This window comes from Pantoea sp. X-Soil-MYKO-1785, from assembly GCF_059730675.1.
Genome location: NZ_AP036000.1, coordinates 2,856,950 through 2,914,620 on the forward strand (window position 1 = coordinate 2,856,950; position 57,671 = coordinate 2,914,620).

30 protein-coding genes, 1 tRNA gene and 2 pseudogenes (2 of these 33 running past the window's edge) are annotated in these 57,671 nt (G+C 57.8%); 16 read left to right on the forward strand and 17 right to left on the reverse strand.

Annotated features, from left to right (window positions below; genetic code table 11):
* The 3 genes from AC6I8D_RS13655 to rsuA all read right to left on the reverse strand — a co-directional run.
* A protein-coding gene (locus tag AC6I8D_RS13655) for a YejG family protein (RefSeq protein WP_312055429.1) crosses the window boundary here: on the reverse strand, window positions 1-228 show its 5' portion. The gene continues 93 nt to the left of window position 1, outside the view; only the first 228 of its 321 coding nucleotides appear in the window; it begins with the start codon at window positions 226-228; its stop codon lies off the left edge, out of view.
* A 308-nt stretch (window positions 229-536) separates the two neighbouring features.
* Window positions 537-1,739 carry a Bcr/CflA family multidrug efflux MFS transporter gene (locus AC6I8D_RS13660; RefSeq protein ID WP_497820345.1) on the reverse strand — a complete coding sequence of 401 codons (1,203 nt, stop codon included), beginning with the start codon at window positions 1,737-1,739 and terminating at the stop codon, window positions 537-539.
* 64 nt (window positions 1,740-1,803) lie between these two features.
* Window positions 1,804-2,523: a 16S rRNA pseudouridine(516) synthase RsuA gene (gene rsuA / locus AC6I8D_RS13665; protein WP_312759669.1), complete on the reverse strand. Its 720-nt coding sequence runs from the start codon at window positions 2,521-2,523 to the stop codon at window positions 1,804-1,806.
* Window positions 2,524-2,678: 155 nt separating this feature from the next.
* Here rsuA and radD point away from each other — a divergent pair, with 155 nt between their 5' ends.
* Window positions 2,679-4,433 carry a DNA repair helicase RadD gene (radD, locus tag AC6I8D_RS13670; protein ID WP_312055426.1) on the forward strand — a complete coding sequence of 585 codons (1,755 nt, stop codon included), beginning with the start codon at window positions 2,679-2,681 and terminating at the stop codon, window positions 4,431-4,433.
* A gap of 144 nt (window positions 4,434-4,577) precedes the next feature.
* Entirely contained in the window at window positions 4,578-4,862 is a 285-nt protein-coding gene (gene rplY, locus AC6I8D_RS13675; protein ID WP_013358540.1) for a 50S ribosomal protein L25, read from the forward strand.
* Between the two features lie 111 nt (window positions 4,863-4,973).
* On the opposite strand, the gene yejK is transcribed toward rplY, so the two are convergent.
* Window positions 4,974-5,978: a nucleoid-associated protein YejK gene (yejK, locus tag AC6I8D_RS13680; protein WP_312055425.1), complete on the reverse strand. Its 1,005-nt coding sequence runs from the start codon at window positions 5,976-5,978 to the stop codon at window positions 4,974-4,976.
* A gap of 158 nt (window positions 5,979-6,136) precedes the next feature.
* Between yejK and AC6I8D_RS13685 the strand changes: the two genes are divergently transcribed.
* The 5 genes and pseudogenes from AC6I8D_RS13685 to AC6I8D_RS13705 all read left to right on the forward strand — a co-directional run.
* Window positions 6,137-6,364: a YejL family protein gene (locus AC6I8D_RS13685; RefSeq protein WP_009089108.1), complete on the forward strand. Its 228-nt coding sequence runs from the start codon at window positions 6,137-6,139 to the stop codon at window positions 6,362-6,364.
* 22 nt (window positions 6,365-6,386) lie between these two features.
* The gene (gene yejM, locus AC6I8D_RS13690) at window positions 6,387-8,141 is read left to right on the forward strand and encodes an LPS biosynthesis-modulating metalloenzyme YejM (protein WP_312759662.1); all 1,755 of its coding nucleotides are present in this window, start codon (window positions 6,387-6,389) and stop codon (window positions 8,139-8,141) included.
* A gap of 73 nt (window positions 8,142-8,214) precedes the next feature.
* Window positions 8,215-8,291, forward strand: a tRNA-Pro gene (locus AC6I8D_RS13695).
* 348 nt (window positions 8,292-8,639) lie between these two features.
* Window positions 8,640-8,786: pseudogene (locus AC6I8D_RS13700) on the forward strand (transposase); the annotation flags it as partial.
* A 54-nt stretch (window positions 8,787-8,840) separates the two neighbouring features.
* Window positions 8,841-9,404: pseudogene (locus tag AC6I8D_RS13705) on the forward strand (IS3 family transposase); the annotation flags it as partial.
* Window positions 9,405-9,457: 53 nt separating this feature from the next.
* Here the strand turns inward: AC6I8D_RS13705 and AC6I8D_RS13710 are convergent.
* Both AC6I8D_RS13710 and AC6I8D_RS13715 read right to left on the reverse strand, forming a co-directional pair.
* A complete protein-coding gene (locus AC6I8D_RS13710) occupies window positions 9,458-10,438 on the reverse strand; it encodes a hypothetical protein (protein ID WP_497820346.1) in 981 nt (326 codons plus the stop codon).
* 282 nt (window positions 10,439-10,720) lie between these two features.
* Window positions 10,721-10,933 (reverse strand): hypothetical protein, encoded by a 213-nt coding sequence (locus AC6I8D_RS13715; RefSeq protein ID WP_497820347.1) that lies wholly within the window; start codon window positions 10,931-10,933, stop codon window positions 10,721-10,723.
* Between the two features lie 734 nt (window positions 10,934-11,667).
* On the opposite strand from AC6I8D_RS13715, the gene AC6I8D_RS13720 reads away from it, so the two are divergent.
* Together AC6I8D_RS13720 and AC6I8D_RS13725 are read left to right on the forward strand one after the other, a co-directional pair.
* On the forward strand, window positions 11,668-11,871 hold the full coding sequence (locus tag AC6I8D_RS13720; RefSeq protein WP_312055421.1) for a hypothetical protein: 204 nt from the start codon (window positions 11,668-11,670) through the stop codon (window positions 11,869-11,871).
* A gap of 71 nt (window positions 11,872-11,942) precedes the next feature.
* Complete coding sequence (locus AC6I8D_RS13725; RefSeq protein ID WP_497820348.1) at window positions 11,943-12,659, forward strand: 4'-phosphopantetheinyl transferase family protein; 717 nt, start codon at window positions 11,943-11,945, stop codon at window positions 12,657-12,659.
* A gap of 157 nt (window positions 12,660-12,816) precedes the next feature.
* Here the strand turns inward: AC6I8D_RS13725 and AC6I8D_RS13730 are convergent, their stop codons facing one another.
* The 3 genes from AC6I8D_RS13730 to apbE all read right to left on the reverse strand — a co-directional run bounded on the left by AC6I8D_RS13730 (window position 12,817) and on the right by apbE (window position 16,256).
* The gene (locus tag AC6I8D_RS13730; RefSeq protein WP_312055419.1) at window positions 12,817-14,469 is read right to left on the reverse strand and encodes a multidrug ABC transporter permease/ATP-binding protein; all 1,653 of its coding nucleotides are present in this window, start codon (window positions 14,467-14,469) and stop codon (window positions 12,817-12,819) included.
* A 96-nt stretch (window positions 14,470-14,565) separates the two neighbouring features.
* A complete protein-coding gene (alkB, locus tag AC6I8D_RS13735) occupies window positions 14,566-15,207 on the reverse strand; it encodes a DNA oxidative demethylase AlkB (protein WP_312055418.1) in 642 nt (213 codons plus the stop codon).
* Complete coding sequence (apbE, locus tag AC6I8D_RS13740) at window positions 15,207-16,256, reverse strand: FAD:protein FMN transferase ApbE (RefSeq protein ID WP_497820349.1); 1,050 nt, start codon at window positions 16,254-16,256, stop codon at window positions 15,207-15,209. Before apbE ends, alkB begins: the two co-directional genes overlap by 1 nt.
* 180 nt (window positions 16,257-16,436) lie before the next feature.
* On the opposite strand from apbE, the gene AC6I8D_RS13745 reads away from it, so the two are divergent.
* Entirely contained in the window at window positions 16,437-16,547 is a 111-nt protein-coding gene (locus tag AC6I8D_RS13745; protein WP_312055416.1) for a response regulator, read from the forward strand.
* 150 nt (window positions 16,548-16,697) lie between these two features.
* A complete protein-coding gene (locus AC6I8D_RS13750) occupies window positions 16,698-16,874 on the forward strand; it encodes a hypothetical protein (RefSeq protein WP_162836812.1) in 177 nt (58 codons plus the stop codon).
* 39 nt (window positions 16,875-16,913) lie between these two features.
* Here AC6I8D_RS13750 and ompC read toward each other — a convergent pair whose 3' ends face one another.
* The 6 genes from ompC to AC6I8D_RS13780 form a co-directional block, all read right to left on the reverse strand.
* Complete coding sequence (gene ompC / locus AC6I8D_RS13755) at window positions 16,914-18,026, reverse strand: porin OmpC (protein ID WP_312056722.1); 1,113 nt, start codon at window positions 18,024-18,026, stop codon at window positions 16,914-16,916.
* 599 nt (window positions 18,027-18,625) lie between these two features.
* Complete coding sequence (locus AC6I8D_RS13760) at window positions 18,626-19,795, reverse strand: beta-barrel domain-containing protein (protein ID WP_312759654.1); 1,170 nt, start codon at window positions 19,793-19,795, stop codon at window positions 18,626-18,628.
* Window positions 19,792-21,951 carry a type I secretion system permease/ATPase gene (locus AC6I8D_RS13765; RefSeq protein ID WP_312056724.1) on the reverse strand — a complete coding sequence of 720 codons (2,160 nt, stop codon included), beginning with the start codon at window positions 21,949-21,951 and terminating at the stop codon, window positions 19,792-19,794. Before AC6I8D_RS13765 ends, AC6I8D_RS13760 begins: the two co-directional genes overlap by 4 nt.
* A gap of 28 nt (window positions 21,952-21,979) precedes the next feature.
* Window positions 21,980-23,335: a TolC family outer membrane protein gene (locus AC6I8D_RS13770; protein WP_312056725.1), complete on the reverse strand. Its 1,356-nt coding sequence runs from the start codon at window positions 23,333-23,335 to the stop codon at window positions 21,980-21,982.
* 307 nt (window positions 23,336-23,642) lie between these two features.
* The gene (locus tag AC6I8D_RS13775; RefSeq protein ID WP_312759652.1) at window positions 23,643-25,562 is read right to left on the reverse strand and encodes an Ig-like domain-containing protein; all 1,920 of its coding nucleotides are present in this window, start codon (window positions 25,560-25,562) and stop codon (window positions 23,643-23,645) included.
* Between the two features lie 360 nt (window positions 25,563-25,922).
* Window positions 25,923-44,258, reverse strand: coding sequence for an Ig-like domain-containing protein (locus AC6I8D_RS13780; RefSeq protein WP_497820350.1), 18,336 nt, complete (start codon window positions 44,256-44,258; stop codon window positions 25,923-25,925).
* Window positions 44,259-44,999: 741 nt separating this feature from the next.
* Here AC6I8D_RS13780 and AC6I8D_RS13785 point away from each other — a divergent pair.
* From AC6I8D_RS13785 to rcsB, 3 genes are read left to right on the forward strand one after another with little or no spacing between them, the layout of a single operon-like run.
* Window positions 45,000-46,154 (forward strand): MFS transporter, encoded by a 1,155-nt coding sequence (locus AC6I8D_RS13785; RefSeq protein WP_312056728.1) that lies wholly within the window; start codon window positions 45,000-45,002, stop codon window positions 46,152-46,154.
* A gap of 22 nt (window positions 46,155-46,176) precedes the next feature.
* Complete coding sequence (gene rcsD, locus AC6I8D_RS13790; RefSeq protein WP_312056737.1) at window positions 46,177-48,834, forward strand: phosphotransferase RcsD; 2,658 nt, start codon at window positions 46,177-46,179, stop codon at window positions 48,832-48,834.
* A gap of 1 nt (window position 48,835) precedes the next feature.
* On the forward strand, window positions 48,836-49,486 hold the full coding sequence (gene rcsB / locus AC6I8D_RS13795; protein WP_031376602.1) for a response regulator transcription factor RcsB: 651 nt from the start codon (window positions 48,836-48,838) through the stop codon (window positions 49,484-49,486).
* Window positions 49,487-49,535: 49 nt separating this feature from the next.
* Here rcsB and rcsC read toward each other — a convergent pair whose 3' ends face one another.
* Together rcsC and gyrA are read right to left on the reverse strand one after the other, a co-directional pair.
* The gene (gene rcsC, locus AC6I8D_RS13800; protein WP_497820351.1) at window positions 49,536-52,388 is read right to left on the reverse strand and encodes a two-component system sensor histidine kinase RcsC; all 2,853 of its coding nucleotides are present in this window, start codon (window positions 52,386-52,388) and stop codon (window positions 49,536-49,538) included.
* A gap of 611 nt (window positions 52,389-52,999) precedes the next feature.
* Window positions 53,000-55,675, reverse strand: a complete 2,676-nt coding sequence (gyrA, locus tag AC6I8D_RS13805; protein WP_497820352.1) for a DNA topoisomerase (ATP-hydrolyzing) subunit A — start codon at window positions 55,673-55,675, stop codon at window positions 53,000-53,002.
* Window positions 55,676-55,852: 177 nt separating this feature from the next.
* On the opposite strand from gyrA, the gene ubiG reads away from it, so the two are divergent.
* On the forward strand, window positions 55,853-56,578 hold the full coding sequence (gene ubiG / locus AC6I8D_RS13810) for a bifunctional 2-polyprenyl-6-hydroxyphenol methylase/3-demethylubiquinol 3-O-methyltransferase UbiG (RefSeq protein ID WP_497820353.1): 726 nt from the start codon (window positions 55,853-55,855) through the stop codon (window positions 56,576-56,578).
* A gap of 669 nt (window positions 56,579-57,247) precedes the next feature.
* A protein-coding gene (gene nrdA / locus AC6I8D_RS13815; protein WP_312056732.1) for a class 1a ribonucleoside-diphosphate reductase subunit alpha crosses the window boundary here: on the forward strand, window positions 57,248-57,671 show its 5' portion. 1,862 nt of this gene lie beyond the right edge of the window; 424 of the gene's 2,286 nt are visible here — the first part of the coding sequence; it begins with the start codon at window positions 57,248-57,250; its stop codon lies beyond the right edge, outside the window.

Genomic DNA, 57,671 nt, shown 5'->3' on the forward strand with positions numbered 1-57,671 from the left:
AGGCTGCCCTTCACACTCGGCCACTTTACAGTCGACCTGAATGTCAGCCAGCACCTCTTTCAGCTGCTGCAGGATCTCCCAGGCCGGAATGCCGTCGTGGCTGATTAACCGCAGCGCGATAAAATCCTGATCGTCCAGCGTGGTGTCATCCGCTTCGATGGCACTGTGATGATCGCTGGTCCAGCGAAAATGCTGTGGTAAGCGATGCACAATCGAAAGTTGCAGCATAGTTATCAATGTCCCCAGGAGTATTTACTTCGCCATCCCTTTGTGGTGGTCGCCCGGTGTCACGGCGTCGGTGTCCGGACGTCAAGGCCCGGCTTCTCATTTCCCACTAAAGCGAATCGCTGAATTTATTTTTTTGCGAGTGGTATCGCAATTCAGGCTATATGTACCGCGTTCGGCAGCACTTAACAATCATTTTAGACGCAATGTGGTTACTTTTTTAGCTAAATATTTTCACAATATCGAAACAAAGTGGCATAGCCGATCGGGCCGTCCGGGATAACCGTGACGGCCTGACTCGCTGAATGCGCTTAATGCGAGGCGTGACGGGGACGGGGACGGGAAGCGTAGAAGAACAGCAGCAGAGAAAGCGTGGCGCACAGCGCGATGGTGCCAACCATCGGCCAGGCACTGTTAAAACTGACCAGCGACAGCAGCGCGCCGACCAACGCACCCACGCCGAAGCGAAGCGTGCCGGCCAGCGAGGAGGCGGTGCCCGCCATATGCGGGAACTCATCAAGGATTACCGCCATCGCGTTCGATGAGACCATCGATACACAACCGATAAACATCGCCACCCCGAACACCAGCGGCAAAAAGCCAAGATCAAAGGCGCTGACGATCAGCAGCCAGATGCCCATGCAGAACTGAATCAACAGGCCGAGACGGAACATCGCTACCGGGCCAAAACGGCGCACTGCGCGGCTGTTAATCAGGGTTAAGATGAACAAAAACACCACATTGAGGCCGAAGTAATAGCCAAAGTTTTGCGGTGAAACGTGGTTCAGTTCGATGTAGACAAAGGGACCGGCGTTGAGAAAGGTAAACAGTCCGGCAAACGAAAAACCGCTCGACAGCATGTAGCTGAAGGCGCGTTTGTGCCGAAACAGGATCACGAAATTTCCCAGCGTGGTGCGCAGATGAAAACGCTGTCGCTGCTCGGGTTTCAGGGTTTCGCGAATCTGGGTAGTCACCAGCACCGTGGTGATCACCGCCGCCGCCGACAGCGCCCAGAAAATGGCGTGCCAGTTCCAGATCAACAGCAGCCAGCCGCCGATAATCGGCGCCAGCAGCGGCGCAATGGTGGTGATCAGCATCACGAACGACATCATGCGTGAGAAGTCCTCTTTCGAGTAACTGTCACGCATCAGGGCATTGATCACCACGCTGGCAGCAGCGGCCGATAATCCATGCAGAAAACGCATGGCGATAAGCTGATCGATAGTCTGCGACAGCGCACAGGCCGCGGCGGCGACGGCAAAAATCAGCGTACCGAGGGCAATCACCGGCTTACGGCCGTAGCTGTCGGCCAGCGGGCCGTAGATCAGCTGACCGATGGCGAACCCGAGGATGTAGAGGTTGAGCGTCATCTGCACGCTACCGGCAGAAACACCAAACTCACGCGCAATTTGCGGCATCGCCGGCAGATACATGTCAATCGACAGCGGCATCAACATCGCTAACAGACCGAGGATTACCACCAATCCTATCGGCGAATTCTTTTCCTTGCGCACACCCTCTCCTGCCCTTGCTGATTAAACCGTTCGGCCGCTGCGCGCTTGCAGTCAGCCGGCGCTGTTATTTTACCTGCAGCTCTTTCGGCATGCCGATACTGGCGATCTCGTCGGCGGTTAATGGCCGGTATTCACCCGGTTCCAGATCCGCATCCAGCGAAATATCACCGATTCGCTCGCGATGCAGGCCCACCACCCGATTACCGACGGCAGCAAACATCCGTTTCACCTGATGGTAACGCCCTTCGCTCAGGGTCAGCAGCACCTCGGTTGGGGTAATCACCTCCAGCTGTGCCGGTTTGGTCAGGCTTTTTTCATTGTGCAGCTGCACGCCAGCCGTAAACTGCGCGGCGGTATCGTCGCTAACCGGCGACTCCAGCATCACCCGATAGGTTTTCTCGCAGTGATGGCGCGGCGAGGTGATGCGGTGTGACCACTGGCCGTCATCCGTCAGCAGCACCAGCCCGGTGGTATCAATGTCGAGACGCCCGGCGGCGTGCAGTTTGAATGCCATCGGCTCTTCGATAAAATAGATGATGGTCGGATGATCGGGATCGTCGGTTGAACAGACGTAACCCTGCGGCTTATTCAGCATGAAGTAGCGTGGCCCGGTCTGCATCTGCAGTACGTTGCCGTCATATTCGACCTCGTGGTCGGGCAGCAGTTTGAAGGCGGTGTCGCGCACCACTTCACCGTTAACGGTGACACGCTGGCCACGGATCTCACGATGAGCGATGGCACGGCTGATTTCCAGTTGCTGAGAGATGAATTTGTCGAGTCGCATGAATTCGTTTTGCCTGTTACTGCGGAGGGAACCTGAAACGGCCTGGTTAACCGTTGAAAATGTACGGGAAGTATAGCGTGATCCGCGCCCGCCTGACAGCGCGTTTACCGCGCTTTCGTGGCATAATTACCCTCAGTTTGCCAAAAGTGATAGCCATGTCTTTTACCTTACGCCCCTATCAACAGGACGCGGTCAATGCCACCGTTGCGCATTTCCGTCGTCATCACCATCCTGCGGTTATTGTGCTGCCGACCGGTGCCGGAAAAAGTCTGGTGATTGCCGAGCTGGCCCGGCTGGCGCGCGGCCGGGTACTGGTGCTGGCGCACGTGAAAGAACTGGTGGCGCAGAACCACAGTAAATATCAGGCCTACGGTCTGGAGGCGGATATCTTTGCCGCCGGTCTGCAGCGAAAAGAGAGTCAGCGCAAAGTGGTGTTTGGCAGCGTGCAGTCGGTCGCCCGCAACCTGGACCAGTTCGACAGCGCCTTTTCACTGGTGATTGTCGATGAGTGCCACCGCATTGGCGATGACAAAGAGAGCCAGTATCAGCAAATTTTTAACCATCTGCGGCAGCATAATCCGCAGTTGCGGCTGCTCGGCCTGACGGCCACCCCGTTCCGCCTCGGAAAGGGCTGGATTTACCAGTTTCACTACCATGGCATGGTTCGCGGTGATGAAAAGGCGCTGTTTCGTGACTGTATTTACGAGCTGCCGCTGCGCTACATGATTAAACATCAGTTTCTGGTGCCGCCGGAGCGGCTCGATATGCCGGTGGTGCAGTATGATTTTAGCCGCCTGACGGCACAGTCTAACGGCCTGTTCAGTGAAGCCGATCTCAACCGCGAACTGAAACAGCAGCAGCGCGTGACGCCACATATCATCCGCCAGATTGTCGAGTTCGCAGAAGATCGACACGGCGTGATGATTTTTGCTTCTACGGTCGAACACGCGGGTGAAATTCTGCGGCTGTTACCCGTCAACAGCGCCCTGATATCAGCGGAAACCCCGGCCAAAGAGCGCGATGCGCTGATTGTGGCGTTTAAGGCGCAGCAACTGAAGTTTCTGGTTAACGTCGCGGTGCTGACCACCGGTTTTGATGCGCCGCACGTAGATCTGATCGCCATTCTGCGTCCGACGGAATCGGTCAGCCTGTATCAGCAAATTGTGGGCCGCGGCCTGCGGCTGTCACCGGGTAAAACCGACTGCCTGATCCTTGATTACGCCGGTAACCCGCACGACCTGTTTACCCCGGAAGTAGGCGCGCCCAAAGGTGCCAGTGATAATCAGCCGGTCCAGGTGTTCTGCCCGGCCTGTGGCTTTGCCAATACTTTCTGGGGCAAAGCCACCGCCGATGGCATGGTGATTGAGCATTTTGGCCGCCGCTGTCAGGGCGTGCTGGAAGATGACGACGGTGAGCGCGAGCAGTGCGACTTCCGCTTCCGCTTCAAGAGCTGCCCCGACTGCGGTGCAGAAAATGATATTGCCGCCCGGCGCTGTCACCAGTGCGACAAAATTCTGGTCGATCCGGACGACATGCTGAAGGCGGCGCTGAAATTAAAAGATGCGCTGGTGCTGCGCTGCGGCGGAATGACGCTGGAACAGGGCCGCGATGCCAAAGGTGAATGGCTGAAAGCCACCTATTACGATGAGGAAGGCACCAGCGTCAGCGAACGTTTTCGCCTGCAGACGCCGGCGCAACGCAAGGCGTTTGAGCAGCTGTTTATGCGCCCGCATCAGCGTGCGCCGGGCGTGCCGCTTGGCTGGCAAACTGCGGCCGACGTGCTGGCGCTGCAGCCGTTACTGCGCCATCCCGATTTTGTGGTGGCGCGGGCCAAAGGCCAGTTCTGGCAGATCCGCGAGAAGATGTTTGACTATCAGGGCCGCTTCCGTCGCGCCAACGAACTGCGTTAAGCGCCGCGCGGGCCGGTATATCGTTTGCCACCACCTGGCATAACGGCTATACTGCCGCCCGCTTTTGCATGTGCATCAGCGGTATTGAATAACCAGCCTGTTACTGGGTCGCCTGTAGCAGGAATTAAATAAAGAGATATATTAATGCTCACTATCAATGCAGTAGAACGTAAAGAGCAGGGTAAGGGTGCGAGCCGCCGCCTGCGTACAGCAAACCGTTTCCCGGCCATCATTTACGGTGGTTCTGAAGCGGCTGTTGCCATCGACCTGGATCACGACTCCGTAATGAACCTGCAAGCTAAGCCAGGTTTCTACGACGAAGTCCTGACCCTGTCTGTTGACGGTAAAGAAACCAAAGTGAAAGTTCAGGCTGTTCAGCGTCACCCGTTCAAGCCAAAACTGTTTCACATCGACTTCGTTCGCGCTTAATCGCGAGCTTGGTTGAAAGCAGAAGGGCCGGTTGCGAAACCGGCCCTTTTCTTTTGGCGCTGCCGGGTGAAAACGGTGGCACGCAGGTAAAGCCGGGCTTAGCCCGGCTTTTTATTTGCTGCTGGTCCGGCGCTGAAGCTGATCGCGCAGGTTCGGCGGCGTGCCTTTGATGGTCAGGGTATCGGTGGCCGGATCCCAGAAAATGCGTTCTCCTAACAGCATCGCATCAAAATTCAGCGTCAGTCCCCCGCCGCTGCCGGCAAATTTGGTTAACTGCCGCAGGGTGCTGCGGTCAGCCGGGAAACTCTCTTCCAGCTCGTAACCCTGCTCCTGGGTAAACGCCTGGAAGGTTTTTTCGCCCAGCGGCGGCAGCTCGCCCGACAGTTCTTCCAGCGCAATCTCTTCACCCGCCTGCAGCTGCTCGTTGCAGTAGCTGTAGACCTGCTGCCGGTAGTTCTGACGCTCCTGCTTATCGAGATTCGACTCGCTGCAGTAATCATCCACCGCCTGTAACAGACCGCGGTTCTGCGCTTTGGTGTCTAAGCCCACCTCAGCACCGAGGAAATCCATAAAGAAGTCAGCCACTTTACGTCCAACGCGACCGCGCAGGAAGGTCAGGTAACGGGTTGATTCCGGGTTAGTTTCCCATTCGGTCAGGTCGATACGCGCCACAATATCGGCATGATTAATGTCGAGATAATGGGTACTGCTGATGTCCATCTGCTCGTTAACCCGCATGCTCGACTGGCTGTTGAGCACCGCAATCAGCAGATAGTCCACTGCCAGATAGCGATAGTGAACAAACAGCACCACGCCGCCTTCGGCAAACGGATATTTTGCCAGCTCATCACGCAGGCGACCGGTGGCCGCCCGGCTAAAAGCGAGAAAATCATCGTTGCCCTGGCGACAATTACGCAGCGCGTCCGCCAGTTCACTCTCCGGGGTAAACAGGCCATAGGCTTTGCTTTTCGCGCTGTAAACCCGGTGCAGCTCCTCCACCATGGCGTTAACCGTGTTGGTAGCGGGTAACAGCGAATCGCGTAGCACCAGTTCAAGCTGGTTTTCATCGCGTTTAATTAACTGATGCAGGGCAATCTGGTCGATATCCAGACTCATGGTAGACTCTCCTTTTAGCACAGGCGCGTATTCAAACACCGCCGGCATCGGCTTTCAACTCCATGCGTAAAGCGAACAGTGCGCTTTCGATAAAATTGCGGAAAAAAGGTCGCTGTTCCGGTAATATATCGCCTTTTGAAATGAGCTCAGATAACGATATGCCACAATCTTCCCGTTACAGTGACGAACGCGTGGAACAACTCCTCGCGGAAATGGCCCAAATCCTGCAGAAGGACAAGGCCCCGACCGATCTTTCCCTGATGGTGCTGGGAAACATGGTGACTAATTTGATTAACAGCGATGTCGCCCCTGCGCAACGTCGTTCACTGGCCCGATCTTTCGCTGATGCCTTGCAGGCGTCGGTACGTGACGATAACGCCCATTAATTTGCTGATTTGATCTCATAATATGGTAACCAACCGGCAGCGCTACCGCGAAAAAGTCTCCCAGATGATCAGTTGGGGGCACTGGTTTGCTCTGTTTAACATCCTTTTCGCGCTGATTTTAGGCAGTCGCTACCTGTTGGTCGCTGACTGGCCTTCTTCGCTGGCGGGGCGTATTTACGCCTATAGCAGCTGGATTGGCCACTTCAGTTTTATCGTTTTTGCCGCCTATCTGTTGATCATCTTCCCGCTGACTTTTGTGGTGATGTCGCAACGGCTGTTGCGGGTGATCTCGGCGGTGGTCGCCACCGCCGGGCTGACGCTGGTGATGGTCGACAGTGCGGTATTCAGCCGCTTCCACCTGCACCTCAATCCGGTGGTGTGGGAGCTGGTGATCAACCCCGACCAGAGCGAAATGGCGCGTGACTGGCAGCTGATGTTTATCAGCGTGCCGCTGATCTTCCTGGTACAGATGCTGTTTGCCACCTGGAGCTGGCAGAAGCTGCGCAGCCTCAATCGCCGTTCATTTGGTAAACCGGTTGCCGCACTGTTTATCAGCGCCTTCTTTGCCAGCCATCTGATGTATATCTGGGCTGATGCCAACTTCTATCGCCCGATTACCATGCAGCGCGCTAACCTGCCGCTCTCCTATCCGATGACCGCCCGTCGCTTCCTTGAGCGTCACGGCTTACTGGATGCGCAGGAGTATCAGCGTCGTCTGGTGCAGCAAGGCGATCCGGAAGCGGTGTCGGTTGAATATCCGCTGAGTGAGATTACCTTCCGCGACGCCGGCACCCGCAATAATCTGTTGGTACTGACCGTCGATGGCCTGAATAACGCTACGCTGGCAAAAGCGCTGCCGCAGCTGAATCAGTTTGCCAGTGAAAATGTGCGCTTTACCCAGCACTACAGCGCCGGCGATACGCCGGAAAAAGGGCTGTTTGGCCTGTTTTACGGTATCTCTTCCAGCTACATGAACGGGATACTGGCGTCGCGTACGCCGTCTGCCCTGCTCGGAGCACTCAGCACCCAGGGCTATCAGTTCGGCCTGTTTTCGTCTGAAGGGTTTAATCCCCCACTCTATCGTCAGGCGCTGCTGACCGATTACACCCTGCCCGCCAGCAACAGTCAGCCCAATGCCAGTACCGTCAGCCAGTGGCAGAACTGGCTGGAGAAACAGCACGATGCCAGCAATCCGTGGTTCTCGTGGGTGGCGCTGAATGGCCCGGACGTTTCTGGCGACAACGCGAAAGCACGCCAGCGCAGCTATCTGCGTCAGGCACCGGCGGTTGATGAGCAGATTAGCGCGGTGCTTAATACCCTGCAGGCGCGTGATTTACTGAAAAATACCGTGGTGGTGATTACCGCCCAGCGTGGACTGGCGCTGGAAGGGAATCCTGACAGTGCCGGAAATCGAGAGATCCTGCAGGTGCCGCTGGTGATTCACTGGCCAGATACCCCTGCGCAAACGGTGGATCGTCTTTCTGACCATCAGGACGTGATGGCGACGCTGATGCAGCGCCTGCTGCATGTCCGCACCAATCCGGTTAACTATTCGCAGGGCGAAGATCTGTTTGCCGCGCGCCGTCGCCACGACTGGGTTGCCAGTAGCGAAGAGAACAAGCTGGTGATTACCACGCCGCAGGTGACGCTGGTGTTGAACAATAACGGCAGTTACCGCGCCTATGATGCGCACGGCAAGGCGTTAAAAGATCATAAACCGGAGCTGGCATTGCTGTTACAGGTGCTGACGGAAGAGAAGCGATTTATCGCTAACTGATTAATAATGAGGCAAATAGTCGGCTGGCGTCTTGCATTCATGGCGAGAACCAGTAGACTGACTGTCCAGTGTTCGGCACGTAGCGCAGCCTGGTAGCGCACGGTCATGGGGTGTCCGGGGTCGGAGGTTCAAATCCTCTCGTGCCGACCAAATTACTCTAATAGGTCAAAGGGTTAATCGAAAGGTTAGCCCTTTTACTTTATGGCCTTTTCTGCACCTGTGCAATTCCCCCTTGTGTACACTCTCCCCTTCTTCTTGCCCCTTTTCCTTCCCATGACAGGACGGAATATCGCTGTGCTCTATTCCTACTCTCCAGCAACTGACGTTGCTTTCGCTACGCTGCTCCCAAGGCTGCGCTACGTGCCTCTCTTTAACGCATTTCATGCACGCTATGACGCAGCATTGTGAACTCACAGAGGTAACTGTGTAGTGGCACACTGAATTTGGCCACCTGAACAGAGGTGATATCATCACCTCATAGTCAAAACAGGTGACATTATGACCGGACGTAACAGACGCAATTTTAGCCCCGGGTTTCGCCTCGAAGCTGCTCAGCTTGTACTCGATCAGCACTACACCGCTGCCGCTGCCACAGCGATGAGTGTCGGCAAATCCACGATGGACAAATGGGTCCGCCAGTTGAAAGAAGAACGATCGGGAAAATCACCCATAGCTTCACCCATGACACCTGAGCAGAAGGAACACCTAGAGATCCCCCATTATCCGGAACGCCAGTTTGCTGTAACCGGGCCTAATCAAATCTGGTGCGGTGATGTGACTTATATCTGGACGGGTAAACGCTGGGCTTATCTGGCCGTAGTGCTTGATCTGTTTTCCCGTAAACCGGCTGGCTGGGCTATGTCATTTTTCCCGGCTTCTGCACTGACAGCTAAAGCGCTGTCCATGGCCTGGGAAGCGCAAGGAAAGCCGGCTGATTTACTGTATCACCCGGATCAAGGCAGCCACTATACCAGCAGGAATTTCAGACAATTACTGTAGAGATATCAGATAAAGCAAAGCCTGAGTCGCCGGGGGAATTGCTGGGATAACAGCCCGATGGAGCGGTTCTTCAGAAGTCTGAAAACAGAATGGGTGCCGGATAATGGCTACGCTAATTTTACCCAGGCCAGCACGGCAATAACGAATTACATCACAGGATATTACAGCCAGCTCAGCCCCCATCAATATAATGGTGGCTTGACGCCGGATAAATCAGAACGATTGTTCTGGAAAAACGCTAAAGCCGTGGCCAGTTTTTGTTGACCACTAAATGGCGCCCCCTTAGAGAACATCAACCAGAGCGGCATAGCTCACCGTTAGAAATTATCAGCAGCCGATTTACCTGATCGTTGTCCACCCTGACCACGAGCGCCCATAGCGTGAGCGTGTGCGTTGCTATTGCCGTTGTTATCACCCTGAACGTGTGAACCTCCATGAGAATGGTTATCACGTCCACCTTTAATGGTTGTACGCTGGAAAGCGGCAATGTATGTAACGGATACCTGTATAGCAGGATCAATAGCAGCCAGTGCGCCAGCCGTTGTAGCATGTGTAACGCCATTAATCGAGACGCTAACCGGAGTATCTGGATGCAGGGTAGCGGCTGAAACGTTGATAGATGCAGGAGCGACAGCAGTAGATACCGTTGCTGCAGGAGCAACAGCAGTAGATACCGTTGCTGTAGGAGCAACAGCAGTAGATACCGTTGCTGCAGGAGCGACAGCAGTAGATACCGTTGCTGCAGGAGCAACAGCAGTAGATACCGTTGCTGTAGGAGCGACAGCAGTAGATACCGTTGCTGTAGGAGCGACAGCAGTAGATACCGTTGCTGTAGGAGCGACACCGATAGCTTTTTGCTGTTGCTGTGTGATACCGGCACGGTAAGCCGTGGCATTCACTACCGGGCCTTGTGTAACGGGTGTACCGGTAGGATCATTTTTCACCGGCTGATTAACAGCAGCGTATTTAGCAGCAGTAAGAGCGGCGTTATAGGCTCTTGCCGCTGTAGCAGCGTAATTGTGTGCGTCAGCCGCTGTATTACGTTCAGGTTGTGCCGGTGCGGTAGTGCCAGCAGGAATAGAACCGGCATAGGTTCCACCTGTCATGGCCTCTATGCGGCTGATACCTGCGTTAATGTTATTGTGACCGTCTGTGATTTGGTTAGGCGCTTGTGCGTTGCTGATCTGGTTCAAGCCCTGATTGATTTGCTGGATAGCGGCGTCATGTTCACTAGGGTTGTATGCAGCGTTAGCAGCAGGAACAGCCAGAACAAGAAGCGCAATTACTTTAAATTTCATTTTTTTATAAACTCAGTAAAATTGAGTGGTTACAAGCTACTAAAAGAACAAGTGCCACACTGTGTAAGCCATACAAGCCCACCCCACCAAAACCATTATGTTGCTACGTGTGCAATTTATTCTCGTTGGTGCGGAGTCCTGTTTTTAGTATTAGTGGGTAAGATCAAATAACTTCCGTATGCGTTCAATGTTTGAATTCATCTGTTCGCGTTCATGCTTGAAACTTATTCCGTATCGAATGAACCATTCAGAATCAACACCAGGTAATGCCTTTTCTGGTGCTTATTTGCATTTATCATATGATGCTATTTTACGCTCAAATTCAGCTGGAAGTTTTCCGGCATCCTCTGACTCAGCATAGCTCATTCCATAAGCTTGACCTGTAAGATCTTGACCTGCTACCACGCCTTTACATTCTATCCTCTTCTCAGCAGCAGCCCAGCGAAGCAACCGGGAAAGAAGCTGTACTTCTAAACGCACTGTTGAACCGCTCACCTCTTTGATCCGCCTCTGTCTGTACGTCACTACAATCAGCTAAGCCAAAGCGTTAAGCGGACGCAAAGCGCGCCAGCCATAGAGGCTTATGTCGCCCGCCCGACGGCTATTGCGCAATGCCAGACGGTACCTGACTCGTCAGCGTGAGTCTCGTCTCTTGCCCAGCGTCTTATCCGCCGTTGAGCCGCAGCAATAGCGCTATCACAGAATTAAAGCGATGCGGCGTGGCGCAGAACAGTATTCTGCTCTGCTGCGTCCAGGCGCGGGGAAAACGTCATGCGAAGCGAAATAGCGGCTTTTTAGTCATCAAACGGTCACGTAGCTCGCGCTCTGGGTATTCCGATCTATACTGAAAAGCGTGTGGGTAACGATAGGAGAGTTCATGACAGCAATCGAAAAAGACGATCCAACCGAAGCACCAGAGTCCGGCGATAAGCAACCAACTCCGCCAGACAAGAAGTAACCCACTAAGGCCGCGCCAGACGCGGCCTTTTCTATGGTCTATGGCTGTAGCCGCGGTGCCCGGTCGGTTGTTGCCCGATTGCCGGATATCTTCCCGCACTCGCCTGCTCAGCCAGGCAACATCCTGCGCGCTTTCAGGCAGTTACCTTTTGCAGTGAAATCCAGTCTGCCTCACAAAATAAGCACAACGCGACGCCAATTCATCAAACTGAAACAAAAATGTCACAAAAATTGCCTACTCTGGTCTCCCCTGAAATTGATGGATAATTTTTATGGCGATCAAAGCGAAAAGCCTGAAGGATGCAGAAGCGTTATTGCATTCAGGCATTGGCAAAGTGGAACTGGCGTACGACATTGGCAGCGACGACTTCTTTCGTCTGGCGAGCCACTGGTGCGACCGCGGCGCTCGCATCAGTAAAGGTCACCACCATTTTGTCGTTTCACTGAAAAGTTTTGCCATTCCCCCGAACGACTGATCCCTGCGGTCGGCTTGCCCCGGCATCCCGCGCCTGATTTAATGCCCTTTTGGCTTTGATCACGGCACCGCATGCGCTATCCCGACGTTCCGCTGCCGCCTCCCGCAGGCGGCTTTATCCTTTCTCAGCACCTGAGCGACAGCGATCCCTGGCTGGCGGTGAGCCGCTTTGACCCGCAACACTACTGTGATGCCCTTGCCGTTGGGTGGGGACTGCCGCTGCCCGCTCGTCTGCAGCAGGCGGTGAAAAAACGCCGTGCCGAGTATCTCGCCAGCCGGCTGCTGGCCCGCAGTGTGATGGCGCATCTCGGTATTGAGGATTTTATTCTGACCAACGCCGCCGATCGCTCGCCGTGCTGGCCCGCCGGCGTGCAGGCTTCGCTGTCGCACAGCGCAGGCGTAGTGGTGCTGGCAGCAACCCGTCAGCCTGGTGGTGTCGGCGTGGATGTCGAACAGCTGATGTCGGACGCAACGGCCAATGAAACCGCCGACCTGCTGATGAATTCTCAGGAGCAGCAACTGCTGCGGGCGCTGCCGATCGGCTTCAATGCTGCTGCCACCCTGCTATTTTCACTGAAAGAATCTCTTTATAAGGCGCTGTGGCCTCAACTGCATCAGCCGATGGATTTTCAGCAGGCGGCGCTGGAAACGGTCGATCTCCGGCGTCAGTGCGCCACGTTACGGCTCACTCATCATTTCAGCGATCGCTTCACAACAGGGACCCGCATGCAGGCGCAGTTTTTATGGCAGGACGATCAGGTGATTACCCTGCTGATGCAGCAGGCCTAAAAAAACCGGCTAAGCAATGCGGCTTAGCCGGGGTAAACACATGGCGACAGAAGAAGTTTCAGGATGGCAGAGAGCCTGCTCTCTGCTGAATTCCAGCATAACCTGGTCGCCGCGCAGGCCGCCAATATGCCTTTTTGCTAAGCTTTGCCAGCCGGCATCAAAGCCCGGTATCGGTGCGTTCTACCGAGTCGAGCGTGGCCAGATCGCGTTCGCGGCCGGTCAGTTCACTTAGCTGCCCTTCCCGCATCTCCAGCAGCCGATCGGCGTGAATAAAGTAGTGATCATCGTGACTGATGGCGAATACCGTTTTGCCGGCCGCCTGCAGCCACGGCAGCAGCTCGCGATAAAAGATACGACGGAAATGCGGGTCCTGATCCGCCGCCCATTCATCCAGCAGCAGCACGTCCCGCTCTTCAGCCACCGCCAGCAGCAGTGCCAGACGTTTGCTTTGCCCTTTGGAGAGCTGCAGATTCAGCACCTTATTGCCTTCAATCTTCAGTTTGTCCTGCATCTTCAGCCGTTCCAGCCACTGCTGCACTAACGCCGGGTTCGCCGGAATGCCTTCGTGACTAATCAGCCGATCGAACAGATGTACATCGGTGAACACCGCTGAGAAGTGTTTACGCCAGTGATCGAGCCCGTCAGCGTCAATCGGTTGGCCATCCAGCAGCAGACTGCCGGACTGCGGCTGATAGAGGCCGGTCAGCAGCATCGCCAGGGTCGATTTACCACTGCCATTACCGCCAATCAGGAACACCAGTTCACCGCGGCGCAGGGTCAGGTTAATCGGGCCGACCTTAAAGCCATTTTCACCGTAGTGAAAACAGACATCCCGTAGCTCCAGCGTCTGCCAGTCCGCTTTGGACGGAGAAGCGTGGAATTCGGGCTGATAAGGCGCCAGATCAAAGGCGTTGAGTTTGCGGAATGCCACCTGCGCGCTGAGCAAAGTGGGCAATGCGCCGACTGCCGACAGCAGCGGCGTGCGCAGAAACAGCAGCGTCAGGGAAAAGGTCGCCGCCACCGCCGTGTTAGCCCAGCCGAGGCTGTTGGCCATAAAAAAGACCATGCCGATGGCGCCCAGCGTCATGATATTCGACCAGTTCACCGCACTGAGATGATAGGTATCGGCCCGCACGATATGGTGCCGCCAGGCAGTGGCATCTTCCTGATAGACGCTTTCATAGATCTGACGGGCGCGCTCGCGGTTAAGCTGCAGCTCTTTGCGTCCGTCAATTACCGTCTGGTAGTCACGATAGAGGTGATCTTCGATTTCACGCAGCTTCGCCATGTGCTGATACACGCGCGACACCAGCATCCAGCCGCCCACCAGCGTCACGGCCAGCCAGCCGCTGGTCACCAGCAGCATTTTGGGGGACAGCCAGGCCAGATAGATTGCTGAACCCAGGGTGATAATGATGCCCTGAATCAGCTCCGGCAGACGTACAAAAGCCAGGGTAATGGCCCGAACATCGCTGGTGAGACCGGCCAGCAGTTGCGCGCTGCCGAGTTGCTCAATCCGCTCCACCCGGGTATCCAGAATGCGTTTGATAAATTCACCGCGCATCCGCCAGACAAACTGATGGCCCAGCATCGTCAGCGCCAGCTGAGAGGCCAGCGTGACCGCCATCAGTACCACCAGCTGCAACAGAAACTGCGGCAGTACCGCATAGGAAGTATTGATCGCGACGATCATTTCGCGATTGATGAAGGCGATCATGCCAATCCCCAACACCGCACTCAGCAGCGTCAGGGCGATAACCCCGATAAAAGGCCAGCGAAACTGGCGAAAAACAACGCTTAACAACGTCATGCAGACAATCCAGCAGTCAAAAAACAGCCTGCAGTGTAATGTGATGCAAAATGATAGCAATAGTTATTCGCACTGCGCCGCGCGCGGCAGGACGAATCAAAAGGCGCGGCGGAAGGTCAGGTTATAGCGCCATGCGCCGACCAGCGGATGGACGCCCGGCTTGAGCGGCAGGATACCGTGATAACGCAGGCGAGACGGGCCGCCCCATACCACAATATCGCCATGCTCCAGCAGCACCCGCTGGGTGGCGTCACCACGTTCAAACCCGCCAAACTGGAAGACCGCCGGTAATCCCAGCGAGACTGAGACGATCGGCTGCCGCAGATCTTTCTCATCTTTGTCCTGATGCAGGGTCAGCTTCGCCCCCGGTTCGTAGCGATTGAGCAGACAGGCATCCGGATTAAAGCCGGGAAAGCCCGCTTCACGCGCAGCGGCCTGCGCCAGGCTGCGAAACAGCGGCGGCATTGGCGGCCACTTGCGGCCGTTGAGGTTGTCCTGCTGCTGATATTGATAGCCGCGTGAATCCACTGACCAGCCAAAGTCGCCGCAGTTGGTCATCGCCACCGACATGCGGTGCCCGCCCGGCGTAATGCGATGCGCAAACGGATTCTGGTCGGCGATAGCCAGAATCTGCTGATAGAGCGCTTCAGCCTCATCGCGCGCCCGCCGGCGCAGGATCACCGCCCCGTCAGCCAGCGGTTCCTGCCACGGTTGCTCTTCGCTAAACAGATCTAACATCAGGGTGCTCCTGTCGACTCGGGTTTAATCAAAAAGGCGGCAAACTGCGGTGACATCCAGCTGACGAAACCGTCCCCTTCTTTACTGATCAGATAGACCGCCAGCTGCTGCTGGATCGCCAGCGCTTTGGCTTTTTCACTGCCCAGCACCATCAGCCCAGTATCCCAGCCGTCGGCCTCCAGCGCGGTGGTGGCAATCACGGTTGCCGAAACCAGTTTATGCTCAATCGGCCGGCCGGTTACAGGATCGATGACGTGAGAAACGCGCTTGCCGTCCAGTTCATAATAGTTGCGATAGCTGCCGGAGGTGCTGATGCCGTGTCCCTGCAGATCGACCCGCGCCTGCACCGCATTCTCACGGTCAGTCGGCTTTTGAATGGCGACCCGCCACGGCTGGTGCCGGGCGTTAAGCCCGCGGCTCAGCACCGCCCCGCCAACCGAGACCAGATAATTATTAATCCCCAACTGCTCCATCAGGCGCGCCAGATGATCGGTGGCGAAGCCCTCACCTACCGTTGAGAGATCAACATATAAGCCAGGCAGATCCTTTTGCAGCCACTGGCCACCCGCGCCCTGCACCACCCGCAGATGCTGCAGACCGGTCTGTGCTTTGGCCGCCGCGATTTCCGCCTCATCCGGCGTCCAGGTCGGCTGTTTTGTCGGGCCAAAGCCCCACAGATTGACCAGCGGTCCGACGGTGATATCCATCGCTCCACCGGTTTTAGCACCAATGCGCAAGGCGAGCGTGACGATATCCGCCATATTCTCGCTGATCGGCTGGGGCGTCAGTTCACTGCTCTGATTAAAGCGCGACAGCACCGATGTGGGCTTCCAGGTAGAAAGCTCAGCGTCGTCACTGTCGAGCTGCTGCTGAATGCGCTGCTGCAGTGCGGCTTTGCGTTCACTGTCAACGCCCGCCAGGCTGACCCGCCAGACCGTGCCCATGGTTTTGCCTTCCAGCACCATCGATGAGGTCGCTGCTGGTTTATCACAACCGGCTAACAACAGAATGGCAAACGGTAAAGACAGCAGATTAATCTGATACCTCATCAATCCTCACTTGTAAAAATTTATCTATTCCTGCTACAAAGCATAAATCGCTGGTAAAGAGCGTAAAAGAGGGTTGAATCCGGCGGCTAATGACGACAGTATCAACCCGTCATCTACTATGCATCCGCCCGTAACCGGGCGATTTACGTTTAACGGTTTGGTTTAATTAAGGAGTAGCAGATGATCTACGTGATTCTTGCCATCGCCCTGAGTCTGTTCATTTTCAGCAGCTACAAAGTCTGGCATCAGCGTCGTCATCGTCATATGGCCCTGTCACGGGCGCGCCATTAGCCTGCAGCGCTGCACCTGAACGGGGCAACGGCCTCCTCATAATGTGCGGCAAGTTTACCAGAAGCGGTGGCAGAGCCGTGGCTATCAGAGCGGTAAAGCTGGCATGAATTCTGCACTGTTGAAACAGTGTTTATCTCTGAGAGGTGCAGAATGAAAACGTCACAGAACCTGCAGGCGGCCTGGCATCAGTGGCTGAGCTTTTCAGCCTTTTCTCTGGCGGGCGTGGCTTTTGAAGGTGCCCGATTTGGCAGTGTGGTCTCGCCGGTCACGGCAGTCGCGAAAGCGAAAAAGTGGCGAACGGCAGATGAGATAAAGGAAAAGGATTAGTGACTCAGGTGCGCAGCCCGCGCTGCGCACCTGCACAAATCAGAACTGGTAAACCAGACCCAGTGCCACCACGTCGTCGGTATTGATACCGGCTTGATCGGTGAACTGGTTGTCATCCAGCAGGTTGATTTGGTAATCCACGTAGGTGGACATGTTTTTGTTGAAGTAGTAAGTCGCGCCTACATCAATGTATTTCTTCAGGTTTTGTTTACCCCAGCCCTGCACATCGGTGCCGCGTGAGGTGACATACGCCAGCGATGGACGCAGGCCGAAGTCGAACTGATACTGCGCCACCAGTTCCCAGTTTTCCGCTTTATCCGCATAACCAAACACCGGCGAATTACTGCTGCCGAAGCGGGTTGCGTTGTAAGACTTGGTGTACATCGCTGCCAGATAGATGTTGTTGGCATCGTATTTCAGACCGCCGGTGTAGGCTTCTGCTTTGTCGCCACGACCGAGGATACCCGCCTGGTTGCCGTTCTGGTCGTTGGTACGGTCAGACTGGAAAGCTGACGCACCGATACCAAAACCGGAACCGAGATCGTAAGTGGTGCTCAGACCCCAGCCGTCACCGTTCTGGCCCAGCACATCACGACCGTTGGGTGATTCATCGCCATTGCCGTTTTTGCCCTGATACTGCACCGCAAAGTTCCAGCCATCGACCAGGCCGAAGAAGTTGCTGTTGCGGTAGGTCGCCATACCGTTGCCGCGCTGGAACATAAAGTTATCCGCGCCATAGGTATCACCACCGAATTCCGGCAGCACGTCGGTCCATGCGCCGATGTCGTAAGCTACGCCGTAGTTACGACCGTAATCGAACGAACCTGCATCGCCAAACTTAATACCGGCAAAACCGACGCGGGTATAGCTGTCAGCTGTACCTTCAGATTCTGCATTGTTCAGCGCCGCCTGATACTCCCACTGGCCGTAACCGGTCAGCTGATCGCTGACTTCGGTTTCGCCTTTGAAGCCAAAGCGGACATAAGACTGATCGCCGTCAGAACCATCGTTATCAGAGAAGTAGTGCAGACCATCGACTTTACCAAACAGGTCTAATTTGTTGCCGTCTTTATTGTAGATTTCAGCTGCGTTTGCCGATCCTGCTGCGACCAGCAACGCAGGGATCATCAGGGAGAGAACGCGACGTTTCATTTTATTACCCTCTGTAATGTGCCTTTATTATTTGCCACTGCGAACTGAATGATTAAAAATTCAGCCGGCAAGCCATTGTTGTTTTATAACGGGCAATAATCCATCACGAAAATGCTACTAAATTTCCAAAACTGTTTCATAGTTCGAAACAGTTATTTCTGAATGTAAGTTTTGGGGAACTAATAACCAGCACGTATCGATAAAAAATATGGCACAAAAAGCCAACCTGATTTCGCATCCTTGGTTATCAACAGGTTATCTCGGAATGCTCTGAAGCACTGAATGATAAAACTTATGCGTCATCAGGCAATACAATAGATCCCGCTATCATCATTTATTTCATTATTACCTTCATTCACCCCGAATGAGATGTTTACCCTAATTTCCCGCCGGACAAGTTTGTCCGGCATTTTTTTTGCCTGCGATCCGCCGTTGCGATTGGCGTAATGTAAACATGGTTTTCCGCCGTTAATTAACTTTATTACCTGGCCGCACAGAAGGTTAATTTCCGCCCCTCCTGACGCTTATCTGGCGATATATCCGCCCACTTAATTTATCACCGTAACTAAGCAGGCTGCGATAATATCCGGATCGTGATTTCAGCGTTCGCGCAGTGATTCTTTAACTTTATTCAGCGGCTTAAGCAGGTAATCCATCACTGATTTCTGGCCGGTTTTAATTTCAACATTGGCCACCATACCGGGCACAATCGGGAATTTGCGCCCGGCGCGGTTAGTCAGTTCCGCTTTTTGGGTGCGAACGTAGACCCGGTAGTAGTATTGATCCCGCTTAACCTCATCCTGCAGCGTATCCGGCGAGACGATTTCAACCTCACCCGGCAGATCGCCATAGATAGAGGAGTCGTAGGCGGTGATTTTGACGATGGCTGCCAGACCGGGACGAATGTAAGCGATATCGCGTGGATTGATACGGGTTTCAATCAGCAGTTGATCTTCCAGCGGCACGATCTCCATCAGCTTGCCGCCCGGCTCCAGTACCCCGCCCACCGTGGTGACCTGAATATCCTTAACGATGCCGCGCACCGGCGAGTAGAGCGTGGCGCGCGTCAGCTGGTCCTCTTTACCCGCCGCCACCTGCAGCTGCGCATCAAGTTCAGCGTTGTTTTTCACCTGCTCTTCGTGGGCGCGCACCAGATAGTCATTGCGCGCCTCGTCGATTTTGCCGCGCAGGTCGCTGACCTGACGGCGCAGCCGGATCACCTCGACCTGACCGGCTGCCCCTTTGGCGACCAGCGGCTCGGTCAGGCGCAGCTCATCCTGCACCAGCTTGAGTGACTGCTGCAGGTTGCTAATAGTTTCCGTCAGGTTGCGCCGCCGGGATTCATACAGCTGCCTTTCCCGCGTCACCAGCTGCGGCTCCTTCAGGGTTTCCGCGCTGAACTGCAGCGGCGTGCCTGACAGCTCCGCATCCAGACGCTCCGAGGAGGCGCGCAGAGTACGCACTTTAGCCTGCGCTTCACCGAAGTTAGACTGGAAGCGGGTCGGATCGAGCGTCGCCAGGATCTGCCCTTTCTCGACAATATCGCCTTCATGCACGTTGAGCTGTTTGACGATGCCGCCGTCCAGACTGTCAATCACCTGCGCGCGGCTGGATGGGGTCACTTTACCGGTGCCGACGGTCACCTCATCCAGAATGGCGAAGTGCGCCCAGATGAGGAATATCGCTAGCGCCGCTGTGCAGAGCCAGATAATGGCTGAGGTACGGCGTTCATGGCGCGCCAGATCTTTATCAATCATCACCAGGCTCATGCAGCATCTCCTTTATCCGGCCCTGCCGCCGGTTGGGCGGCCGGAGTCGTGGCGCGGCGCAGGATCGCGTCACGCGGCCCATCGGCCACGATCCGGCCGTTATCCATCACCACAATGCGGTCGACCATCTTCAGCAGCGCCGGACGGTGCGTCACCAGGATCAGAGTACGCCCGCTGATCCAGCCCTGGAGCTGACGGATCACATGCTCTTCCAGCTGCTCATCCATGGCGGCGGTCGGCTCATCCAGCAACACCACCTGCGGCTGGCGCAGGATCATACGGCTCAGCATCACCATCTGACGCTGCCCGCCGGACAGCCCGCGCCCGCCTTCATTAATAATACGATCGAGACTGGCGGCATCCTGCTGTACCAGCGACAGCGCGCCGCTAATGCGCAGCGCCTGAAGCATCTCCTGTTCGCTGGCGTGCGGATTGCCCAGCATCAGGTTTTGCCGCAGCGTGCCAAAAAACAGTCGTGAATCGTGTGATAACCAGCCGAGCTGGCGGCGGAGATCGATCGGATCGATGCGTTCAATGTCCACACCATCAACAATCACCTTGCCCTGGCTTGCCATCGCCTGACCGGCGAGAATTTTGAGCAGGGTTGATTTCCCGGCCCCGACTTTACCCAGAATGGCAATCTTCTCGCCCGGTTTGATCTGCAGCTGCTGCACGTTGAGAACGTTCTTTTCATTCTCTTCGTCGTAGCTGTAATGCACATTACGCAGATCGTACTGGCCGGTCAGCGTCGGACAGTGCGCCAGCGTTGCCGCCTCGGGCTGATCGAGCGGCTTCTTCAGCAGCTCATCCAGCCCCTTCATCGCCATTTTGGCGTGCTGCCAGCGGGAAAAGACCATAGTAAGCTGCATCAGCGGCGCAATGGTGCGTGACGAGAGCAGGCTACAGGCGACCAGGGTGCCGGTGGTGATCTGCGAGTCGAGTACCAGATAGACGCCAAACACCAGCATTCCGGCATAGGTAAGCTGCTGCACCGTAGCGGCCCAGCCGGTCAGCCGGGCGCCCCATAAGCGTTGCTGGTTACTGATAGCGGCGCTGACCTCATGGGTCTGCTCCCACTGACGCTGAAAATAGGGTTCCGCCTGCAGCGCTTTGATATCTTCAATGCCTTCAATGGTTTCCACCAGCACTGCATTACGCAGCGCCCCTTCGCGCAGCCCCTCTTTGGCCAGCCGCGCCATCGGGATCTGCACCAGCATGCCAGGGATCACGATCAGCGGTATCGCCGCCAGCGGAATCAGCACCAGCCAGCCGCCAATAAATGACATGATAAACAGGAACAGGATAACAAACGGCAGATCGGCCGCTGCGCCCACCGTGGTGGAGGTCAGCAGTTCACGTACCTGATCGATTTCACGCAGCTGCGAAATGAACGAACCGGTCGATTTTGGCCGCGCTTCATTGCGGATGCTCATCGCCCGGGCGAACAGCATGGCAGAGACTTTCAGGTCGATGCGTTTCCCCATTAAGTCGGAGACCTGGGTGCGCATCAGGCGGATCAGATACTCAATCGCCGCCGCAATCAGCACCCCGACAAACAGCACCCACAGCGTGGCCTGCGACTGCGCCGGGATCACCCGATCGTAAACCTGCATCGAGAACAGAATGCCGGCCAGCGCCAGCACGTTGCCGATCACCGACGCCAGCGAAATCTCGGTGATGCGCCGGCCCATGCCGCGAAAATTCTTCCAGAACCAGTGTGGCTCATACGGCTGGACGAATTCGTCGATGCGCGCATCGCGGCCGCGCGCCGCGACGCCAATCACCCCGACCTCGCCCTGAGCGCGGGCCAGCAGTTCGGACAGCGCGCCTTCGCGCACCACGTCGCCGCCTTCACTCAGCCAGTAGCGCGCGCTGCCGTCCGGGTCGATCCCTTCCAGCACCGCCACGCTGCTGTTTTCCAGCACCAGCACCACCGGGGTGATCTCCTGACGCCAGCGCAGCTTATTCTGCGGCACCATGGTCAGGTGCAGTCCGAGCAGCCCGGAGAGCCGTTCCAGCTGCTGCGCCACCGGCAGATGTTCAAACCAACGCATCTGCTGGCGCAGAGTCTTGCCGTCGGCAGGTTTACCGAACCGCGCAGCCACGCGCAGCATGGCGGCAATCCAGTTATCGGTATTCAGGTTTTGTGCGCTCATGGTTAATGCCTTTTAATGCGAAAGCTCGCTATTGCAGCGAAGGAAGGAGATCGCCGCTGCTGCGCTGACGATCGATACCCAGGATATCGAGCAAATTGTCGACCGCAGCGGCATAGCGCACGGTGGCATCCCAGCCATCGTAAAGCGCGGTGATGCGTGAGCTGTCCGCCTGAAACACATCCTGTTCCACGCTCAGCAGATCGTTCAGGCTGCGTTTACTGAGACGATACTCATCGGCATAGACGTTGCGGGTGTGGTCAGCACTTTCCAGCTGCACTTCACCGGCTGCCTGACGTTGCTGCGCGCCAATCATGTCGGCGTAGGCGGTGGAGGCATTTTGATTGATGGTGAGTTTGGCCTGCTGCACCGCCGCCTGTGCGGCTTCCCGATCGCCCTCGGCGGACTGAGTTCGGGCATTGACCATGCCGCCCTGATAAAGCGGCGCTTCAACCTGCAGCTGGACCTCATCATCCCAGTAAGACTGGCGATCGTTTTCATAGCGGGTACGGCCAGCCTGAACTTTGATGGTTGGCCAGTGGCCGGACTGCGCCTGACGCACCCGCTCGCGCGCGGCTTCCTGCTTCGCCTGGGCGCTGCGCACCGCGGCGCTGTTGGCGTAGGCGATTTTGTCGAGGGTGATCTGCTGATTGAGCAACGCCTGCGGCAGCTCAGGCAGGGTCGCCGGCACCACGCCGGTCAGCACCGTCAGCTGGGCTTTGGCTGAACGTAGCTGCGCCCGATACTGTTCCAGCGTGGCGTGCATCGCGGCGATACGGGTTTCCGCCTGTAACACGTCCGACTGCGAGTTGAGTCCGGCGTCGGCGCGCAGGCGGGCGATGTCACGCACCCGCTCCAGTGAGGCGATATTGGTGTGAGCGGTTTCCGCCAGCGCCTGGTAACGTTTGACTTCCAGATAGGCCTGCAGCGTATCTTCCGCCACGGTGGTCATCGAGTCGAACAGGCCAAACAGGTAGGCCTCTGACAAGGCGTGCTGCTCGTCGATAGCACCGCCGGTGCGGCCAAAATCGTACAGCAGCTGGCTGAGCATAATGCCGCCGGAGCCATTGTTATTCAGGCTGCCAGCGGAGTCGGTCTGATGCGATCGACCCGCCGCACCCTGCAGTGAAATCTGCGGATACCAGGCACTTTTTGCGGCGTCGAGATCGCCTTCGCCAACGTGGATTTGAGCCGCCGCTTGCGAAATTTTCGGGTTGCGGGCGAAAGCGCGGAGAATGGCGTCACGCAGCGTTAAGGTAGCAATCTGCTCTTCGCTGGGAGCAGCACGCCAGTTAAATTCAGCTTTGGGCAAGGGTGCGGCAAAAGCCGCAGGCAACACTACGCCATTCAGGGCGCATAATAAAAAGGTCAGTCGCGCTTTGTTCATTATGTTTACCAACAGGGGTTCTTATCATCATGGTGTTTTCCCGGTGAACAAAGAGTGCAAAACGGTGCGCCGTTGCGGGCTTTCGCCTCGTCAGACTGCATCAATTAATTTATGGTTCGCAAGCCAGACGCTAAACGACCTTTAACATTATTAGATCATATCCCGCGCTTCTTCCTGCTAAATATCGATGAAATAATTAATTATTTTCTCAATCGCACAAAATTTAATCGATGATGTTACGCCCACCAATCCAGACGGGCTTAACAAACCCGTCCGGAAGGCAGTACGTTAACTAATGTGTTTTAACTCAGACCAGCGGATGAACGGCGGGGTGTTGCCATAAGTGATCGGCGAGGGTGTAAGGGGAATCGGTTACCAGATTGCTGTCGTGCGGCGCAGCCACAGCGGCAGACGCCTTCGCCGCCGGCAGCGTTTCATCTGCCGCAGTGGGGCTGAGATTATCCAGTAGCTGATCGACCGTCAGCAGATTCAGCGTGGCAGCAGCGTCAGTATGCGAGGCAACCGTCACGGTCTGGCTGGCACTGGTCAGATTGCCAGCACTGTCTTTGGCGCTCACCGTCATCTGATACTCGCCGTCGTCCAGCGGTGCCAGCTGTCCGGCCAGGATGGTCAGCGCCCAGCCGCCGTCTGCTTTCACGCTGGCGCTGTAGTGCTGATCGCCGAGGGTTAACTGCACCAGGCTGCCTGGCTCAAGGTGAGTCGAACTGCCCTGAATCAGGTGCCAGCTGTTCACATCCGCAGCGTCAATCACATTGTCGTCGAACGGCGTATCCAGCGTCAGGGTCGGACGCTGATGAGTAGCCACGGTGAACAGGCTGCTGTTGGTCTGGGTGTCGCTGTTGCCATACTCATCCCAGCGATGATAGGTGACGGCGACCGGTCCCTCCGGCAGCGCCTGCAGATCGCTGGCGCTCAGGGTCACCATCCCCTTCGCGTCCGGCTGGTAGGTTTTGCCATTGATCTCCAGCTCATTAGCGCCCTCAACATACAGGCTGAGATCGTGCTGCGCCTCCTGATAGTTGAGGATCATATCGCCGCCGATATCCATTTCGACATAGATCGGGATAAAGCCGGTTTTGATATTCAGTTCATGGCTGGCGTCGGTATAGTTGTTGGCACCGTCAATCGACCAGGCGCGGATCTCGCCGACATTAATAAAGGCGTGCACATCCGCTGCCGGGATCACCACCTGCCAGTGTCCATCCTCACTCAGCGTGGCGGCATAATCTTTCTCATTGGCGCCGGTAATCACCAGCCGATGGCCTGGCATCACGGTCGATAGCGTGCCGCTCAGCAGTAAATCCTGCTGGGTTTCCGCCAGATTGATCACATCATCCGCCGTCACCTTATCAAAGCTAATCTGCGGCAGGCTGCTCAGGTGGGTGATCAGCGTCAGCTGATGGGATTCAGTGGTGGTGTTGCCATTGGGATCTTTCGCGCTGACCGTCAGACTGTAGACGCCATCCTGCTGCGCTTTGAGATCGCTTTCGTGAAAGGTGCCGGTCCATTTGCCATCGCTGCCGACAATCGCCGTGGTGGTGATGCTGCCCAGCGTCAGGGTCACGCGTGCGCCAGCGGGCAAATGGGTGCCGCTGCCGCTGATGTCGACGCCATACACGCTTTCCTCGATGTTAACCGCGTTATCGCCGCTGATGGTGTCCACCGTCAGAGTCGGCTTAAGGCTGCGGTCGGCATAGAGACCAAAATCGACCGTGGTGTCGGTGCTGTTACCGGCTTTATCGGTGATGGTCAGCGTCAGGGTGTGATTGCCGTCCGGCAGCCCTTTCAGCACTTCGGCGGGCATTGAGGCGTTCCAGTAGCCCCACTGATTGACAGTGCTCTGCCAGCTCTGATCGTTGAAGGTCAGGGTGACGGTTGATCCCGCCTCCCCCACCGCCTGACCGCGCAGATGGACCGGGTTTTGCACTTCCCGGTTGGCGATCACCCCATCGCTGGCGATCGGTTCATACGGCCGCAGCGCGGCGGGCGGCTGGGTATCTGCGGCCGCGGTAACCGCCAGCGTGGTCAGCCCAATCGCCGGACTGAGCGCGCTGTCGGCGGAAAGATCGCTGGTCGGCGTCGCGATGGTCGCTGTTACGGCCGGCGCAACGCTGCGTGTGGTGCTATCGGGAACGGAAAATTCACTCACTGCTGCCTGAAAAATGGATTCGAGCCGGACGGCACGAAACGTATCGCGCTGGGACATAGGTAACCTCAATTCAGAACAGAAACGCAGGCGCAAACCATCAGATAAACTGATCGTTAAGGTTGGCGCAGTTATGTCAGGCAAGCGTAAGCTGCCCGTTTCCGCTGGTCGGAACCGGTTACCCGCAGGTAACAAGGATGAATGAATAGGCGACTAAAAAAGCCGCTAAAGAATTTTAGATGTCAGATTTTCTGCATTAACCGGCGTGACGCCGTTTGCTGCCCCTACCCTAATCTTTCACTCTGCTGATGAATAGTGGCGAAAATCTGGAAAATGGAATTATCACGTCCGGAAAATAAAAAATCAGCGGGCGCTCACACACCCGCTGATTCCATCAGAATTACTGATATTTTAGCCGCACTACACGATATGCACCTGCAGGTTATGTTGCACCAGCACGTCGCCCAGGGTGTTATCGCTGGTCAGCGCCGAGTTGTGGTAAACCTCAAAGGTTTGCCCCTCCACGGTACGCTCGCCGGTTACCGCCCAGATGCCGCCATTGCTGTTGGCCAGCGTCACCTGACTGCCATCGGCACCCTTAATGATCAAATCATCACTCTGCTTATCGGTAATACTGAGTGCTTCATTCAGATCGAGTTTCACCGAGTTAGTGCCGGTGTTCCCGAGGTCGAGTACTTCAATATGCTCGACTTTCAGGCCCAGCGTGGTGAGATCCAGATTCAGATGCTCCCCGTTCAGCACCAGCGTATCGCTGCCTGCGCCGCCATCGATGTGCGTAAAGTTCAGGTCACTGACCGTCACGGTATCGGCCCCGCTGCTGCCGGTGACCGCCGCACCTTCCACCGTGCTGCCATCAGCCAGGGTGATCACCACGCCTCCAATGGTATAGCTGGCCTCCTCTGCTGGCGCAGCAGCAGCGGTTTCCGGCGCGGTAGCGCTTTCGCTGCTGCTGGCCGGGGTGGTGATATCCGCCTCGGTGGTCAGGGTTGAGGCAACGACAGCATGGCTGGCGCTATCCTCGCTGCTGCTGGCGCTGTGCTGCGTTTCACCGCCGGCACTGGCCACCGTGGCACCGTCATCGGCCACCGAGAACAGCGCAACCGACTCGGTGGCGGCAGTAGCAACCGGCAACAATGACCCCAATAGCAGGGTATTGGTGGTCGAATAGCTGTTGCCTGCCGCATCGGTGATGGTGATTTTTGCCAGCGTGCCCAGCGACAGCAGCAGACCACCAACCGACAGCAACGATGGCGCGAAGTTGGCCGAGTAACGTCCCAGCGCATCGGTGGTGGTATTGATCGTCGGTCCGTTGCTGCCGTTACCGAGCAGCAGCGTGACGCTGACTTTCGACCCCTGCGCCGCGTTCAGCGATCCCCCCTGCACCGTCAGGCCAGTCAGCAACGAGGTCAGCACGCTGAGCACCGGATCGGCACCCACCAGCGGTGAGTTATGCGATAGCGCGGTAAAGCTGCTGTTGCTGGTAACGGTGTTGCCGCCAATATCAGCCACCGTTACGGTCAGCGGATGACTGCCGTCGGCGATCCCTTTCAGAGTGGCTGACGGTACGCTGATGCTCCATGCCCCATTTGCGCCAATGGTGGTGGTGAGGATAGTCCCGGCGATATTCACCGTCACCCTGCCGCCAGCGGCATTCGTACTGCTGCCGCTGATGGTTTCGGCGGTATTGGCTTCGGCAATATTGAGGTAACCATCACCGCCAAAATAGCTGTTCAGGCTCACCGTTGGCGTCGTATGGCTGACCACGCCGAGTGCCGCCGAGCCGCTGCCGCTAATGCCGGCCCCATTGGTGACGCTGGCGGTCACCGTATAGGCACCGTCGGTAATCGCCGCCAGGTTAGCGGCCGGAATCGACAGGCTCCAGCTGCCATTGCTGTTCACCGTGGTGCTGTAGGTCTGGCCACCCAGCACCACGCGCACCACCGAACCTTCCGCATTGGTGGCGCTGCCGCTGATGGTTTGTGCCGTTTTGACATCCACCGCGCTCAGCGCATTGTCACCAAACAGTGAGGTGATGGCCACCGTCGGCGCGGTGTGCGCAATCACGCTCAGCGCACCGCTGCTGTTCGCCACGTTGCCATAGGCATCGGTACCGGTGACGCTGACGGTTTTGCTGCCGTCAGTAATCGCCGCCAGATCCGCTTTCGGTACGCTGATACTCCAACTTCCGCCACTCACCACTTTGGTGGTGTAGGTCAGACCGTTCAGCGTGGCGCTGACCGTAGACCCGGCTGCCAGGCTGGAGCTGCCGTTGATGGTCTGGCTGGAGGACAGATCCGCCGCGCTCAGCACGCCATCGCCAAACACCGTATTCACCGACAGCGTCGGCTGAATCAGCCCCAGTGAGACCCCGGCACTGCTGGTGGTGGTGTTGCCGACCGAATCGGTAACCGAGGCGCTGACGGTGAAATTACCGTTCAGCAGCGTCGAAAGAATGGCAGGCGATACGGTGGCAGAGAAGGTGCCATCAGGGTTAACCAGCGCGGTAGCGGTGGTATTGCCAATCGCCAGCCGGACGCTACTGCCCGCCGCCACGCCTGATACCGTACCGCTGATGGTTTGCGTCACCAGCGATTCCGCCAGGTTCAGCACGCCGTCACCAAACAGCGGGTTAAGCGTCACTTTCGGCAGATTGTGAATGCCGACCAGCGCGCCAGCAGTGGTACTGCTGGTGTTGCCCGCGCTGTCGGTGACGCTAACGCCGACGGTAAGGTTGCCATCGGTAATACCCTGCAACAGCGCAGGCGTCAGCGAAACGTTGAAGTTGCCACTGGCATCGGTGGTGGTAATGAACTGCTGCGATCCGAGCGAGACCACCACGCGCGAGCCGGGTTCTGCCCCGCCAACCACGCCACCGATCACCTGGGTTACCAGCGCATCCGCCACGTTAAGCAGGCCGTCGCCGAACAGTGGATTAACGGTAATGGTGGGCAACAGCGTATCGACCCGGATCCCGGCACTGGTGCTGGCAGTATTGCCCGCCGCATCAGTGACCGAGGCACCCACCGTCAGGTTGCCCTGCGCCAGCGTGCCCAGAATATCCGGCGTGACCGTCGCCGTGAAGGCCCCGCCCGCGCCGACCGTCGCGGTGAGCTGGCTGCTGCCAACGTTCAGCGTCACCACCGATCCCTGCGCCACATTATTGACTACCCCGCTGATCACCTGGCCGGTGGCAATATCCGCCAGGTTTAGCACGCCATCGCCAAACAGTGAGGTCAGGCTGATCGACGGGGTCTGGGTGAAGATACCGATGGTCGCGCTGTTGGAGGCGACGTTACCGGCCCGATCGGTGACGCTGACGCCCAGCGTCAGGTTGCCGTTCAGCAGTGAACTGAGATCGCCGCCCGGCAGGCTGACGCTCCATTCACCGCCCGCCTGCACCGTGGTGGTGTAGCTGCGGCTGCCTAAAGTGACGGTAACCTGCGAACCGGCGGCGGCGTTTTGAATCACACCGCCAACCAGCTGCCCCGCTGCCGCCTCGGCAATGTTGAGTAAATTATCGCCACCAAACAGCCCGGTCAAATCACCGACCACCGGCACGGCATCAACAATTGCCGTCACGGTTTCCGGTACGGTTCGGATATTACCGGCCGCATCGGTCAGCGTGACGTTGAGCGCCAGTTCGCCATCACTCAGCAGCCCCAGTACGGAAGGCGGTACGACGATCGCCCACTTACCATCCTGACCCACTGCGGCAGACAGGGTGGTTCCGCCCAGCACCACCGAAACCGTGGCACCCACCCCCGGCGAGGTGGCCACGCCGCTGATGGTCTGTGCCACCGTGGTATCGACTGCACTTAACGTTCCGTCGCCGAATACCGAATCGACCACCAGGGTTAGCGCGCTGTTGACCAGTTTATTCACGGTCAGAGTGGCATCAGTCTGGTTACCGCTGACGTCATTAACCCGCACGCCAAACACCAGCGCGCCATCATTCAGGCTCGACAGCACCTGTGGATCGACATCGAGACTCCAGCGGCCGTCAGCACCGACCACCGCGGTGGCAATCGGTGCGCCGTCACCGAGATAGAGACTGACGGTCTGCCCTTCAGCCCCCTGGGCACTGCCGGTCAGTACCTGGCTGAGCAGCAGATCCGCCGCGTTGATCAGGTTGTCGCCGAGGAAGGCGTCAATCTGGATCAGCGGTGCCGTGTTATCCACCGTCACCGTTTCGCTGACGGTAGTGACGTTGCCCGCTGCGTCGGACAGCTGCGCCGTAATCACCGGTGTCGCGCCATCCGGCAGCGCCTGCATATCGCTGGCCGGAACCGTAGCCGACCAGCTGCCGTTGCTCTGCACGATGGCGTTATAGGTTTTGTTGTTGAAGGTCACCACTACCGTTCGTCCGACTTCGGCGCTGTCGGCGGTGCCGCTGATCACCTGACTGGTGGCGCTTTCACTGCCGTTGACCCGATTGTCGCCAGCAAAGGTGTTGAGCGTCAGGGTCGGTGGCGTCAGATCGATCTGCACGCTGCCGCTGGTAGATACCGTTGCCGTGCCGTTGGTCGCGTTGACCGTTATGCCGACGCTGCCGTCTGCGTTGCCAAAATCACTGACCGGCAAGGCGGCGGTAGACCAGCTGCCATCAGCGTTCAGGGTTGTGCCATAGGTCTCACCATTGATCACCACCGTGACCACGCCGCCCGCGCCGAGGTTCGCCGAGGTGCCGCTCACCACCACCCCGCCCGCCTGATCGGCGGTGCTGATGATGTTATCGCCTGAGACGGTGCCCAGCGTCACCAGCGGTCCTGCTGGTGGCGTGAGATTGACGTCGAAGGTCAGCTCCTGGCGGGTGATATTGCCCGCCAGGTCGCTGACGCTTAACGCCAGAGTGGTGGCCGGCTGGCTGAAGGTCGCCATCTGCTCTGGCGTCAGGGTCAGGCTCCAGCTGCCGTTCGCGCCGACCACCGCCGTCCCGAGCGTCGTCGCGCCAAGCGAGACGCTGAGCACGGTGCCAGGCTCGGCACCGTCAGCCGTACCGCTCAGCAGCTGCGGCTGGATGCTCTCGCTATAGTTGAGCGTGCCATCGCCGGCAAAGGTGCCGACAGTCAGGGCTGGCGGCGTGGTATCGACCACCAGCGTACTGCTGATGGTGCTGCTGTTACCGGCGGCATCGGTTGCCGTCACGGTGACCGGATAGCTTCCGTCGTTGAACACTGACAGGTCGGCGTTGGTTAGCGGCAGCGTCCAGTTGCCGCTGGCATCGGCCTGGGTGCTGTAGACCTCCCCGCCCATAGTGATCTGCACCAGCTGGTTAGCACCGGTCGCGCCGGTGGTGCCGCTCAGGGTAAAGCCTGCCGCCACATCGGCGGCGTTGATGTAGCCGTCGAGGAACTGAGCATCAACCGTCGGCTGCGGTGCAGTGAGATCGGCGGTGAAGTCCAGCTGGGTGGTGCCGGTGTTACCAGCGGCGTCGACCACGTTGACCGTCAGAGTATGCGCGCCGTCAGACAGGGAGTTCAGTGCGTTGGCTGGGATGTTAACCACCCAGTTACCCGCACCATCCACCGTGCCGTTGTAGCGCGAACCGTTCAGATCGACCGTAATACTCACTGCCTGATTATCACCAGTGCTGCCGGTGGATCCGGTCAGCGTAACGCCCGCCGCCGCTTCACTGATGTTCAGCACGTTATCAGCACCAAACGCGCCGTCGGCAAAGGTTGGCGTGGGGAGCGTAACTTCGGTCACCACGTTCAGCGCCGTGCTGTCGGTGTTACCGGCCAGATCGCTGGCGGTGACCGTGATGGTGTGGCTGCCGCTGGTGAAGGTCGCTAACTGCGCAGGCGTCAGCGTCAGCGACCAGCTGCCATCGGCCTGTACCGTCGCGCTCAGCGGTTGATCGCCATTAAAGCCCGAGATCAGTACGCTAACCGTCTGGCCGGCACCGGTAAGGCCGGTAGAGCCGCTCAGCACCTGCTCGTTTGCCGCCTCAGCCGCACTGAGCGCTCCGTCGCCAAACGGCAGATTGAGGGTGACGTCCGGCAGGTTATTCACCGCGATCAGCACGTTGCCGCCCACGCTGGCGCTGTTGCCGTTAACGTCGGTGACCGTCACGGTGACCGGCCAGTTACCATCCGGTAGCGACTGCAATATCGCCGGTGGCAGATCCAGCGTCCAGCGGCTATCGCCGTCGGTCAGGGTGGCGGAATAGACAGTGCCATTGACGGTTACCGTAACCGACGCCGGATTGGTGGCGTTGATCGCGCCGCTCAGTGAGCCGCCTGCGGCTGCCTCATCAGCATTGATGCGGCCATCAGTGAATGGCGTATCCAGTACAGGGGCCGCAATCGGTGCCGTGGCGGTGGTAAAGCTCTGGGTCGCTTCCGTGCTGTTACCCGCCCGGTCGGTGGTGGTCACGGTAAGGGTGTGCTGCCCGTTGCCGAGAATAGCGATGTATTCCGGCGTCAGACTGGCGGTCCAGTTGCCATCTGCATCGACCGTGACCGACAACGGAATGTTGTCGTTGCCGACCGTCACGCTGACGGTCTGGCCATCTCCCACCGCGGTGGTGCCGGTAATAACCTGCACCGTTGCCGCTTCGCTGCTGTTGATCACGTTGTCACCAAACAGCGTGGTCGCGAACGTCGGGGCCACCGGTGCGGTCTGCAGAATTTCAATTCCGGCGCTGGCCTGCGCCGGGTTACCGGCCGCATCAACGGTCGAGACCAGTACCTGAGTCTGACCGTCCGGCAGTGCCGTCAGGGCGCCTGGTGCCAGGTTCAGCGTCCAGTTACCGTCCTGGCCCACCGTGGTGCTGAAGGTCTGGTCACCAACCCGGATGGTGACCAGAGTACCCGGGGCTACGCTACTGCTGCCGTTCAGCTGCAGCTCGCCAGCCGCATCGGCGGCGCTCACCAACCCGTCGGTAAACGGCGGTGCCAGACTGATGGTCGGCAGGCTGTTAAAGGCGACATCCAGCGAGGTACTGCTATCGGTGGTGACGTTGCCTGCTGCGTCAGTGACCGTCACGCTGATGGCTTGTGGGCCATCGGCTAACTGCTGGAGATCGGCGGCCGGAATGGTGACCGACCAGTTACCGTCAGTTCCGGCGGTGGTAGTGTAGGTGACGTTGTTTAAGGTCACCGCCACCGGCAGACCTTCTGCGGTGTTACCGGTGATGGTCAGATCCTGCAACGACTCCGCCAGGTTAAGGCTGCTGCCAGCACTGAGCGCAATGTCCGTCACCACCGGCAGGCTGGTACTGATCGTGACATCATGGCTGGCCGTCGCCGGGTTACCGGCCACATCGCTGGCGCGCACGCTGAAGGTCTGAGTGGAATCCGCCGGCAGGCCGTTGAAGGCCGTCGCCGGCACGCTCACCGTCCAGTTGCCGTTGGCATCCAGCGTGGTGCTGTAGTCCACATTATTGAAGGTGACCGTAACCGCGGTGCCACCAGCCAGCTGGGTGCTGGTGCCGCTGACCACCACGTCGCCGGTCGCTTCAGTGGCGTTGATCACATCATCACTGGCCACCACGTTGACGCTGAGCGTCGGCTGGGCCTGAGCGCTGGCCACCACCACCAGGCTGGTGCTGCTGCTGGCCGGGTTACCGGCTTCATCGGTGGAGACCACCACCAATGCCTGCTCACCATCCAGCAGATTAGCGATATCGGCCGCCGGTACGGTCACCGTCCAGCCGCCACCAGCGGCGACCGTGCCGCTGTAGTCGATATTATTCAGCGTGACCGTCACCACCTGCCCCTCGGCGAGGTTGGTGCTGGTGCCGCTGAGGGTCAGATCCTGCCCCGCTTCAGCCTGATTGAGGTAGTTATCACCGCTGACAGGCCCGATGGTCAGGGTTGGCAGCGTTGCACTGTCGGCATCGCGGGTCAGCGTCTGGCTGGTCGTGGTCTGGTTGCCTGCCGCATCGGTCAGCGAGACCCCGAGCGGGTAACTGCCATCCGTCAGGCCCTGCAGCACGTTGGCGGGCAGGCTCACCTGCCAGCTGCCGTCTGACAGCACCTGGGTCTGGTAATCCACATTCTGGAAGCTGACAGTAACAATCTGGCCGGCATCAGCAACCGAGGCGGTGCCGCTGACGGCCACATCCTGCAGCACCTCCAGTGAATTAATGATGTTGTCGCCGCCAATCGCATTCACAGTGAGCGCGGGTGGAGTGAAATCGACCGTGACGCTGCTGGCGAGTGAGCCACTGTTGCCTGCGGCATCGCTGACGTTGACCTCCAGGGTATTAATCCCGTCGGTCAGGGTCTGTAGCTGCGCCGGCGTCAGGGTCAGCGTCCAGTTACCCTGCGCATCGACCGCCGCCGGATAGCTCTCGCCGCCCAGCGTCACATTCACCGTCTGGCCTACGCCCAGTAATCCGGTGGTACCGCTCAGCGTCTGGCTGGAGTCAGCTTCATTGCGGCTCAGATAGCCATCGCCGAACGGCGTATCAATGCTGACCGACAACGAGGCGGTCGCCAGATTGATCTCGCGCGTTTCGGTGACCGGGTTGCCCGCGGTATCACGCACCGTGACGGTGACGGTATAGAGTCCGGCCGGAATATCCGCCAGTGCGCCCGCCGGCAGCGTCAGGCTCCAGTCGCCCTCTCCGTTGACGGTGGTGGTCCAGACCTGATTATTCAGCGTCACGGTGACCAGCTGCCCTTCACCGGCGTCACTGCTGCCGCTCAGGATAACCGGTGCGGTACTTTCAGCGATATTGATAATGTCGTCATCTGCCACCGCATCAAGGGTTAACGCAGGAGGCGTGCGATCCACCACCACACTGCCGTCAGTGCTGGCGGTGTTGCCTGCCGCATCCTGTACCGTCACGGTGTAGCCGATGGTCTGTTCCGGCAGATCCGCCAGTGCAGACGCCGGCACAGAAACCGTCCAGTTACCATTGCCATCGGCGGTCGCGGTATAGGTGTTGCCGTTCAGCACCACGCTGACGCTCTGGCCGTCCCCGGTGGCACCGGTGGTCCCGCTCAGGGTTTGTGCAGTGGTAATGTCGTTGCTGTTGAGCGTGCCGTCACCAAACGGGCTGGTGATGGTCGGATCGGGCAGATTGGTGGCCAGCACGTTGAGCGTCGCTGCGCTACTGAGGGTCGCGCCTCCGCTGTCGGTGGCGGTCACCGTCAGGGTGTAAGCGCCATCCGCCAGCCCGGCCAGCGCGTTGGCTGGCACGATCAGGCTCCAGTTGCCATTGCCCGAGACCTGCGCGGTGTAGCTGACATCGTTAAGTAATACCGTCACCGTGCCGCCCTCCGGCACATTGACCGAGCTGCCGGTTACGATCAGCGGTTCACCCAACTCCTGAGCATTCAGATAGTTATCGTCACTCAGCGCATTAAGCGCCAGGCCGGAGGCGTTGCTGTTAACCTCGAAGGCCAGCGTGTTCGTGGCGGTATTGCCCGCCACGTCGCTGACGGCCACCGTAAAGCTGGCGCTGCCGTCGTTAAGCGCACTCAGTGCGCCTGCCGGTACGGTCAGGCTCCAGCCTCCGCTGGCCTGCACTGCGGCACTGTAGACGTTGCCGTCCAGCGTCACGGTCACCAGTTGCCCTGGCTCGACGTTGCTGACGGTGCCGGAGAGGCGCTGATCGGTCTGCCGCTCCGCGCCATCCACCACGTTATTGCCGGCAAAAGCATCCAGCGTCAGGGTCGGCAGGCTGGCCGGATCGACTTTCAGCGCCAGACTGGTGTTGCTGCTGGTGCTGTTGCCTGCGGCATCGCTGGCGGTCACGGTCAGTGGATAGCTGCCGTTGCCCAGCCCGCTGTAAACAGTCGCGGGCAGATCGAGGCTCCAGTTGCCGTTCGCGTCCGCCGTGGTGCTAACGCTGGTGCCGTTAAAGCTGGCGACAATTAGCGCATTGGCTTCACTGCTGCCGGTCAGCGCCAGCGGCTGCTGGCTCTCTGCGGCGTTAATAGTGCCGCCTGACGGCGTATTCAGGCTAAGCGACGGAGGCAGCGTATCAACCGCAACGCTGCCGTTCGCCTGGCTGCTGTTACCGGCCACATCGCTGACTACTACGGTATACGAGGTATCACCCTGCGGTAGCGCTGACAGGATGTCGGCCGGAATGGTTACCTGCCAGTTGCCGGCCTGATCGACCGTGCCGCTGTAGCTGACGCCATCCAGCGTGACGCTGACCGCCTGGCCGTCGCCGCTGACGCCGGTATTGCCGGTGATGGTGCCGCTGGTCGCCGCTTCCGTAGCGTTCAGAATGCCGTCACCAAACGCGTCGCCTGGGGTAGCAACCGGCAGCGCGCTGGCAATTACCGTGACCACCGTGTCGGTGGTCGCCAGTGGCGTACCGCCTGCATCAGTCACGGTAGTGGTCACGGTCAGCGGGCCGTCGGCGGCATCCGTAAAGGTCCCTGCCGGTAACGTCAGGTTCCAGCTTCCGTCTGCCGCCACGGTGGTGGTGACGGTGGTGCCGTTGGCGGTCACCTCAACGATGCTGCCTTGCGGCAGACCACTGGTGCTGCCGCTGACCTGCACATCGCCATTCAGTTCGCCGGCGTTAAGGTAGTTATCACCGGTGATCGGGGCCAGCGCGACCGCGGGCTGGGTATTATCCACGCTGAAGTCAAACGCGCTGCTGCTGGTGTTACCCACCGCATTGATCACGCTGACGGTCAGGGTCTGGCTGCCTTCCGCCAGACCGGCCAGCGCCCCGGCCGGTAGCACGATGCTCCAGTTACCGCTGGCTTCGACTACGCCACTGTAGGTGGTCCCATTGAGAGAGACGGTGACCTGCTGCCCTGCTTCCACATTGGTGGAGGTGCCACGCAGTGTCAGCGGCTGTAGCTGTTCGGCGGCGCTGACAACGCCATCGCCGGCAAAGGTGTCACTGTCGATGGTCAGCGTAGGTTGTAATTCTGGCGCATTCACCACGTTCAGATCGATGGTCTGACGGGTCTGGTTGCCATTCGCATCGCTGGCGGTGACGGTCACCGGATTGCTGCCTGACGGCAGCCCGGTGAGATTGTCCGGCGCAATCTGCAACGTCCACTGGCCGTTGAGGCCGACGGTGGTGCTGTAAAGCGTATCGTTGAATTCGACCGTCACCCGATCGCCATTCTGACCGGTGCCGCTGATCACCAGCGGCTGCGTCAGCTCATTGACGCTCAGGGCGTTATCACCGCTGATCGGATCGACCACCAGCAGCGGTGCGGCGGTCGCGATGTTCAGCGTGCTGCTCTGGCTGCTGCTGTTGCCTGCCGCGTCGCTGACGATCACATTCACCGGATAACTGTTGCCGTTAGTCAGGCCAGCCAGCGCGGCTGGCGGCACCGTCAGCGACCAGTTACCGTCAGCATTGACCGTGCCGGTATAGGTCACGCCGTTCAGCGTCAGGCTGACCCGATCGCCTTCGCTGCCGGTTCCGCTGAAGCTGAAGCCCGCCGCCTGCTCCGCGCCGTTCAGCACGCCATCACCTGCTGGTGTATTGAAGCTGAAGTCCGGTGCGGCAGTATCAACGGTCAGCGGCAAGGCGCTGGTATTGCTGTTGCCACTGGCGCTGGTGACCGTGACGTTAAGATCGTAGCGGCCATCGGTCAGCGCCTGTAAATTGTCGCGCGGTATGGTGGCGGTCCAGCGGCCATCGTCAGCAACAACCGCATCGTAGGTAACGCCGTTCAATAGCAGGCTCACGCTGCTGCCCGGTGCGACGACCCCGCTGATCGGCAGATCGGCGTCAGCTTCAGCAGCATTTATAATGCCGTCGGTGGCAATCGGATTGACCCCCACCGTTGGCGTACCGGTATCGACCGTCAGCGGCACCGTGGTGCTGGCACTGTTGCCGGCCGGATCGGTGGTGGTGACGGTGATTGGATTGCTGCCCTGGGCAAGATTTTGCAGTGCCGACGGTGGCAGAACCAGGCTCCAGTCGCCATTGTCGGCCACCGTTGCCGGATAGCTGACGCCGCCCACGGTAACGCTAACCGCCTGGCCTGGTGCCGTGGTGCCGGTCAGGGTTTGTGCCGCGCTGGCTTCTTCACTGTTGAGCACGCTGTCGGTAAACGGCGTGTTGATAACCGGTGCGGTCAGCGGCGTGGTGGCGACCAGCAGCGTCTGGCTGCTGGTGACCTCGCCTGAGGTCACGGTCACCGTGGTGTTGCCCTGCGCCAGATTAGCCAGATCGCCGGCAGGCACGGTGACTGTCCAGGCCCCGGTTTCGTCGGTGGTACCGCTGTAAACGGTGCCGCCTGGCACCAGCGTAACGCTGACCACGCTGCCGACGGCCAGATTGGTTGAACTGCCGCTGAGGGTCAGATCGCTCTGCGCTTCAACCACGTTGAGCTGATTATCCTCGGCGATTGGCGCAATCGACAGCAGCGGTGCGTTGGTGGTGATGACGGTGAACTGTCCGCTGGCGGGCTGCGCCGGATTACCGGCGACATCAAGGATCGCCACGGTAAAGGTTTTCTCACCGGCCGCGCCCAGCGATCCGGCCGGTAGCGTGACGCTCCAGACGCCATTTGCCTGAACCACGCCATCGTAAGACTGACCGTTAATCGCCAGTACCACCGGCTGCCCGGCCGGGACGCCAGTGACGGTGCCGGTGATCTGAATGTCACTCAGCTGTTCGGCACTGTCGACCTGATTATCTGCCGTGACCGGATCAATGGTCAGCGCCGGCGGGTTGGCGGCCAGCACGGTAACATCCGACAGCACGCTGCTGCTGTTGCCGTACGTATCGCTGATCGACACGTTAACCGGATAGATCGCATCAGCCAGCTGGCTGACCACCGCCGCCGGCACCGTGACGCTCCAGTTGCCGCTGGTATCGACCGTCGCGGTATAAACCGTGCCGTTAAAATCAACCGACACCGTATCGCCCGCGCTGCCGCCACGGCCATCAATGGTCAGATCCTGACTGTGCTCGGCAATGTTGATATAGCCGTCGCTGCCTGGGGTTGAGACTTCCAGCAGCGGTGGCGTGGTGGCAAAGGTCACTAAATCCGTCGTCTGGCTGACGTTGCCATCGCTGTCGGTCGCCACCACCGTCACCGGCAGGGTACCATTCGGTACCAGGGCCAGATCGGCGGCGGGAATGGTGACGCTCCAGGTTCCCGCCGGTGCCACTACGGCGCTGTAAGTCTGGCCGTTGAGCGAGACGCGAATAATATCGCCTTCATCACCGCTGCCGCTGACGCTCAGCGGCTGCTGCGCATCGGCAACGTTAACCACGCCATCATCGGTGAGTGGGTCGACGGTTAACACTGGCGCAGCGGTAGCCACCCGCAGTTCGGTCGAGAGATCACTGCTGTTACCGGCCGGATCGGTGACGGTAACGGTCACCGGATAGGTCTGATCAGTGAGCGCGCTGAGATCGGATACCGGCACCGAGGCGGTCCAGTTACCATTGTCATCCACCGTGGCGGTGTAGGTTTTGTCGTTCAGCACCACCGAGACCGTATCGCCCGCCGTGCCGGTACCGCTGAACAGTAGCGGCTGCGCCAGGTCGCCATTACTGAGTACGCCATCACCGCCCGGAGCCGCCACCGTTGCCTCAGGCAACTGGGTACTGACCACCAGCGGCTGGGTTTGGGTGATGCTATTACCGCTGGCATCGGTCAGGGTGACGTCGAGCCGGTAACTGCTGCCATCCGCCAGCGCCTGCAGCGCGTCAGACGGTACGGTCACCGTCCAGTTGCCGGAGCCATCCACGGTGGCGGTGTAAATCTGGTCATTCAGCGTGACCGAAACCAATTCCCCTGGCGCGCCGCCGGAGCCGCTGACCGGCAGTCCGGCCGCGACTTCACTGCTGTTGAGGATGCCATCGCCGCCGGCCACCGGTGCCACAATCAGGTTCGGCAACTGGGTATCGACATTGAAGTTCAGGCTCTCCTCAACGCGGTTGCCTGCCTCATCAATCACCGTGATATTGAGGCTGTTAGCCCCCTGCGACAGCAGGGCAAGATCGCTGGCAGGCACGGCCAGGTTCCAGCTGCCGTCGGGATTGACCGTGGCACTGTAGGTTTTACCGTTCAGTTCCAGTTCGACCTGCTGACCCGCCGCCGCTTTGCCGGTGCTGCCGCCGATCGCCAGATCGCTGCTGGCGTCGGCGCGGTTGAGAATGCCATCCGTGAGCGCGCTGTCGTTAAGCGTGATCTGTGGCTGATTGCTCACCACCACGTTGAGCTGGGCTGAATCGGTCAGTAGCGTGTTATTGGTATCGATGGCGGTCACCGACACCGCCTGAACCCCATCGCTAATGCCGCTCAGCGCGCTGGCCGGCACGGTGATGCTCCAGAATCCGTTGCTGCCGATCACGCCGCTGTAGGTGCTGCCGTTGAAGGCCACCAGTACCGTCTGGCCTGCGGCAACGCCAACCGCTGAACCGGCGATCACCAGATCGTTGCCGCTCTCCTGCTGGTTAAGGAAGCCATCGCCACTCAACGGTTCGCTGATGGTCAGGACACCCGGCTCACCTGGGGCGGGTGCAATATTAATTTCGCGGCTGTCAGTGGCTGTGGTCCCGGCCGCAGTGCTGACGCTGACCGTCAGCGTGGTGGTTCCCGCCGCCAGCGCACTCAGCGCCGCAGACGGAATCTGGGCGCTCCAGTTGCCCTCAGGCCCGACCTGCGTAGTGTAGGTTACGCCAGCCAGCGTGATGGTGACCGTCTGGCCCGCTTCGACGTTACTGGTACTGCCGGTCAGGGTTTGATCGACCGCTTTCTCGCTGTTATCCAGCAGATCGTCACTGGCAAAAACATTGACCGTAATCGCTGGCACACCCGGTTCGGGCGAGGCTTCTACCGCGATACCACGGCTTTCGCTGGCCTCAACACCTGCCACACTGGAGACCGTGGCGCTGAGGGTGATGCTGCCGGCAGGCAGTGCGGCCAGTGCGCTGGCCGGAACGGTCAGGCTCCAGTTACCGTCCGCATCAACCGCAGCGCTGAAGGTCTGATCGCCGACCGTAACGGTGACAATCTGACCGGCTTCAACGTTAGTGGTGCTGCCGCTCAGCAACTGGTCGCTGGCTTTATCGTCATTATTCAGCACATCATCGACCGCGAACGGATTGATGGTCAGAACCGGTGCGTTCGGCACGGTGACCGGCGCTTCAACCGTGATCGGCAGACTGTCACTGGCGGTGATACCTGCTGCGTTGCTGACCGTGACGGTCAGGGTGGTGGAACCGGACGCCAGCGCACCAAGCGCATCGGCCGGAATGCTGATATTCCAGTTGCCGTCGTCACCGACGGTGCCGCTGTAAGACTGACCTCCCAGCGTCACGGTAACGATTTGGCCCGCCTCGACATTGGTGGTGGTGCCGGACACCGCCTGCGCATCCAGCTTCTCTTCATTGCTTAACAGGTTATCGTCGGTAAATGCCGCCACGGTCAGGGTCGGTGTGCCCGGCGCGGTCACCAGCGGTTCTACCGCGATATCACGGGTTTCGCTCACCGTGGTTCCCGCCAGATTCGTGACGGCCACGATGATGGCTGTCGAACCGGCGGGGAGATTGTCCAGTGCCGCCGCCGGGATAATCACCTGCCAGTTGCCATCGGCACCGACGGTGCCGATATAGTTCTCTCCACCGAGGTTCACAATCACCTCTGAACCCGGTTCAACGTTAGTGGTGCTACCGCTGAGCGTCTGGGCGGTGCCTTTTTCAGCATTGCTCAGGATGTCATCACCGGCAAACGGGTTGATGGTGACGGTCGGCTCGCCCGGTAAGGTGACCGGAGCCGTAACGCTGATCGGTAGCTGGTCAGTGAGCGTGGTGCCAGCAGCGTTGCTGACCGAAACCGTAATGGTGGTGTCGCCCGCAGCCAGCGCGGTTAGCGCCGCAGAAGGTACCGTCAGGCTCCAGCCCCCATCGGCATCGACGCTGGCGCTGTAAACCTGGCCGCCAAGCGTTACGGTGACCACCTGCCCCGCTTCAATGTTGCTGGTGGTGCCGCTCAGGATCTGATCAACGCTTTTTTCATCGTTGCTGAGCAGGTTATCACCGGCGAAATCGTTGATGACAAGCGTCGGGATGCCCGGACCGGTATCCGCTGCTTCAACCGCGATATCACGGGTTTCGCTGACGGTGGTTCCCGCCAGATTCGTGACGGCCACGATGATGGCAGTCGAACCGGCGGGGAGATTGCCCAGCGCCGCCGCCGGGATAATCACCTGCCAGTTGCCATCGGCACCGACGGTGCCGATATAGTTCTCTCCACCGAGGTTCACAATCACCTCTGACCCCGGTTCAACGTTAGTGGTGCTACCGCTGAGCGTCTGGGCGGTGCCTTTTTCAGCATTGCTCAGGATGTCATCCCCGGCAAACTGACCAATCGATATCGATGGTTCGCCCGGCTGGGTAACCGGTGCATCAACGCCGATCGGCAGCGTGGCGGTGGCGGTAGCACCGGCTGCATTACTGACCGATACGCTGATGGTAGTTTCACCGGCTGCCAGCGCCGACAGCGCCGCAGCAGGTACGGTCAGGCTCCAGCTGCCATCGGCACCAACGCTGGTGCTGTAGGTCTGACCGCCCAGCGTCACCGTGACGGTCTGCCCGGCCTCGATGTTGCTGGTGCTGCCGCCCAGCGTCTGGTCAGTGTTTTTTTCGACATTGCTTAGCTGGTTATCGCCGGCGAAATCAGCCAGCGTGACCCCGGGCACGCCCGGCGTCACCGGGGTTTCCACGCTGATGTCGCGGTTTTCACTGGCTTCAACGCCAGCCTGATTGGTGACCACTACCGAAATGGCGAGGGTACCGGTCGCCAACCCATTCAGCGCCGGCGCCGGCAGGCTGATGCTCCAGCTGCCATCGGCACCTACGGTAGCGCTATAGGTCTGATCGCCGAGCGTGATGGTCACGATCTGGCCCGCTTCCACGTTGCTGGTGCTGCCGCTCAGCGTCTGGTCACTGTTCTTTTCGTCATTGCTCAGGATATCGTCGCCGGCAAACGGGTTGATGGCGATGGCCGGTACGCCCGGCTGGGTAACCGGCGCGTCAACGCTGATTGCCAGGCTGTCGGTGGCCGCTGTACCTGCCGCATTGGTGACGCTGACGGTGAGGGTGCTGCTGCCCGACGCCAGCGCCGCTAACGCATCGGCAGGCACGGTGATACTCCAGCTGCCATCGGCGGCCACGCTGCCGCTGTAGCTCTGGCCGCCAAGCGTCACGCTGACAACCTGGCCGGCTTCAACATTGGTGGTGCTGCCGCTCAGGGTCTGATCGACGGTTTTTTCGGTGTTACTCAGCACGTTATCACCGGTAAACGGGTCGATTTCTATTCCCGGCGTACCCGGCTCGGTCACCGGGGCCTGAACCTGAATCGGACGGCTTTCGCTGGTCTGGATGCCCGCCTGATTGCTGACGGTGGCGGTAATCGTCTGCGCGCCCTGCGCCAGGGCGGCAAGCGTAGCGGGCGGCAAGGTGATACTCCAGCTTCCGTCGGCACCGACTGTGGTATTGAAACTCTGGCTGCCGAGCGTGATGGTGACGATTTGGCCCGGCTGAACGTTGCTGGTGCTGCCGCTCAGCGTCTGGTCAGTGGTTTTCTCACTGCCGCTCAGCACGTCGTCACCGGCAAACGGATTGATGGTAATGGTCGGCGCATCCGGCGTGGTATCGGGCTGCTGAACGGTGATCCCCTGGCTGGCAGAGGCGGAGGTGCCGGCGGTGTTACTCACGCTGACTGAAATGGTGGTGCCGCCTGCCGCCAGCGCCGCCAGCGCACTGGCAGGAATGCTGACGCTCCAGCTGCCATCGGCACCGACGCTGGCATTGTAGGTCTGGCCGCCAAGGGTGATGGAAACAACCTGACCTGCTTCTACGTTGCTGGTGGTGCCGCTTAGCAGCTGGTCGGTTGATTTCTCAGCGTTATCCAGTACGTTGTCGCTGGCAAACGGGTTAAGGGTAATAGTCGGCGCATCCGGCGTGGTATCGGGCTGCTGAACGGTGATCCCCTGGCTGGCAGAGGCGGAGGTGCCGGCGGTGTTACTCACGCTGACTGAAATGGTGGTGCTGCCTGCCGCCAGCGCCGCCAGCGCACTGGCAGGAATGCTGACGCTCCAGCTGCCATCGGCACCGACGCTGGCATTGTAGGTCTGGCCGCCAAGGGTGATGGAAACAACCTGACCTGCTTCTACGTTGCTGGTGGTGCCGCTTAGCAGCTGGTCGGTTGATTTCTCAGCGTTGTCCAGTACGTCGTCACCGGCAAACGGGTTGAGGGTAATGGTCGGTGCTCCGGCCGCTGGAGGGTTACCCGGGTTGCCGGGATCGACACCCCCGTTGTTGTTATCATCGCCACCGCCACCGCCACCGCCACCGCCACCGCCGCCACCTGCGCCAATCGCCAGTCCGGCTAAGCCCAGCACGCCGAGACCGCCGGCGGTGATGACACCCATTGACGAGTTGGCGTTATCGGCCAGTAACAGCGGCTCTACGCTGTCGAGTGATTCATAGGTCGGCGTGACCGAGCTGGAGGCCAGTTCGGCGCCTTCCGCCGTTTGTGGAAACAGGGCGTGTTCCGGAGGATTAACCCCATCATCAAAAACCAGTTCGCTGTGTTCGCCTTCGGCGTCATCAAAGAAAAATTTCTGATAGCGGACAGTACTGCCATCACGCATATGCAGAACAAGATCGTCCCCCTGGCGTTCGTACTGCACCACCATTGCGCGCGTGCCGCTAATGCGGACTACGCTGGGTTCGGTGAGGTTAATGGTTTGTGATGAACCGCCTGTACTCTGCGAGATAAGCGTGCCGTTTTCGCGCGAAATGATATCGACCCGGCCCTGCGTGAGTTCTGCCATTTGTAACCTCTACTCCACCAGATTGGCTAATATACTGAATCTAAAAACATAAAATATTTTTATGCTTATAGTATTCACACATTCTTTCACCTTCTGTCAGACAGAAAGTGTCTTAGCCTGGTGTATGTAAAGGCAGTAAAGCCAGGTGACGCTACACACTGGGGAAAATTCCCGGCGCGGCGCTATTTTTATTGGATTATTTGTGTGTAGTTATACGCAAAACGCAACGGTTTCGCCTGCTTAATCTTTAACGTAAGGGAGATAAAAATCAATTTTAATGTGCAGATTTTATTATGTTTTAACATTCTTTCCATAAGCAACACTTGCAATAAGGCTTTCAGCAAATTTGCTTTATCGTTGTTTTTACATGTCAATTTGTTGCGGGAAGTTTCTATGATTGGGTTTAAAAGGTTAAAAAATAACCTCCAACTGAACTTTAGAGCGGAAAAAAGAATTTCTTAATTAAGCGATTCAGCCATCATTTATCGCTGGCCCTGATCGCCATTTTCGCTGACAAGTGGTTGAAAAATGGCGATCAAATTTGGCTTAAGTCACGTTGCGTACTGCGAGATTAGCCAGGAAAGTTCTGGAAAAAATCCGCGCACCGCTAAAAGTCGGTAAACTCGCGGTTTTGTGACGCATCTGCCGCTGCACCACACCGGTAATAAATGGCGCGGCGGGTGCCAGTTTTCATCGCCGCAATGCTACACTTTTTCGCTTTGCCACTGATGAATCTGACCTATGACTGCACTGGACGCTGCACAGCAAAATAAACCCGATAGCCGCCTGAACTGGGGCACCCGCACGGTGTTTTTAATCAATGGCTTAGGCATGTCAGCCTGGGCACCGCTGGTGCCGTTTGCGCGCGACCGCCTGCAGCTTAACGGTGCCTCACTGGGCGCGTTACTGCTCTGTCTGGGCATTGGTTCGCTGGCGGCGATGCCGATTACCGGTACGTTAGTTGCGCGATTTGGCTGTCGGCGGGTGATGTGTCTGTCGACGCTGCTGGTGCTGGCGATGATGCCGCTACTGGCCACCGCTGATTCTCATCTGGTGATGGCAGCAGCATTGATGTGTTTTGGTGCCGGTCTGGGTATGCTGGATGTCGCCATGAACTACCAGGCGGTGCAGGTTGAAAAAGCCGCCAGCAAACCGATGATGTCTGGCTTTCACGGTTTCTTTAGCCTCGGCGGCATTCTGGGCGCTGGCGCGGTGAGCCTGCTGTTAAGCCTGAGTCTTACCCCGCTGAACGCCGTGATGGTGATCATGGCGGTAATGCTGCTGCTGTTACTGTGGCGCCTGCCTGGCTTAATGAATCAGCGTTTGCATCAGCCCGATCAGCCGTGGCTGGTGATCCCGCGTGGCTGGGTTGCCTTTCTGGGTGCGCTCTGCTTTATCCTGTTTCTGGCGGAAGGGGCGGTGCTGGACTGGGGCGCGCTGCTGCTGTTGCAGAACCCGGCCATGTCGCCGACCCATGCCGGTCTGGGCTATGCGCTGTTCTCAACGGCGATGACGCTGGGCCGGTTTAGCGGCGATAAGATCATTCACCGCTTTGGTCGTTATCCGGTGATGCTGACCGGCGCGCTGACGGCCGCTGCTGGCATGAGCCTGGCGGTGTGGCTGCCGTGGCCGGAAATGGCGCTACTGGCTTTTCTGCTGGTCGGATTCGGTTTATCGAATACCGTGCCGATGTTATTCAATGCGGCGGGGAATCAACAGGATATGCCGGCAAACCTGGCGATTTCTGCCATGACAACGCTGGGATATGCGGGTATTCTCTCAGGTCCGGCCTTAATCGGATTCATATCACAATGGATCAGCCTCAGCGGCGCATTTATATTAATCGCGCTGTTACTGTTAGCTGTGGCCGCCAGTGCGCGAAAAGTTGCGCGATAATTCAGGTATCAGACACGCTATGTTGCCTTATAAGTTTCCCCTGACATCCGGCAATGTCACCCGCTTTTTTGTGGTTTTCAATCTGGTGCTGCTGCTGGCGCTGGGCTTTATGGTGCACAACTCGGTCAATGCCTGGCTGACCAGCAAACGTTACGCAATGACCGATCTGGCGCGCGACGTGCAGAAACGCATCGACGCCTATCGTTTTGCCACCTGGCAGATTTATGAAAACCTCTCAACCAGCGCCGCGGGTGCCGCCCCCAGCGCCAATCTGCAGGAGACGCGACTGCGTCCTGACGTCTATTATCTGGAAAAAACCCGCCGCAAAACCGAGGCGTTGATTTTTGGCTCGCATGACAGCAGCACGCTGGACATGACCATGCGGATGTCGAACTATCTCGACACGCTGTGGGGCGCCGAAAATCCGACCTGGTCGATGTATTTTCTGAACGGTCAGGATAACAGCCTGATCATGATCTCTACCCTGCCGCTGAAAGATATGGCGACCCGCTATAAAGAGAGCGCCATCAGTTCAATGGTGGATGCGCGTCGTGCGGAGATGCTGCAGCAGGCCAATGCGCTGGATGAGCGCGAAAGTTTCTCGGCGCTGCGCCACCTCGCCTTTCAAAACGATCACTATTTTACCCTGCGTACCACCTTTAATCAGCCCGGCCATCTGGCGACGGTGGTAGCCTTTGATCTGCCGGTCAACGATCTGATCCCACAAAATATGCCACTGGAAAACTTCCAGCTGCGGCAGGACAGCTCGGTGCCTGCCACCAGCACGGATCAGCAGGAGACGGAAGATACCCAGATTTCACTGGTGAATCCGAATGTGGAAATTGCCGCTACGCTGCCCAGCACCTCGTTGCAGCTGGTCTACCGGGTACCGATTAGCCGGCTGATCATCGATACCCTGCATAATCTGCTGTGGCCGCTGCTGATTAACCTGCTGCTTTTCCTGCTGTCGCTGGGCGGCATGGTGCTGCTGCGCCAGCAGTCACTGCGTCCCAGCGAGAACCAGAGCGCTGAACTCGACTCGCTGCGGGTTCTGAATGAAGAGATTGTGGCCAGCCTGCCGGTCGGCCTGCTGGTCTACGACTTTGCCAGTAACCGCACCCTGCTGAGTAATAAGATTGCAGAACACCTTCTGCCACACCTTAATTTGCAGAAGATCATTAATATGTCCGACCAGCATCAGGGCGTGCTGCAGGCGACCATCAATAACGAAGTGTATGAGATCCGCCACGCCCGCAGCGTGTTGTCGCCCCATACTCAGCTATTTATGATGCGCGACCAGGATCGCGAGCTGCTGGTCAACAAGAAGCTGCAAAAAGCGCAGCAGGTGCTGGATCGCAATCATCAGATGCGCCAGCAGCTGCTGCATAACCTTGGCCATGCCCTGAATCAGCCGCTGGAAAAAATCGTGGCCCAGCTGGTCCAGCTCAGCCAGCGTGACAGCGATGAAACGGTGCTGGACGTGCTGGATGAGAGCCAGGGTCTGGCGCGGCTGGTCGACGATATTGTGCTGCTTAACCGGCTGGAAGCGCACGACTGGTCACCGGATGCGACAGTATTCAGCCTGCAGGAACTGCTGGATGAGATTGCGCTGGAAAGCCTGCCGCTGATGCGCCGTAAGGGGCTGTCGCTAGTGGTGAATAATCATCTGCCGAACGACGAAATGCGCTTTGGCGATCGCCGCGCGCTGCGTAAGGTGCTGATTACCCTGATGCACTACGCGCTGACCACCACCCGCTGGGGAAAAATCACGCTGGAAGTTAAAGCGGCAGACAAGCAGGCCGATCGCTTGTTGATTGAACTGGTTGATACCGGGGCCGGCCTGACGGTCGATGAGCTGGCCAATGTTGATTTCCCATTCCTCGGTGACACCAGCCAGGATCGCTATGGTCAGGCGTCAGGTATGGCGTTCTTCCTGTGTAAACAGCTGTGCAAGCAGATGGGCGGCAGTCTGGATATCGTGGCGAAAGCCGATATCGGCACCCGCTATAACATGCAGCTGCCGCTGGTGCTGGAGCAAAAAACCGAAGAGGAAGAGGAAAAAATTCTCGATGGCGTCACCGCGCTGGTGGAAATCGCCGTGGAAGACGTGCACAAGATCGTCTGCCGCCATCTGGAAAACTGGGGTGCGCGGTGTCTGACGCCAGACGAGCGTATTTCCGGTCAGGATCATGATGTGCTGATAACCGATGATCCCAACAAACTGAGCGGCTGGTCACTGCTGCTGGCCGGCGATGAACCCGGTCATCATGCACTGAATGACCAGCAGTATCGGGTTAATTTCAATCTCAGTAATGCGCTGCTCGATGCATTGCTGGCGCTGATTGAGAAGCAACTGTCACACGATGTGATGGAAGATGACGCTGAAGAAGAAGCGGCCACGCCATTGATGAGCGGCGGCTATTTCCAGCTGTTTACTGAGACAGTACCGGTTGATGTAAAGAGACTGTATACTGAGTCGGCGGAAAAGGACTACGCCTCGCTTGCTCAGACAGCGCATCGCCTTAAGGGCGTGTTTGCCATGCTTAATCTGACTCCCGGCAAACAGCTTTGTGAAGAGTTAGAACACCACATTAAAGCGTGTGACGATTCAAACATTACAAATACCACCAGTGATATTGACGCTTACGTCAATCAACTGCTGCAGCAAGGTAACCAATAAGATGAATAACTTAAACGTAATTATTGCCGATGACCATCCAATTGTTCTTTTCGGTATCCGAAAATCTCTGGAACAAATTGAATGGGTTAACGTTGTAGGTGAGTTCGAAGACTCAACAGCACTGATCAACAATCTGTCTAAGCTCGATGCGAATGTCCTGATCACCGATCTCTCTATGCCCGGTGAAAAGTATGGCGATGGCATCACGCTGATTAAATATATTAAACGTCACTATCCGGATCTGTCGATTATCGTTCTGACCATGAACAATAACCCGGCGATTCTGAGCTCGGTACTGGATCTCGATATTGAAGGGATTGTCCTGAAGCAGGGCGCGCCAACCGACCTGCCAAAAGCGCTGGCCGCGTTGCAGAAAGGCAAAAAGTACACGCCGGAAAGCGTCGCGAAACTGCTGGAGAAGATCAGCGCTGGCGGTTACGGCGACAAACGCCTGTCACCGAAAGAGAGCGAAGTGCTGCGTCTGTTCGCTGAAGGCTTCCTGGTTACCGAAATTGCCAAGAAACTGAACCGCAGTATTAAGACCATCAGTAGCCAGAAGAAATCAGCCATGATGAAACTGGGCGTGGATAACGATATCGCGCTGCTGAACTACCTGTCGTCTGTCAGCCAGACTCAGGTCGAAAAAGACTAGTATCACGAGGCGGTGCCACCGGCACCGCCTTTACTTCTCCTGCCCTCTGCTATCCTGCCCGCGTTTTACGTACCCGCTCCGCATAGATCGCCAGCGTCACCTTCAGCACATCCAGGGTTACCGGCTTCGACAGACAGTTATCCATGCCCGCATCCATACAACGCTGCTTCTCTTCAGCCAGCGCATTCGCGGTAACGCCGACCACCGGGAACAGATGCCCCAGCTGACGAAGCCGCTGCGTCAGTCGGTAACCATCCATGTTCGGCATATTGACGTCGGTCAGCACGATATCAATCTCATTACGGCTCAGCACGTTGAGCGCATCGACGCCATCCTGTGCCGTTTTAACCTGATAGCCCAGCGTGCCGAGCTGTTCTGACAGCAGCATGCGGTTGATTGGGTGATCGTCCACAATCAGCACCATGATGTCATCGTTATGCACTTTCTCTTCTACCGGTCCGGCCAGCAGCAGCGCGTCTGCCGCGTCACTGTCCAGCGCGATGCGATAGATGCGTGCCAGCAGCGTCGGCACTTCGTGCAGCGTGGCAGTAGAATGGATCCAGCGTCCCGGCTGACGTTCACGCGGCATATCGACGTGCGAACCGTCAAACGTCACCAGCGCCCGCAGCGGCAAATCAATATCCAGTTCGTGGTCGGTCATCACCACATCGTCCGGACCGGGTTTGCCGTGGTACTCAGCCACCTGAATGCCCTGCTGCCGTAACTGGCGCGCAATAAATTCCGCCAGATATTCGTTGCACATCGCCAGCCAGATTTTCTTATCCTGCATCCCTTCCAGCAACGGCAGCGCAGGCTGCTGTCCTTTGTAGATCGGGATACGCACGATGAACTGACTGCCCATGCCCGGCTCGGAGTCGACCTCAATATCGCCGTCCATCATGTTGATCAGCTTTTCACAAATCGCCAGTCCCAGACCGGTGCCCTGGAAATTACGCTGCACGCCATTGCCCACCTGGAAGAACGGATCAAACAGTCGCGGCAGCTCTTTGGCCGGAATGCCGACGCCGGTATCACGAACGCGGAACGCCAGATAACCCTCGGCAACGTAGGCATGCAGGATGATGCAGCCGGTGTGGGTGAACTTGATCGCGTTGTTCAGCAGATTCGAGATCACCTGCTGCAGACGCAGCGGATCGCCATCCAGCACCTGCGGCACGTCATGTTCGATGAAGCAGTAGAGCGTTAGTCGCTTTTTCACCACCAGCGACAGATAGTTACCGACGATATGAGTAACGATTTCACGCGGGGCAAACGGCCGCGGCTCAATCTTCAGCTGTTCCGACTCAATTTTAGAGAAGTCGAGAATATCGCTGATGATTTTCAGCAGCAGGCTGGAGGAGTTATTCATCGCGGTTACCAGCGAATCAATGCCGCTTGGCAACTGCTTGGTCTGCAACAGATCGAGGTTACCGATAATGCCATACAGCGGGGTACGCAGTTCGTGACTGACGGTCGCGAGGAACATCGATTTCGACTGACTGGCCTGCTCGGCGGCGTGCGCCATCTCCTGCAGCGACTGTTCCATTCGGACGCGCGCCGAGACATCCACCAATACACAAATCGCCACATTCTCATTGCGATAGCGTGAATGAACGAAGCTGATTTGCAGGTTGGTATTACTGCCGGTCAGCACATCGACAAAATTTACCTGCTGACCGCCAATGATTTCGTTCAGCCGCTGACGATCTTCCTGAGTAAGCAGCGTCAGATAGTTGTGCGCCAGCTCATTACTCAGGATATTGGTGCCGTCGCTGGTGCGTAAAATGCAGATACCCACCGGCGCTGAGGCGACAATCTTGCGGTTAAACTGCTCATGCTCTTCCAGCCGGTGCGCATTCTCTTCGGCAGGCAGAAACATCCGCCGCTCAAACAGCCAGGCGAGCGTAAACAGCATGATGGCACTGAAAATATTCAGCAGCAGCGCATTAATCATCATCAGTTTTAACTGATCGACCACCACGTTTGTGGGAATCGACCAGACGATGTTGAGGTCGGACGGCGGCAGCGGTTTTTTCAGGACCAGCTGGCGATAGCCGTTGAGGTAGCCAAACCAGGTTTTATCGTCAGGCAGATCGTCCAGCGAAAAACCGAGGCCACCACGGCGTGAATTAAGCAGCGGACGATAATTTTCATCGGTAATCGAAGCGATAACCGGCAGGCTGCCAGGCTGTATAAACTCATCCTGGCGGATATTTTGCTCAACCCCCAGCAGCGCCTGCAATTTGTTGGCGACGTAAACCGGCACCACCATATAGAAGGTCCCCACACCCGGCTGGGTACTGCTGTTAATCCAGTACATCGGATTACGGCGCTCTTCTTCATTGCTGTTGCGGTAACGCAGCACGTTCTCACGCAGGGATTTCAGGCTGCGTTCACGGTCGGCGTTGCTGCTGCCGATGGTAAAGTCGGCCAGGCACTGATTTTCACCGCCAATAAAGAACACCCGATTTAGCTCGTACGACGAAGCGAAGTTACTTTTCCAGTAATTGATGTAGTAACTGAGCGAATCCAGCGAGTTACGCCAGGTATTGCTCATCGAAGTACAGTCACCGTCGGAGAACAGCGGCGTAAACTGCGGCTGGGTCGATTTGCCCGGCATCATCCCGGTCAGCACATCCAGCCCGCTGCTGGCGTTGGTCAGACGGTTCTCGGTGATATATTTCAGCTCACGCATCATGTCGGCGGAGTGCCGGACATACCACTCGATTGAGCCGTAATTACTGGCGAACTCCTGGCGGACCTGGGTCTCTTTTTCATGCAGCACGCTAATGATGTAAAAGGCGGTCAGCACGGCGCCCAGCGTCCAGATTAGCAGCGCCAGCGCGCGAAAAAGGTAGCGCGAGATGCGAAGCGTGGTGCGGAAAGAGACAGGATATTTCAAGTGGAACTCGCAGTTGGCAAGGTTAATCGCATCGTCGATTTTTAATGCCCATACACTAGCTTTATCGGGCAAAAAAAGCCAGTCGGACGCGGGCTTAGCACCCGGTTTGGGAATCTTTTAACGGCGCGTTGCTATCGTTTCTGAAGCCGCACCTGGCCAGAAGACGGTGAACAACGTCACGCCCCGCTGCGATCCCTGAATCTGTCAGTCAGGTTTGCTGCCCGCCCTATCCGACATCCCATCACCGCCACCAGCAACCGCCAGCGCACAACAGCAACATCAGCCAAAGCAACCGCACTTCAGCCAACCCAGAAAGAGCCGCCCTGTCCGAAAAGCAAAGCGTCCGCGCCACGGAAGGCGCGGCCGATCCGCACGGAAGCGGGTTTCCTTTGCGATCGGGCAGGGCGGGCCTTTCGACCGCCCCCCACTCACCGCCGCGTTTAACCACCGCACCTCACTCACCGCAGCGTTTAACCACCGCACCCACTCACCGCCGCGCGTCACCTCTCCGTTTCATCACCTCTTCAGCATCCCATCGCCAAAAAAAAACGGCAGGCCGGGTTTCCCCTGACCTGCCGTTTCGACAGCGTACTCAGCTAACGACCAACGAATTACTCTTCGTCGTCTGCCGCCGCTTCGTCTTCATCATCGATATCCGCTTCTGGCGCGATCTCTTCGTCATCAAGCTCCGCTTCCGGCGCGATATCGTCCTCGCCTTCAGCCACGCTACCGTCGATTGAATCCAGCTCTTCTTCTTCAACCGGTTCAGCAACACGTTGCAGCCCAACTACGTTTTCATCTTCAGCCGTACGGATCAAAATCACACCCTGGGTGTTACGACCCACGATGCTGACTTCTGAAACACGCGTACGCACCAGCGTACCAGCATCGGTGATCATCATGATCTGATCGCCATCGACAACCTGCACCGCTCCAATCACCGGACCGTTACGATCGGTCACCTTGATGGAGATAACACCCTGCGTCGCACGCGACTTGGTTGGGTATTCGCTGTTGGCAGTACGTTTACCGTAGCCATTCTGCGTCACGGTAAGGATTGCACCCTCTTCACGCGGCACAATCAACGACACCACGCGATCGCCTTCGGCCAGCTTGATGCCGCGCACACCGGATGCGGTACGGCCCATCGCACGGACTGCGGTTTCCGCGAAGCGCACCACTTTACCGGCAGCCGAGAACAGCATCGCTTCGTCGTTGCCGTTGGTCAGCGCCACGCCGATCAGCTCGTCGTCGTCACGCAGATTGACGGCGATAATACCGGCACTGCGCGGACGGCTAAACTCTTTCAGCGCGGTCTTCTTCACGGTACCGCTGGCGGTCGCCATGAAGATGTTGAAGCCTTCGGTATACTCGCGTACCGGCAGAATCGCGGTAATGCGTTCGTTGGCTTCCAGCGGCAGCAGGTTGACGATTGGACGTCCACGTGCGCCACGGCTCGCTTCCGGCAGCTGATAAACCTTCATCCAGTAGAGACGGCCACGGCTTGAGAAGCAGAGGATCGTGTCATGGGTGTTGGCGACCAGCAGACGATCAATGAAGTCTTCTTCTTTGATACGCGCGGCCGACTTGCCTTTACCACCACGACGCTGTGCTTCGTAATCGGTCAGAGGCTGATACTTCACGTAGCCCTGATGCGACAGCGTCACGACCACATCTTCCTGATTGATCAGGTCTTCGATATTGATGTCAGCAGTATTGGCGGTGATCTCAGTACGACGCTCATCACCAAACTGATCGCGCATCAGTTCCAGCTCTTCGCGAATCACTTCCATCAGACGCTCGGCGCTTGACAGGATATGCAGCAATTCAGCGATCTGATCCAGCAGCGCTTTATACTCATCCAGCAGTTTTTCATGCTCAAGGCCGGTCAGTTTCTGCAGACGCAGATCCAGAATCGCCTGAGCTTGCTGCTCGGTCAGATAGTACTGACCGTCACGAATACCGAACTGCGCATCCAGCCACTCCGGACGCGCGGCGTCATCACCGGCACGCTCCAGCATCGCGGAAACGTTACCCAGATCCCATGCCTGGGCAACCAGACCCGCTTTCGCTTCCGCCGGGCTTGGCGCACGACGAATCAGCTCAATGATCGGATCGATGTTGGCCAACGCAATCGCCAGGCCTTCAAGGATATGCGCACGGTCACGGGCTTTACGCAGTTCGAAAATGGTACGGCGGGTCACCACTTCACGACGATGGCGGACAAAGGCTTCCAGAATCTCCTTCAGCGCCATAATCTTCGGCTGGCCCTGATGCAGTGCCACCATGTTGATGCCGAACGAGGTCTGCAGCTGAGTCAGTGAATAGAGATTATTCAGCACCACTTCGCCGACCGCATCACGCTTGATCTCAATCACGATGCGCATGCCGTCTTTATCGGATTCATCACGCAGTGCGCTGATGCCTTCGACACGCTTCTCTTTCACCAGCTCGGCGATTTTCTCAATCAGACGTGCCTTGTTAACCTGATAAGGCAGCTCATGAATGATGATGGTCTCACGGCCGGTTTTGGCGTCCGCTTCGACTTCGCCACGTGCGCGGATATAAATTTTGCCGCGCCCGGTACGGTAAGCTTCTTCAATGCCACGACGACCATTGATGATGGCAGCGGTCGGGAAATCAGGTCCCGGAATATGCTCCATCAGCCCTTCAATGCTGATGTTCTCATCTTCAATGTAAGCCAGGCAGCCGTTGATCACTTCACGCAGGTTATGCGGTGGGATATTGGTGGCCATACCCACGGCGATACCGGAGGAACCATTAACCAGCAGGTTTGGAATTTTGGTCGGCAGAACTTCTGGGATCTGCTCAGTGCCGTCGTAGTTTGGGACAAAATCGACGGTCTCTTTTTCCAGGTCAGCTAACAGATCGTGGGCGATTCTGGACATGCGGACTTCGGTATAACGCATCGCCGCAGCGGAGTCGCCGTCGATGGAGCCGAAGTTGCCTTGACCGTCCACCAGCATGTAACGCAGGGAGAAAGGCTGGGCCATACGTACAATGGTGTCGTAAACGGCGGAATCACCATGCGGGTGATATTTACCGATAACGTCACCGACGACGCGGGCAGATTTTTTATAGGGTTTGTTCCAGTCGTTACCCAGTTCGCTCATCGCAAACAGTACGCGACGATGCACCGGCTTCAGGCCGTCACGCACATCGGGTAAAGCTCGGCCAACGATGACCGACATGGCGTAATCGAGGTAAGAATTCTTTAACTCTTCTTCGATATTGACCGGTGTAATTTCTCTCGCAAGGTCGCTCATGGAGCCGCTATCCCTCTACTTAATCCCGGATTTTAAAGGTGCGAAAGTATATCACACTGCAATGCTCTGGTGAACGTTAACCACCGATTTCAGCCGCTTTTCCTTACGCCTGAAAGGTGTGCCATAACCGGTTAAGCGTTTATACTGATGGCACATTTTGTCAGGAGTTACGATTCAATGAATGCACAACCGCAGAATCATCAGCAGAACGTCGATGCGCAGGAAATTGCCAAATTTGAGGCCGTGGCCTCGCGCTGGTGGGATCTGGAGGGTGAATTTAAACCGTTGCACCGGATTAACCCGCTGCGACTGGGCTATATCGCCCAGCACAGCAACGGTCTGTATGGTAAAAAAGTGCTCGACGTCGGCTGTGGCGGCGGCATCTTAGCGGAAAGCATGGCGCGTGAAGGCGCTATCGTCACCGGGCTGGATATGGGCGCTGAACCGCTGGCCGTGGCGCGTCTGCATGCCCAGGAGAGCGGCGTAACGCTCGACTATGTCCAGCAGACGGTAGAAGCCCATGCCGAACAGCATCCCGGCCACTACGATGTAGTGACCTGCATGGAAATGCTGGAGCACGTGCCCGATCCGCGCTCGGTGGTTCACGCCTGCGCGCAGCTGGTGAAGCCCGGCGGCGAAGTCTTTTTCTCTACCCTGAACCGCAATCCTAAAGCCTGGCTACTGGCGGTGTTTGGCGCTGAATATGTGCTGCGTATGGTGCCGCGCGGGACCCACGACGTGAAGAAATTCATCCGTCCATCCGAACTGCTGAGCTGGGTAGATGAAACCACACTGCGTGAACGTCACATCATTGGCCTGCACTACAACCTGCTGACCAACCGTTTCAGGCTGGCACCGGGCACCGACGTCAATTATATGGTGCATACCCACCGCGCCGTTTAAGCGCCCTGCTCGCCGGCGATCCGGCGGGCGACGCGCTGCGCTAACTGGCCGGACGGCTCAGCATCTCGCTATCTCGCTGCGCCGCCCGGCGAAATCTGCCCGTCATCTCTCCTCCTTTATTATGCTGGCCCGGCTGCACGGCCGGCCATGCCTCGCCCTGTTGATGGGCGAAAGCTTACTGCATTAGCCACGCCCGACCGGAAAAGGTGAACCGCAGAAACCGGGCGGCATCATTTTGTTGCCTGCCAACGGGTTAGCCTGCACGCAGTCTGAACGGTCCAGATTTTCCCTTTTTCCGCATTGCCTGCCACACCACCGCTAGCTGAATTTGACGGTTTTTCACCCTTTCCAGGACCTGGCGCAAAGGATTGAATAAGAAATACGCGTTCGATCAAATTAAGAAAAAAAAGTGGGATCGGGTTGACATGATGGCGGGCCTTATAAGACGCGGGCCAGGAAATATCGCAGAAATTACAACCCCTCCTGACATCATTTTTTCCTCTTGTTAAGCGGCAGTAAAATACTAAAATATGCCTCCATATTGTTATGGCTTTTGCCAACACCCCCTAGATGTAGTGTTTATCCACACATTATTCACAATGAATATGCTGTGTATAAACCGGGATTTCTTTTAATTTTTGGATACTCACGCAAAGGTAAAAACGCGACATGAACCAAAGTCTGCTCGTTACTAAACGCGATGGCCGCCAGGAGCGCATTGATCTCGACAAAATTCACCGTGTACTGGACTGGGCAGCCGAAGGGCTGAACAACGTCTCGGTATCGCAGGTGGAGCTGCGCTCCCACATTCAGTTCTATGATGGCATCAGAACGTCTGACATTCATGAGACCATCATCAAGGCCGCAGCAGACCTCATCTCTCGCGATGCCCCGGATTATCAATACCTCGCCGCCCGCCTGGCGATCTTCCATCTGCGTAAAAAAGCCTATGGCCAGTTCGAGCCGCCGAAGCTGTATGACCAGGTGGTTAAAATGGTCGACATGGGCAAATATGACCGCCACCTGCTGGAAGATTACAGCGAAGAAGAGTTTGCGCAGATGGACGAGTTCCTCGACCACTGGCGCGACATGA

What these genes read in the sequence shown, in the direction of transcription:
- rsuA (WP_312759669.1), bottom strand. Translation starts at nt 2,523, where the DNA reads ATGCGACTCGACAAATTCATCTCTCAGCAACTGGAAATCAGCCGTGCC.
- radD (WP_312055426.1), top strand. Translation starts at nt 2,679, where the DNA reads ATGTCTTTTACCTTACGCCCCTATCAACAGGACGCGGTCAATGCCACC.
- rplY (WP_013358540.1), top strand. Translation starts at nt 4,578, where the DNA reads ATGCTCACTATCAATGCAGTAGAACGTAAAGAGCAGGGTAAGGGTGCG.
- yejK (WP_312055425.1), bottom strand. Translation starts at nt 5,978, where the DNA reads ATGAGTCTGGATATCGACCAGATTGCCCTGCATCAGTTAATTAAACGC.
- AC6I8D_RS13685 (WP_009089108.1), top strand. Translation starts at nt 6,137, where the DNA reads ATGCCACAATCTTCCCGTTACAGTGACGAACGCGTGGAACAACTCCTC.
- yejM (WP_312759662.1), top strand. Translation starts at nt 6,387, where the DNA reads ATGGTAACCAACCGGCAGCGCTACCGCGAAAAAGTCTCCCAGATGATC.
- AC6I8D_RS13710 (WP_497820346.1), bottom strand. Translation starts at nt 10,438, where the DNA reads ATGAAATTTAAAGTAATTGCGCTTCTTGTTCTGGCTGTTCCTGCTGCT.
- AC6I8D_RS13720 (WP_312055421.1), top strand. Translation starts at nt 11,668, where the DNA reads ATGGCGATCAAAGCGAAAAGCCTGAAGGATGCAGAAGCGTTATTGCAT.
- AC6I8D_RS13725 (WP_497820348.1), top strand. Translation starts at nt 11,943, where the DNA reads ATGCGCTATCCCGACGTTCCGCTGCCGCCTCCCGCAGGCGGCTTTATC.
- AC6I8D_RS13730 (WP_312055419.1), bottom strand. Translation starts at nt 14,469, where the DNA reads ATGACGTTGTTAAGCGTTGTTTTTCGCCAGTTTCGCTGGCCTTTTATC.
- alkB (WP_312055418.1), bottom strand. Translation starts at nt 15,207, where the DNA reads ATGTTAGATCTGTTTAGCGAAGAGCAACCGTGGCAGGAACCGCTGGCT.
- apbE (WP_497820349.1), bottom strand. Translation starts at nt 16,256, where the DNA reads ATGAGGTATCAGATTAATCTGCTGTCTTTACCGTTTGCCATTCTGTTG.
- AC6I8D_RS13745 (WP_312055416.1), top strand. Translation starts at nt 16,437, where the DNA reads ATGATCTACGTGATTCTTGCCATCGCCCTGAGTCTGTTCATTTTCAGC.
- AC6I8D_RS13750 (WP_162836812.1), top strand. Translation starts at nt 16,698, where the DNA reads ATGAAAACGTCACAGAACCTGCAGGCGGCCTGGCATCAGTGGCTGAGC.
- ompC (WP_312056722.1), bottom strand. Translation starts at nt 18,026, where the DNA reads ATGAAACGTCGCGTTCTCTCCCTGATGATCCCTGCGTTGCTGGTCGCA.
- AC6I8D_RS13760 (WP_312759654.1), bottom strand. Translation starts at nt 19,795, where the DNA reads ATGAGCCTGGTGATGATTGATAAAGATCTGGCGCGCCATGAACGCCGT.
- AC6I8D_RS13765 (WP_312056724.1), bottom strand. Translation starts at nt 21,951, where the DNA reads ATGAGCGCACAAAACCTGAATACCGATAACTGGATTGCCGCCATGCTG.
- AC6I8D_RS13770 (WP_312056725.1), bottom strand. Translation starts at nt 23,335, where the DNA reads ATGAACAAAGCGCGACTGACCTTTTTATTATGCGCCCTGAATGGCGTA.
- AC6I8D_RS13775 (WP_312759652.1), bottom strand. Translation starts at nt 25,562, where the DNA reads ATGTCCCAGCGCGATACGTTTCGTGCCGTCCGGCTCGAATCCATTTTT.
- AC6I8D_RS13780 (WP_497820350.1), bottom strand. Translation starts at nt 44,258, where the DNA reads ATGGCAGAACTCACGCAGGGCCGGGTCGATATCATTTCGCGCGAAAAC.
- AC6I8D_RS13785 (WP_312056728.1), top strand. Translation starts at nt 45,000, where the DNA reads ATGACTGCACTGGACGCTGCACAGCAAAATAAACCCGATAGCCGCCTG.
- rcsB (WP_031376602.1), top strand. Translation starts at nt 48,836, where the DNA reads ATGAATAACTTAAACGTAATTATTGCCGATGACCATCCAATTGTTCTT.
- gyrA (WP_497820352.1), bottom strand. Translation starts at nt 55,675, where the DNA reads ATGAGCGACCTTGCGAGAGAAATTACACCGGTCAATATCGAAGAAGAG.
- ubiG (WP_497820353.1), top strand. Translation starts at nt 55,853, where the DNA reads ATGAATGCACAACCGCAGAATCATCAGCAGAACGTCGATGCGCAGGAA.